This window comes from Pseudomonas sp. ZL2 (genome assembly GCF_054788455.1).
This window is the reverse complement of sequence record NZ_JBGOGX010000014.1, coordinates 1-57,171: the sequence shown is the minus strand read 5'-3', so window position 1 is coordinate 57,171 and position 57,171 is coordinate 1. Positions and strand designations below refer to the sequence as shown.

At 62.9% G+C, this 57,171-nt stretch carries 50 protein-coding genes (1 of these 50 only partly in view); 25 read left to right on the top strand and 25 right to left on the bottom strand.

Annotated elements, in window-relative coordinates:
* On the top strand, positions 1 to 794 hold the 3' portion of the coding sequence (locus tag ABM562_RS12480; RefSeq protein ID WP_134062664.1) for an MFS transporter. It extends 394 nt beyond the left edge of the window; 794 of the gene's 1,188 nt are visible here — the last part of the coding sequence; the start codon falls outside the window, past its left edge; its stop codon occupies positions 792 to 794.
* A gap of 35 nt (positions 795 to 829) precedes the next feature.
* Here ABM562_RS12480 and ABM562_RS12475 read toward each other — a convergent pair whose 3' ends face one another.
* Positions 830 to 1,921 carry a bifunctional transcriptional activator/DNA repair enzyme AdaA gene (locus ABM562_RS12475; RefSeq protein ID WP_134062662.1) on the bottom strand — a complete coding sequence of 364 codons (1,092 nt, stop codon included), beginning with the start codon at positions 1,919 to 1,921 and terminating at the stop codon, positions 830 to 832.
* Positions 1,922 to 2,170: 249 nt separating this feature from the next.
* Here ABM562_RS12475 and ABM562_RS12470 point away from each other — a divergent pair, with 249 nt between their 5' ends.
* Together ABM562_RS12470 and ABM562_RS12465 are read left to right on the top strand one after the other, a co-directional pair.
* Positions 2,171 to 3,694 (top strand): malonate--CoA ligase, encoded by a 1,524-nt coding sequence (locus tag ABM562_RS12470; RefSeq protein WP_115089560.1) that lies wholly within the window; start codon positions 2,171 to 2,173, stop codon positions 3,692 to 3,694.
* Positions 3,695 to 3,774: 80 nt separating this feature from the next.
* Positions 3,775 to 5,127: an SLC13 family permease gene (locus ABM562_RS12465; protein ID WP_115089559.1), complete on the top strand. Its 1,353-nt coding sequence runs from the start codon at positions 3,775 to 3,777 to the stop codon at positions 5,125 to 5,127.
* Here the strand turns inward: ABM562_RS12465 and ABM562_RS12460 are convergent, their stop codons facing one another.
* Positions 5,128 to 6,063, bottom strand: a complete 936-nt coding sequence (locus ABM562_RS12460) for a LysR substrate-binding domain-containing protein (protein ID WP_460422149.1) — start codon at positions 6,061 to 6,063, stop codon at positions 5,128 to 5,130.
* A 127-nt stretch (positions 6,064 to 6,190) separates the two neighbouring features.
* Between ABM562_RS12460 and scpB the strand changes: the two genes are divergently transcribed.
* Positions 6,191 to 6,994 (top strand): methylmalonyl-CoA decarboxylase, encoded by an 804-nt coding sequence (scpB, locus tag ABM562_RS12455; RefSeq protein ID WP_346616965.1) that lies wholly within the window; start codon positions 6,191 to 6,193, stop codon positions 6,992 to 6,994.
* A 42-nt stretch (positions 6,995 to 7,036) separates the two neighbouring features.
* Here the strand turns inward: scpB and ABM562_RS12450 are convergent, their stop codons facing one another.
* Positions 7,037 to 7,573: a hypothetical protein gene (locus tag ABM562_RS12450; protein ID WP_460422234.1), complete on the bottom strand. Its 537-nt coding sequence runs from the start codon at positions 7,571 to 7,573 to the stop codon at positions 7,037 to 7,039.
* Between the two features lie 125 nt (positions 7,574 to 7,698).
* Positions 7,699 to 9,069, bottom strand: coding sequence for an aminotransferase-like domain-containing protein (locus ABM562_RS12445; RefSeq protein ID WP_115089555.1), 1,371 nt, complete (start codon positions 9,067 to 9,069; stop codon positions 7,699 to 7,701).
* A 137-nt stretch (positions 9,070 to 9,206) separates the two neighbouring features.
* On the opposite strand from ABM562_RS12445, the gene ABM562_RS12440 reads away from it, so the two are divergent.
* The 8 genes from ABM562_RS12440 to ABM562_RS12405 all read left to right on the top strand — a co-directional run bounded on the left by ABM562_RS12440 (position 9,207) and on the right by ABM562_RS12405 (position 18,639).
* Positions 9,207 to 10,493, top strand: a complete 1,287-nt coding sequence (locus tag ABM562_RS12440; RefSeq protein WP_233674396.1) for a hydroxymethylglutaryl-CoA reductase, degradative — start codon at positions 9,207 to 9,209, stop codon at positions 10,491 to 10,493.
* A complete protein-coding gene (locus ABM562_RS12435; RefSeq protein WP_115089553.1) occupies positions 10,493 to 11,404 on the top strand; it encodes a hydroxymethylglutaryl-CoA lyase in 912 nt (303 codons plus the stop codon). The genes ABM562_RS12440 and ABM562_RS12435 overlap by 1 nt, the downstream gene beginning before the upstream one ends.
* A 58-nt stretch (positions 11,405 to 11,462) precedes the next feature.
* Positions 11,463 to 11,939, top strand: a complete 477-nt coding sequence (locus ABM562_RS12430) for a hypothetical protein (protein WP_115089552.1) — start codon at positions 11,463 to 11,465, stop codon at positions 11,937 to 11,939.
* Entirely contained in the window at positions 11,936 to 13,324 is a 1,389-nt protein-coding gene (locus tag ABM562_RS12425; protein WP_115089551.1) for a tripartite tricarboxylate transporter permease, read from the top strand. Before ABM562_RS12430 ends, ABM562_RS12425 begins: the two co-directional genes overlap by 4 nt.
* Before the next feature lie 92 nt (positions 13,325 to 13,416).
* The gene (locus ABM562_RS12420) at positions 13,417 to 14,670 is read left to right on the top strand and encodes an OprD family porin (RefSeq protein WP_115089550.1); all 1,254 of its coding nucleotides are present in this window, start codon (positions 13,417 to 13,419) and stop codon (positions 14,668 to 14,670) included.
* 14 nt (positions 14,671 to 14,684) lie between these two features.
* Positions 14,685 to 15,704, top strand: coding sequence for a class I SAM-dependent methyltransferase (locus ABM562_RS12415; RefSeq protein ID WP_460422145.1), 1,020 nt, complete (start codon positions 14,685 to 14,687; stop codon positions 15,702 to 15,704).
* 230 nt (positions 15,705 to 15,934) lie between these two features.
* Entirely contained in the window at positions 15,935 to 16,123 is a 189-nt protein-coding gene (locus ABM562_RS12410; protein WP_115089549.1) for a hypothetical protein, read from the top strand.
* A gap of 128 nt (positions 16,124 to 16,251) precedes the next feature.
* Positions 16,252 to 18,639, top strand: a complete 2,388-nt coding sequence (locus tag ABM562_RS12405; protein WP_460422143.1) for a DUF3772 domain-containing protein — start codon at positions 16,252 to 16,254, stop codon at positions 18,637 to 18,639.
* A gap of 122 nt (positions 18,640 to 18,761) precedes the next feature.
* Here the strand turns inward: ABM562_RS12405 and ABM562_RS12400 are convergent, their stop codons facing one another.
* Complete coding sequence (locus ABM562_RS12400) at positions 18,762 to 19,328, bottom strand: cupin domain-containing protein (protein ID WP_115089547.1); 567 nt, start codon at positions 19,326 to 19,328, stop codon at positions 18,762 to 18,764.
* Positions 19,329 to 19,548: 220 nt separating this feature from the next.
* Here ABM562_RS12400 and ABM562_RS12395 point away from each other — a divergent pair, with 220 nt between their 5' ends.
* Entirely contained in the window at positions 19,549 to 20,877 is a 1,329-nt protein-coding gene (locus ABM562_RS12395; RefSeq protein WP_115089546.1) for a cation:proton antiporter, read from the top strand.
* Here ABM562_RS12395 and ABM562_RS12390 read toward each other — a convergent pair whose 3' ends face one another.
* Together ABM562_RS12390 and ABM562_RS12385 are read right to left on the bottom strand one after the other, a co-directional pair.
* Positions 20,878 to 21,024, bottom strand: coding sequence for a hypothetical protein (locus ABM562_RS12390; protein ID WP_460422142.1), 147 nt, complete (start codon positions 21,022 to 21,024; stop codon positions 20,878 to 20,880).
* Between the two features lie 88 nt (positions 21,025 to 21,112).
* Positions 21,113 to 21,850, bottom strand: a complete 738-nt coding sequence (locus ABM562_RS12385) for a TraX family protein (protein ID WP_460422141.1) — start codon at positions 21,848 to 21,850, stop codon at positions 21,113 to 21,115.
* A gap of 132 nt (positions 21,851 to 21,982) precedes the next feature.
* On the opposite strand from ABM562_RS12385, the gene ABM562_RS12380 reads away from it, so the two are divergent.
* Positions 21,983 to 22,285: a hypothetical protein gene (locus ABM562_RS12380; protein WP_115089544.1), complete on the top strand. Its 303-nt coding sequence runs from the start codon at positions 21,983 to 21,985 to the stop codon at positions 22,283 to 22,285.
* Here the strand turns inward: ABM562_RS12380 and ptrR are convergent.
* Positions 22,263 to 23,150 (bottom strand): putrescine utilization regulator PtrR, encoded by an 888-nt coding sequence (ptrR, locus tag ABM562_RS12375; protein WP_115089543.1) that lies wholly within the window; start codon positions 23,148 to 23,150, stop codon positions 22,263 to 22,265. The genes ABM562_RS12380 and ptrR overlap by 23 nt on opposite strands.
* Before the next feature lie 103 nt (positions 23,151 to 23,253).
* Here ptrR and ABM562_RS12370 point away from each other — a divergent pair, with 103 nt between their 5' ends.
* Positions 23,254 to 24,645 (top strand): aldehyde dehydrogenase family protein, encoded by a 1,392-nt coding sequence (locus ABM562_RS12370; RefSeq protein ID WP_460422138.1) that lies wholly within the window; start codon positions 23,254 to 23,256, stop codon positions 24,643 to 24,645.
* 12 nt (positions 24,646 to 24,657) lie between these two features.
* Here ABM562_RS12370 and pdxR read toward each other — a convergent pair whose 3' ends face one another.
* Complete coding sequence (gene pdxR, locus ABM562_RS12365) at positions 24,658 to 26,070, bottom strand: MocR-like pyridoxine biosynthesis transcription factor PdxR (RefSeq protein ID WP_460422136.1); 1,413 nt, start codon at positions 26,068 to 26,070, stop codon at positions 24,658 to 24,660.
* Positions 26,071 to 26,157: 87 nt separating this feature from the next.
* Here pdxR and ABM562_RS12360 point away from each other — a divergent pair, with 87 nt between their 5' ends.
* Complete coding sequence (locus ABM562_RS12360; RefSeq protein ID WP_115089540.1) at positions 26,158 to 26,619, top strand: GNAT family N-acetyltransferase; 462 nt, start codon at positions 26,158 to 26,160, stop codon at positions 26,617 to 26,619.
* Positions 26,612 to 27,235, top strand: a complete 624-nt coding sequence (locus ABM562_RS12355; protein ID WP_460422134.1) for an FMN-dependent NADH-azoreductase — start codon at positions 26,612 to 26,614, stop codon at positions 27,233 to 27,235. Before ABM562_RS12360 ends, ABM562_RS12355 begins: the two co-directional genes overlap by 8 nt.
* Before the next feature lie 29 nt (positions 27,236 to 27,264).
* Here the strand turns inward: ABM562_RS12355 and ABM562_RS12350 are convergent, their stop codons facing one another.
* From ABM562_RS12350 to ABM562_RS12305, 10 genes are all read right to left on the bottom strand, one after another.
* The gene (locus ABM562_RS12350; RefSeq protein ID WP_460422132.1) at positions 27,265 to 27,708 is read right to left on the bottom strand and encodes a hypothetical protein; all 444 of its coding nucleotides are present in this window, start codon (positions 27,706 to 27,708) and stop codon (positions 27,265 to 27,267) included.
* A gap of 75 nt (positions 27,709 to 27,783) precedes the next feature.
* Positions 27,784 to 28,470 (bottom strand): hypothetical protein, encoded by a 687-nt coding sequence (locus ABM562_RS12345; RefSeq protein ID WP_115089537.1) that lies wholly within the window; start codon positions 28,468 to 28,470, stop codon positions 27,784 to 27,786.
* A gap of 178 nt (positions 28,471 to 28,648) precedes the next feature.
* On the bottom strand, positions 28,649 to 29,365 hold the full coding sequence (locus ABM562_RS12340) for an aspartate/glutamate racemase family protein (RefSeq protein ID WP_233674404.1): 717 nt from the start codon (positions 29,363 to 29,365) through the stop codon (positions 28,649 to 28,651).
* Positions 29,362 to 30,567, bottom strand: a complete 1,206-nt coding sequence (locus tag ABM562_RS12335; RefSeq protein ID WP_115089535.1) for an S-methyl thiohydantoin desulfurase domain-containing protein — start codon at positions 30,565 to 30,567, stop codon at positions 29,362 to 29,364. The genes ABM562_RS12340 and ABM562_RS12335 overlap by 4 nt, the downstream gene beginning before the upstream one ends.
* Before the next feature lie 45 nt (positions 30,568 to 30,612).
* On the bottom strand, positions 30,613 to 32,871 hold the full coding sequence (locus ABM562_RS12330; RefSeq protein ID WP_460422130.1) for a sigma 54-interacting transcriptional regulator: 2,259 nt from the start codon (positions 32,869 to 32,871) through the stop codon (positions 30,613 to 30,615).
* Positions 32,872 to 33,003: 132 nt separating this feature from the next.
* Positions 33,004 to 33,321, bottom strand: a complete 318-nt coding sequence (locus tag ABM562_RS12325) for a DUF2388 domain-containing protein (protein ID WP_115089533.1) — start codon at positions 33,319 to 33,321, stop codon at positions 33,004 to 33,006.
* Between the two features lie 69 nt (positions 33,322 to 33,390).
* Positions 33,391 to 34,137, bottom strand: coding sequence for a hypothetical protein (locus ABM562_RS12320; protein ID WP_115089532.1), 747 nt, complete (start codon positions 34,135 to 34,137; stop codon positions 33,391 to 33,393).
* Positions 34,138 to 34,239: 102 nt separating this feature from the next.
* Positions 34,240 to 35,256 carry a cytochrome d ubiquinol oxidase subunit II gene (gene cydB, locus ABM562_RS12315; RefSeq protein ID WP_134062636.1) on the bottom strand — a complete coding sequence of 339 codons (1,017 nt, stop codon included), beginning with the start codon at positions 35,254 to 35,256 and terminating at the stop codon, positions 34,240 to 34,242.
* Positions 35,257 to 35,270: 14 nt separating this feature from the next.
* Entirely contained in the window at positions 35,271 to 36,647 is a 1,377-nt protein-coding gene (locus tag ABM562_RS12310) for a cytochrome ubiquinol oxidase subunit I (protein WP_115089530.1), read from the bottom strand.
* 99 nt (positions 36,648 to 36,746) lie between these two features.
* Entirely contained in the window at positions 36,747 to 39,071 is a 2,325-nt protein-coding gene (locus ABM562_RS12305; RefSeq protein WP_460422127.1) for an FdhF/YdeP family oxidoreductase, read from the bottom strand.
* A 342-nt stretch (positions 39,072 to 39,413) separates the two neighbouring features.
* Here ABM562_RS12305 and moaA point away from each other — a divergent pair, with 342 nt between their 5' ends.
* Positions 39,414 to 40,418, top strand: coding sequence for a GTP 3',8-cyclase MoaA (gene moaA / locus ABM562_RS12300; RefSeq protein WP_460422125.1), 1,005 nt, complete (start codon positions 39,414 to 39,416; stop codon positions 40,416 to 40,418).
* Between the two features lie 4 nt (positions 40,419 to 40,422).
* A complete protein-coding gene (locus tag ABM562_RS12295; protein ID WP_460422123.1) occupies positions 40,423 to 41,322 on the top strand; it encodes a bestrophin family protein in 900 nt (299 codons plus the stop codon).
* A gap of 300 nt (positions 41,323 to 41,622) precedes the next feature.
* On the opposite strand, the gene moaB is transcribed toward ABM562_RS12295, so the two are convergent.
* Complete coding sequence (gene moaB, locus ABM562_RS12290) at positions 41,623 to 42,162, bottom strand: molybdenum cofactor biosynthesis protein B (RefSeq protein ID WP_115086588.1); 540 nt, start codon at positions 42,160 to 42,162, stop codon at positions 41,623 to 41,625.
* A gap of 213 nt (positions 42,163 to 42,375) precedes the next feature.
* Here moaB and ABM562_RS12285 point away from each other — a divergent pair, with 213 nt between their 5' ends.
* The gene (locus ABM562_RS12285) at positions 42,376 to 43,275 is read left to right on the top strand and encodes a LysR family transcriptional regulator (protein ID WP_115086587.1); all 900 of its coding nucleotides are present in this window, start codon (positions 42,376 to 42,378) and stop codon (positions 43,273 to 43,275) included.
* A gap of 3 nt (positions 43,276 to 43,278) precedes the next feature.
* Here the strand turns inward: ABM562_RS12285 and ABM562_RS12280 are convergent, their stop codons facing one another.
* The 5 genes from ABM562_RS12280 to ABM562_RS12260 form a co-directional block, all read right to left on the bottom strand.
* Positions 43,279 to 44,232, bottom strand: a complete 954-nt coding sequence (locus ABM562_RS12280; RefSeq protein ID WP_134062626.1) for a Dyp-type peroxidase — start codon at positions 44,230 to 44,232, stop codon at positions 43,279 to 43,281.
* A gap of 49 nt (positions 44,233 to 44,281) precedes the next feature.
* Positions 44,282 to 44,731, bottom strand: coding sequence for a YMGG-like glycine zipper-containing protein (locus tag ABM562_RS12275; RefSeq protein ID WP_258579245.1), 450 nt, complete (start codon positions 44,729 to 44,731; stop codon positions 44,282 to 44,284).
* 91 nt (positions 44,732 to 44,822) lie between these two features.
* Positions 44,823 to 46,094: an NTP/NDP exchange transporter gene (locus ABM562_RS12270; protein ID WP_460422119.1), complete on the bottom strand. Its 1,272-nt coding sequence runs from the start codon at positions 46,092 to 46,094 to the stop codon at positions 44,823 to 44,825.
* 4 nt (positions 46,095 to 46,098) lie between these two features.
* A complete protein-coding gene (locus ABM562_RS12265; RefSeq protein ID WP_460422117.1) occupies positions 46,099 to 47,010 on the bottom strand; it encodes an aldo/keto reductase in 912 nt (303 codons plus the stop codon).
* A 134-nt stretch (positions 47,011 to 47,144) separates the two neighbouring features.
* Complete coding sequence (locus tag ABM562_RS12260; RefSeq protein ID WP_460422116.1) at positions 47,145 to 48,497, bottom strand: HD domain-containing phosphohydrolase; 1,353 nt, start codon at positions 48,495 to 48,497, stop codon at positions 47,145 to 47,147.
* 210 nt (positions 48,498 to 48,707) lie between these two features.
* Here ABM562_RS12260 and ABM562_RS12255 point away from each other — a divergent pair, with 210 nt between their 5' ends.
* From ABM562_RS12255 to ABM562_RS12235, 5 genes are read left to right on the top strand one after another with little or no spacing between them, the layout of a single operon-like run.
* Positions 48,708 to 50,957: a GGDEF/EAL domain-containing response regulator gene (locus ABM562_RS12255; protein ID WP_460422115.1), complete on the top strand. Its 2,250-nt coding sequence runs from the start codon at positions 48,708 to 48,710 to the stop codon at positions 50,955 to 50,957.
* On the top strand, positions 50,954 to 52,828 hold the full coding sequence (locus ABM562_RS12250) for a putative bifunctional diguanylate cyclase/phosphodiesterase (RefSeq protein ID WP_460422113.1): 1,875 nt from the start codon (positions 50,954 to 50,956) through the stop codon (positions 52,826 to 52,828). The genes ABM562_RS12255 and ABM562_RS12250 overlap by 4 nt, the downstream gene beginning before the upstream one ends.
* A gap of 10 nt (positions 52,829 to 52,838) precedes the next feature.
* Positions 52,839 to 53,798, top strand: a complete 960-nt coding sequence (locus ABM562_RS12245) for a cytochrome-c peroxidase (RefSeq protein WP_346616980.1) — start codon at positions 52,839 to 52,841, stop codon at positions 53,796 to 53,798.
* Positions 53,795 to 55,603 carry a DAHL domain-containing protein gene (locus ABM562_RS12240; RefSeq protein ID WP_460422111.1) on the top strand — a complete coding sequence of 603 codons (1,809 nt, stop codon included), beginning with the start codon at positions 53,795 to 53,797 and terminating at the stop codon, positions 55,601 to 55,603. The genes ABM562_RS12245 and ABM562_RS12240 overlap by 4 nt, the downstream gene beginning before the upstream one ends.
* On the top strand, positions 55,600 to 57,003 hold the full coding sequence (locus tag ABM562_RS12235; protein ID WP_460422109.1) for an ATP-binding protein: 1,404 nt from the start codon (positions 55,600 to 55,602) through the stop codon (positions 57,001 to 57,003). Before ABM562_RS12240 ends, ABM562_RS12235 begins: the two co-directional genes overlap by 4 nt.
* The last annotated feature ends 168 nt before the right edge of the window (positions 57,004 to 57,171 follow it).

Below are 57,171 nucleotides of genomic sequence, written 5' to 3'. Positions count from 1 at the left end.
TATTCGGCGGTGTGACCGTCGCGATGGCGTTGGGGGTACCGGCAGGCACGTGGCTAGGCAGCGTCTTGCCTTGGCAGTGGGTATTCGCCCTGATTGCGCTTTGCGGGCTGGTGGGGGCGCTGGGTGTGGCCTGCTGGATGCCGGCAGGTGCAGGCGATATCACCGGCGACAACCCAGGCCGGCGCCAATTGTCCGTGTTGCTCGACCGCCGTTTGCTGGCAGGCGCCAGCTTGCCACTGTTGTCCTACACCGGCTCTTTCGCGCTCTACACCTACATTACGCCATTGCTGTTACAGGTGACGCATGCCGATACTCGTCGTATCAGTGCAGTCTTGCTGGCGTATGGCCTGGGTGCGGCGGTTGGCAATATGGTCGGCGGGCGCATGAGCGATCGTATCGGCATGGACCGTGCCTCGTTCTGGGTGCTGGGTGGCATAGCCCTGGTGCTGGCATTGATCGGGATGGCGCAAGACAGTTTTCTGCTCATGCTGGTATTGGTCATGGCGCTCGGCCTGACCACTTATGGCGCTATTCCGCCCTTGCAAGCGCGCATCCTGAGCCTGGCCCGCCGCCATCGACCGCAGGCGCTGGACGTGGCCTCCGGCCTCAACATCGCAGCCTTTAACGCAGGTGTTGTTTTAGGCTCGATGCTCGGGGCTGTCGCCTTGAGCCGTTGGGGACTGGCCAGCCTCGCCTGGGTCGGGCTCGTCGCAGCGCTGCTGGCACTGATGACACTGGGCTGGCAGAGGTGCTTGCCGTCCATGCGTTTCACTGGCGCTGCGCACGTCGAGTGAAGGCATAGCGCAGCAGCGTCATCTGTGACCAGCCGCTAGGCCAATGGCAAGGCTTGCTGCTGCGTCATCTGCAAGGCCGCCTTTTCCAGACGCAGCAAAAATTCTTTGCGTGGCTGGCCTCCGCCATATCCGGCGAGCGCACCATTGCTCGCCAGCACACGATGGCAGGGAACTACGATGGATAAACGGTTATGCCCGTTTGCGTTGCCTACCGCTTGGCTTGCACCCGGCTTTCCGATGCGCCGAGCGATGGCACCATAGGTCGAGGTCGTCCCATAGTCGATTGTTAATAGCGCTCCCCAGATAAGCCGGTCGAAAGAACTGCCTGGCATGTGCAGGGGCACCGAGAAATTTCTCAGTTTTCCATCAAAGTATTGTTTGAGCTGTAGGTCTATCTGCTCAATATGGCGATGTTCGCCCGGCGCAATCGAATACCCATAGCGCAGGCGTAATTCATCGAGTTCAGCGGTGAGCGCCGGGCGGTCTAGAAACTCAAGTAACACCAGGCCTCGTTCCTCCGCCATGGCAATCATCGGGCCCAAGGGCGTGGTCAGGTGACGGTAAAGCAGGAGCGACGTCTCGCTCGCTTTGCCAGGGGTAATTTGAAAGGTTTTTTTGAACGCATCCCTGAAACCGCTGAGTGATTCGTACCCTGAATCAAACGCGGTGTCATCCAAGGTTTCTCCCACGACAATACGGCCTAACGCTATGCCCAGCCGGCGAGAACGGAGCCAGGCGTGAAAGGTCATGCCAAAATTTTGTTTGAACCACCTGCGTAAGCGCAGGGGGTCGATACCACGCTGCATGAGTTCAGCATCGCTCCAGCGAACATCAGGCGATGCCGACACAGCGGCGAGTAGCCCCCTGACCCACTCTGGCGCCGACGCGGCCAGGTCCAAAGGCTTGCATCGCAAGCATGGCCGATAGCCGGCGGCCATGGCCTCGTTCGCCTGGGCAAAAAACTCGACGTTTTCAGGCTTTGGCTTGCGCGCGCCACAGGTCGGGCGGCAAAAGATCCCGGTGGTTTTCACCGCGGTAAAAAACACCCCTTCATAGGCGCTGTCGCTGCCAAGCATCGCTCTGACCATCTCGGGTCTTGGCGGAAGCGGGTTATTGTAAGCGCTCATAGACTATTGGCCTTGACCTGGATGAGGGATAGACACGTGCAGGCCTGAAGATCTTAAGCCGACGACCACGACGTCTCCACCGACAAATCGACAGTGATCTGCGCGCATCAGCAAGCCACTGCCATAAGCCCTTCCTATGGCGACCAATGAATTTCATATTGTTCAGTTCTCGAACGCCCTCATACACTGCCCCCATAGCCGGCTGACCTCGCAACACTCAATAAAACGACAAGAAAGAGGATGCACCTAATGGACGGCAATCTGTTCCACGCCCTGTTCAGGTCCGCGCCGGCGGCTGCGCTGCTGCTGGAATCCCCCACCGGCGAACCACTCACTTATGGCCAGGCATTCGCGCGCTCCGCTCAATTTGCCAACGCCTTGCGTAGCCTCGGTGTACTGCCGGGTGACCGGGTGGCAGTGCAGGTCGATAAAAGCGTCGATGCGCTGATGCTGTACCTGGGCACGTTGCGCTGCGGCGCTGTCTACCTGCCGCTCAACACGGCCTACACGCCAGCCGAGCTCGATTATTTCCTCGGCGATGCGACGCCACGGGTCTTTGTCATCCGCCCCCAGGCGCTGCATGCACTGTCGGCAATCGCCTTGGAGCATGGCGCTACGCTGCAGACCCTCGCTGAACAGGGGCAAGGCAGCTTGAGCGAACGGGTCAACATGGCCGCGACCGAGTTCGAGGCGGTGCCTCGTGCCAGCGACGACCTGGCAGCCATTCTCTACACCTCCGGCACTACGGGCCGCGCCAAAGGCGCCATGCTCAGCCATGGCAACCTGCTCTCCAATGCCCGTACCTTGTGTGATGCCTGGCGCTTCAGCGCCGATGACCGGCTGATTCACGCGCTCCCGATCTTCCATGCCCATGGCCTGTTCGTGGCCACTCACACCGCAATGCTGGCCGGTGCCTCGATGTGCTTCGTCTCACGCTTCGATCCCCTCGAAATCATTGCGCTGATGCAACGCTCGACGGTGATGATGGGGGTTCCTACCTTCTACGTCCGCCTTCTGCAGCATCCGGGCCTGGATCGGCAGAGTACCGCGCGAATGAGGCTGTTCATCTCCGGTTCGGCGCCGCTGTTAGCGGAAACCCACGGCGCGTTTTTCAGCCGTACCGGACACGCGATCCTTGAGCGTTACGGCATGACCGAGACCTTGATGAACACGTCCAACCCCTATGTCGGCGAGCGCATCGCCAATACGGTGGGTATGCCGTTACCGGGCGTGTCGATCCGTATTACCGACCCGGCTACGGGTGAGCCGCTGGCTGTCGACCAGGTCGGGATGATCGAAATCCAAGGCCCCAATGTGTTCAAGGGCTACTGGCGCATGGCGCAGAAGACTGCCGACGAGTTTCGTGGCGATGGCTACTTCGTCAGCGGCGACCTGGGGAAAATCGATGCCAAGGGTTACCTGCACATTGTCGGGCGCAGCAAGGACCTGGTCATCTCCGGCGGCTACAACATCTACCCCAAGGAAATCGAAACCGAGATCGACCAGCTCCAGGGCGTGGCCGAAAGCGCAGTGATCGGCGTGCCGCACAGTGACTTTGGCGAGGCCGTCACCGCTGTGGTGGTCTGCAAGCCGGGCATCAGGCTGCAGGCGCAGGCGCTGCTGGACGCATTGCAAGAGCGCCTGGCGCGCTACAAGCAACCCAAGGCGATCATCTTCGTTGATGAGCTGCCGCGCAACACCATGGGCAAGGTGCAAAAGAACCTGCTGCGCGACGCTTATCGCGATCGCTTCAGCGCACCCGGCGTGGCCTGAACCGGCCAGCAAAAAACCCGAAAGAATAACAACAAGGACGGTCTCTGCGGGGCCGTCCAAACGCGGGGAGTCAGGTTGAAATGAACAATGAAATGCTCTCGATCATCGTCCTGGTGATCATCTTCGGCATCGCCAGCATCCTGCCCATCAACATGGGCGCGCTGGCCTTCGCCGCGGCCTTTGTGGTCGGTTCGCTGCTCCTGGAAATGGCCCCGGCGACCATCTTCGCCGGCTTTCCCAGTGACCTGTTTCTAACCCTGGTCGGCGTCACTTACCTGTTCGGCATCGCCCAGAACAACGGCACCATCGACTGGCTGATCGAGCGCGCGGTGCTGTTGGTTCGCGGCCATGTGGCCTGGATACCCTGGGTCATGTTCGTGGTGGCGGCGCTGCTCACCGGTTTCGGCGCCCTGAGCCCGGCAGTGGCGGCCATCCTTGCGCCGATTGCCCTCAACTTTGCCGTGCAGTACCGCATCAATCCCGTGCTCATGGGGCTGATGGTGATTCACGGTGCGCAGGGCGGCAGTTTCTCGCCGGTGAGTATATTCGGTGGCATCACCAATCAGATCGTTGCCTCCTCTGGCCTGCCCTATGCGCCGATCACCTTGTTCATCACCAGCCTGCTGTTCAATCTGGGCATCGCCATGGTGGTCTTCGTCGCTTTTGGCGGGCTGCGCAGCGCACGCCTGGCGCTGGTGGCGGTCGGCCCGGGGCCCGACCTGCATGTCGCCGGCGCATCCCTGGCGATTCTCGGCCATGGCGGCACACCGGCTTCCCCGGCGTACCACCGCACCGGCCTGACCGGTGCCGGGGCGCCGCTGCAGGCGGTCAATGACCTGGACTGGGCCAAGCTGTCGACGCTGGTCGGCTTGCTGGTCCTGGGGGTTTCGGCGCTGGTCTTCAAGTTCAATGTCGGGCTGGTGGCGATGACGGTCGCGGTGGTCCTGGCCATGATCGCGCCCAAGGCGCAGAAGGCGGCCATCGACAAGGTGAGCTGGTCGACCGTGCTGCTGATCACCGGGATCATCACCTACATCGGGGTGATGCAGGCCATCGGCACCATCGACTATGTCGCCCATGGCATCTCCAGCCTGGGCCAGCCACTGCTGGTGGCCTTGCTGCTGTGCGTCACCGCCGCAATCGTCTCGTCGTTCGCCTCGTCCACGGCGCTGCTCGGGGTGATCATTCCCCTGGCCGTGCCGTTCCTGAGCAAGGGCGAGATCAGCGCCATCGGCGTGGTCGCGGCCATCGCTATTTCAACCACCATTGTCGACACCAGCCCGTTCTCCACCAATGGCGCACTGGTGGTGGCCAACACCCCCCAGGAGCAGCGGGAAAAAGTGCTGCGCAGCTTGCTGGTCTACAGCGCTGTGATTGCCTTGCTGGGGCCCTGTGTCGCCTGGTTGACCCTGGTGGTCCCCGGCGTGCTGTGATCAGTGGGGCCGGGGCTGGTCATCTTGCCGGGCCCACTCGGGGCGCTGGCGCAGTTCGCCAGTCAGCTCGATGATCGCGGCTTTGACCTTCTGCACGGCATTGCTCATGACATCGGCGCGATGCCAGGACAATGACAGCTCGCGGGTGAACTGCGGGTGATCGACCTTGGCCATTTTGAGTTTGTGTTCATGCAGTTCCAGGTACGCGGCAGACCACGGCAATACGGTAACCCCAAGCCGGGCCATCACCGCGGCAAACAGTAGCGAGGTCGAGCTGGTTTCGAAGAGGATCTCGCAGGGGCGCCCGTGTTCGCGCAGCGCCCATTCGACCCGGCTGCGGATCGAGTTGGGCGCACTGGGCATCACCAGTGGCATCTGCGCCAGCTCGGCAATCGAGACTTTGTTCGAGCTCAGGGCGAACTCGGGCCAGACCATCAGGTAAAGCTCTTCGGTAAGCAACGGCTGCAAGGCCAGACTGGGCGTTTCGACCGCATCGGTGACCACCGCCAGGGCCACCCGTCTGTTGCTCAGCAGCCCCGGCAGGTCGGCGCTGGGGGCTTCGATCAGTTCGAGCATGATCCCCGGGTAGCGATCACGGATCATTCGCGCCAGGGGAATGGCGACCAGCCGTGACGTGCTCGACGGCATGGCCACCGACACCTTGCCTTGTGGGGTTTCGGCGTCCTGGCGCAGCAGCTCGCGGGTGCTGTCGGCCTGGCGCAACAGGTCCAGGGCATGGCGGTAGAGGGTCTGGCCGGCGGCAGTCGGCTTGACGCCATGCACGCTGCGGGTCAGCAACTGCATGCCCAGGTCCTGCTCGAGGCTGCGGATCTGCTGACTCACCGCCGGCTGGGCAATATGCAGGGCTTCGCTGGCGCGGGTGACATTGCCGTGTTCAACAACCCTGACGAAGTAGCGTAACTGTCGAAGGTCCATAGGGCGGCTCGGCGAGGTTCATAAGTAAAACAGATCGGGGCCAAGGAATAACATATTTCATGGCTATGAGAATACTCACTATAGTCCTGAGTGCCGGATATCAGGGGCGCAAAGGAAGGGAGCTGCAATGAGTCAGAATGATGTGTCGCCGTTACTGTCGGTCAGTGTTCTCCAGGGGCGGGTCGGCACCATAGCGATGTCGAATCCCGGCAGCCGCAATGCGCTCAGTTGCGAATTGCTGACGGCACTGGATCAGCAGTTAGTCAGCTTCGCTGAACAGCGCATCGCGGTTGTCATCCTCGGCTGCGATCCGCTACAGGGCGTCTGGAGCGCCGGGCACGACATCACCGAGGTTTTGGCGGAACGCGATCCCGTGGCTCATGGCAAACCCCTGGACCGCTTGCTGCGACGGGTGCGTGCTTATCCGGGCGTGGTCATCGCCAAGGTGTCTGGCAGCGTCTGGGGCGCAGCGGTCGATCTGGTGATGAGTTGTGACCTGGTGGTGGCAGACCGTAGCGCCAGTTTCACCATGACCCCGTCGAATCTGGGCGTGCCTTACACCACCAGCGGGCTGCTGCGTTTCATGCACAACCTGCCGATTCATGTGCTCAAGGAGATGTTCTTCTGCGCGTCCCCGCTCGATGCCGACCGCGCCCTGCAGTTTGGCGTGATCAATCGCCTGACCAGCCCTGAGCAACTCGATGACGTGGCCCTTGCAATGGCCGTGCAGATCGCCGCCAAGGCGCCGCTTGCGGTGCAGGCGGTCAAGGAACAACTGCGGATACTGGAAGACCTGCAGCCGATGCCGGTGGAGGCGATGGAGCGCATCGCCGAACTGCGCCGCCAGGCCTGCGAGAGCAGTGACCTGCGTGAAGGGGTCGAGGCTTTCCTGGAGCGGCGCCCCCCCGTGTTCACCGGGGCTGGCGCCTGATTGCGGATGCCTGGCTACCTGCGTTGCATGGCTGCGACGAATTCAGCCTTGTTCCAGGCTCTTGATGACCTTGCCGACACCCTGCGGCGGGTAGACGACTTCCCGGGTATCCAGGTTTCGAATCTCGGAGTCGATGCTGATGGTCATGGTCTCACGCCCCGGATAGCCGTTGATGCTCTCGCGGGTCGAAAAGTCGACGATGTAGCGCTGGCCGGCGCGGAACTCGACATCGCGGGCAGTAAGCCCGCACTTGGCCCCGCCGGTGCCCAGCGCGTTCATCGATGCCCAGCACCAGGTCAGGGAGTGTTTGCCGGGTGTCAGCCGCAGCGCCTGTTGGCCAGAGACGTCGAGAATCGAGCGGCGCCCTGCGCCTTCGAGCAACTGGTCATCTACATGCGTCACCAGTAGCAGGCGATGATAAGGCACGCCGAGTGCCCGGTAGCGTACGGTTGCGAAATACACTTCAGGCGCATCGACCGCCTTGTTGGACACGTCATACGGGGTCATGGACTCCGGCGCCCAATCAGCCTGGTAGTGCTTGTAGTGATAGTTGGAGCATGCGCTGATCAAGCCCGTCATTAGCAAGACAACAGGCAGTTTCAGGGACGACAGTGAAAACGACGGATGCATTGTTCTTCCTTATTGAACGAAGCTGTCAATGATACCGAATTGCCACTATTTCACCAACGCGAGTGGCGCCCCGCTCACTCGCTCAATACCGCCTTGAGCAAGGCATCATTCAAGTACGCCACGTTCAACCGCGTCCACGGATTCACCCGGGCCTGCTCCGGCGAAAAAATATGCCCCGGCGCAATCATGAAGCCCTTGGGCAGCAACTGCCGGGTCAGCTCCCTGGCATCATCTACCCTGGGAAACCTGACCCACAGATACAGGCTCTGCTCCGGTCTCGCAAACACCTCGGCACCGATCTCGTCGAGCATCTGCAAGCCGGCCGTGGTGGCCGCTTTCAAGCGTTCCTGAAGGCGGAGCACGTGCCGCAGAAAGTGGCCTTCGGTGAGGATCACGTCGACGGTGCGCTCGCACAGCTCCGAGGTGCTGGTGTGCAGGAGCATCTTCAGATCGCCCAGTTCATCGATGACCTCCTTGCTGCCGGCGATAAAGCCGACCCGCAAGGCCGCTGAAACAGACTTGGAGAAACTGCCGACGTACAGCGAGCGCTGCAATTGATCCAGCGCCGATACCTTGATCGCCGAGGCCGGCTTGAAATCGGCCAGGGCATCGTCGTCCACCAGAATGAAGTTGTGCTCTTCGGCCAACTGCACCAGCCGATGCGCCTTGCCGGGGGAAATATCGGAGCCGGTCGGGTTGTGGCCAACGGACTGAATGAAAAACAGCTTGGGCTTATGCACCCGCAGGTGTTGCTCCAGCACCTCGAGGTCCGGGCCGTCCGCCAGTCGGGGTACCGCGAGCATCCGCGCGCCTTGCAGTTGCAGCTTGCCGAACAGCGGGTAGTAACCAGGGTCTTCGACCAGCACGCTGTCGCCCGGGGCAATGAAGCGGCGGATGATCAGGTCCAGGGCGTGGTTGGCGCCGTGGGTGGTGACGATTTGCCGGGGGCTGGCGGTGATCGCATAGCTGGCCAGCTTCTGCACCAGGTGCTGGCGCAGACTGGCGTTGCCCAGCCGGTTGCCATAGCGGAACAGCGTGGTCACCCCGGTGCGCATGATTTGCCGGGTGAACTTGTCCAGGCGCATGTCCTTCAACCATTCGACCGGGGGGAAGCCCTCACCCAACGGTGAATGACCGGGCTCGCGGACGAACTGCTGACGCATCAGCCAGATGGTGTCCATCGCCCGCTCGTAAGGCAGTGGCTCTTCCGCCTCGTTGCTGCTCGGCGCGCCTTGTTTGACGAAGAAGCCCTGCCCGTGTCGCGCTTCAACCAGGCCTTGGGCAGCCAGCGCTTCATAGGCGTTGATCACGGTGTTTTTCGAATGGCCGAACAAGCGCATGCACTCGCGCAGTGACGGCAAGCGCTCGCCGACGCGGTAGGTGCCGTTGCCGATCTGCTCGACCAAGGATGCTGCCAATTGCTCTGCGAGGGTCAGCCGCGCCATGGTCGGGAGTCCTGAATGCGTTGGTTCACAGAGGGTACAGCTTAGGTACTGTCTGTCCAAACTGTACCTTCTTTGCCGGAACAGATCGGACTAGGGTGGCGCCAACTCACAACAATAACTGCAAGAGAGCCCTCCCCATGAGCATCGACTCCCGCCTGCCCATGTTCCGTGCCATGTCGCCCACTGAACGCCTGAGCCACTTGCAAGAGGTGCTTGGCCTTCCTCAGGAGGACGTTGCCCTGCTGAGCGATGCCGGCGCGTTGCCGCTGGAAATCGCCGACGGCATGATCGAAAACGTGCTCGGTACATTCGAATTGCCCTACGCGGTGGCCAGCAACTTCCAGATCAATGGCCGCGACGTCATCGTGCCGCTGGTGGTGGAAGAGCCTTCGGTGGTCGCCGCGGCCTCGTTCATGGCTAAGCTGGCGCGCGACGCCGGGGGCTTCCAGACCTCCAGCTCGCTGCCGTTGATGCGTGCCCAGGTACAGATCGTCGATATCGACGACCCCTTCAATGCCCGCCTGAGCCTGCTGCGCCGCAAAGACCAGATCATCGAGCTGGCCAACCGCAAGGACCAGTTGCTCAACACGCTCGGCGGCGGCTGCCGTGACATCGAAGTGCATACCTTCGCCCAGAGCCCACGCGGGCCGATGCTGGTCGCCCACCTGATTGTCGATGTGCGCGACGCCATGGGTGCCAACACCGTCAACACCATGGCCGAAGCGGTGGCGCCGTTGCTGGAGGAAATCACCGGCGGCACGGTACGCCTGCGCATCCTCTCCAACCTGGCCGACCTGCGCCTTGCCCGGGCACAGGTGCGCATCGCCCCTGAACTGCTGACCACCGCCGCCTACAAGGGCGAGGAAGTCATCGAAGGCATCCTCGATGCCTACAACTTCGCCGTGGTCGATCCCTACCGCGCCGCCACCCACAACAAGGGCATCATGAATGGCATCGACCCGTTGATCGTCGCCACCGGCAATGACTGGCGCGCAGTGGAAGCCGGCGCCCATGCCTACGCCTGCCGCCAGGGCCATTACGGCTCGCTGACCACCTGGGAAAAAGATCGCCAGGGGCATCTGGTCGGCACCCTGGAAATGCCCATGCCGGTCGGGCTGGTTGGCGGCGCCACCAAGACTCACCCCCTGGCGCAACTGTCACTGCGCATTCTCGGGGTGAAAACCGCCCAGGAACTTGCCGAAATCGCCGTAGCCGTTGGCCTGGCGCAAAACCTCGGTGCGCTGCGGGCATTGTCGACCGAAGGCATACAACGTGGTCACATGGCCTTGCACGCGCGCAACATTGCCCTATCGGCCGGCGCCCGGGGCGAAGAGGTCAACTGGCTGGTCAAGCAGATGGTCGAGGCCCGCGACGTGCGCGCCGACAAAGCGGCTGAACTGCTCAAGCACAAGCGGGCGCAGTAATGGACGCTGTACGGCTGGTCGAAGTCGGCGCCAGGGATGGCCTGCAGAATGAAACGCTGACGCTGTCGCCGCAGACCCGGGTGCGGTTGCTGCAAAGGTTGGCCGACGCCGGGTTGCAAACCCTGGAGGCCGGGGCGTTCGTTTCGCCTCGCTGGGTGCCGCAGATGGCCGGTTCCGATGAAGTGTTCAAGGCATTGCCGGTGCGCCCGGGTGTGACCTGGACGGCGCTGGTGCCCAACCTCAAAGGCCTGGAGGCGGCAATAGCGGCAGGTTGCCGGGAGGTTGCCGTGTTCGCGGCGGCCTCCGAGGCGTTCTCGCACAAGAACATCAACTGTTCGATTGCGCAAAGCCTGCGCCAGTACCAGGAGGTCATGGTGCGCGCCCGCGATGCCGGCGTCAGGGTGCGCGGCTACGTGTCCTGCGTCATGGCGTGCCCGTTCACAGGCCCGGTCAAACCTGAAGCCGTGGCGGCCGTCAGTGCTTCACTGTTCGGGATGGGCTGCTACGAAATCAGCCTGGGCGACACCCTTGGCACCGGGACACCGGCGGCGACCAGGGCGCTGATCCAGGCCTGTCGCCAGGTTGTACCGGTGAGCGCGCTGGCCGGGCATTTCCACGATACTTACGGCATGGCGATCGCCAATATCCATGCGGCGCTGGAGGCCGATGTCCGGGTCTTCGACAGCTCGGTCGCCGGCCTGGGCGGTTGCCCGTATTCGCCAGGTGCCACAGGCAACGTTGCCAGCGAAGACCTGGTGTACCTGCTCGACGGCTTGGGCCTGAGCCACGGCGTCGATCTTCAGGCACTGATCGATACCGGTGAGTTCATCAGTGCCGAACTCGGCCGGCCAACGGCATCCAGGGTAGCCCGTGCCCTGCTCGCCAAACGTAGCCTGGGCACAATGCGATAAGCGTTATCTCTTCACGTTCATAACAATAAAAGCCCGCAAGGGCAGTGGGAGAATCTAGATGAAACCCGAACTGTTCGAAGTCTGGGGCGACACCGTGGAGGGTCGCCACCTGGTCTACTCCATCGCCATCGGCGCAACCGTCAGCCTCGGCGCCTTTTTCACCGCGCAACAGCTGCTGGTGGGTTGGGTAGAGTCGCTGCAGATGGCCCGTGCCTACGCGATGCTGGTCGGCATTGTCGGCTGCCTGGCCGGCGGCGCCATCAGTGCCGCGCTGTTCAAGCCCAAGCGCAATGTCGTCGAGCACCTGGCAGACCCCGCCTGGCGGGCGAAAATCCTCGTGGAGCTGGAGAACGAATTCGGCCCCCTTGGCAGTCTGGCTGACCTGCCCGCGGCGACGATTGCGGAGCTGCGGGAGATGGATCTTTATGATCTGTTCGCCGATTACGAGAAAGGCCTGAACGCGCCCCCGCCAAACCCTGATGTGTCACCTGCCGTTGTTGTGCGCGCAGCAAGTGTCAATGGAGGCCGGTCATGATCGCTCTGTTGCTGGATCAACTGCTGATCGCCCTGGGCATGGGTATCCTCGGCGCGGTGATATTTGCCGGGATCGGCCTGATCTCCGGCAGCGATGAAACCACTACCCTCGCCCCGCTGACCTTGCTGGTGGTACTGCTGGGCGTGCCGGCAGCCGGTGTGCTGACGTTCTTCCTGGCGGGCGCCGTGGCCAAGCACATGACCCATGCCGTACCGACGGCATTGCTGGGTATTCCGGGCGACACCATGGCGACGCCACTCATGCGCGAGGCGAATTTCTTGCGCAACCTGGGCGTCCCGCATATTGCCCTGCGCAAGATGATTTCCGGTGCGGTGATCGCTGCCTTGATTGCGGTGCCAATGGCGGTGTTGTTCGCGGTGATGCTTGCGCCGTTCGGCGACATGATCAAACACGCTGCGCCTTGGGTGTTCCTGTTGGCGGCAGTGGCCATCGCCTGGTTCTCCAAAGGCCGCCTGGCCGCTGTACTGACCTTGATACCCTTCGTCATGGTGATTGTCGGCCTGCAAAGCCTGACCGCGCAGTACGGAGTCAAGCTCAGTGTCAGTTACTTCCTCGGCATTGCCATCGGCCCGTTGATTGCCGCGCTGTTCTCCCTGCTCGCGCCGGCCGAGCGCGCCGCCATGCGCCGCCAGGAACTGCGCACGTTCTCCTTGTCGCCGGATGTAAAAAGCTGGGGCGGGTTCTTTCCCAACCCGCTGCGCGTACTGGACAGCAAACAGAGCCTGTGGACGGCTGTCACCGCCATCGTCTCCAGCGCTACCTTCGTGTTCAGCCCGGTGGCCATGACGGTGATCATGGGCGAGGCCGTCGGCTCACGGGTCAAGCATGTCTACCATCGCCTGACCACGGTCATCACGGCGCGCAATGGCGTCACCGAATCCACCTACCTCGCCGAAGCCCTGATTCCGCTGATTGCCTTCGGCCTGCCCCTGAGCCCGGTCGCCGCCGGCCCGGCAGCGCCACTGTTCAATGCGCCGCCGCGCTTCAGCGTCGATACCGCCACCGGCCAGGTGAACAACCTGCACTCGATGCTCAGCACTTGGGAGTTTCTTGGCTACGGCATGTTGGCGGTGGTGGTGGCCATTCTGATCGCCTACCCCTTCACCATGAATTACGCGCACCGGGCGGCCTCCTATGTGTCGCGCAAGATCAGCCATGAAGCGGTGATCGCCACCTTTGTCGGCCTGATCCTGGTGATCGGCATCTGGGAAGGGGGCCTGCTCGGTTTGCTGGTGATTGTCACCATTGGCCTGTTGGGCGGATTTCTCTCACGCTTTCTGGGCTTCAACATTGGCGTGCAGTTCATGGGCTACTACACCGCCGTGCTAACCGTTCCGGCCCTGGTTGCCTTGCTGGGCGCGTAACCCCCCTCCCCCCGTAACCGCGGACACCATCATTTTTCGCAGCCTTTGCGCTGCGAGGGCGTCCTGCGCTCAATAGAAAGGAAATAACAATAATGAAAATCCTTGTACGCGGCAAAACACCAGAACTTGCGACCCTGTTGCTGTGCTCGACGGCCTCGCTTGGGGTGGCGGCAGCCGGCCTGGTCGACGACACCAGCGCATCGCTGAACCTGCGCAATTTCTACCACAACCGCAATTTCGTCGACCGCGCCTACCCCCAGGGCAAGGCCGAAGAATGGACGCAAAGCTTCATTTTCGATCTGCGCTCAGGCTTCACCCAGGGCAGCCTGGGCTTTGGCGTCGACCTGCTGGGGTTGTACTCGGTCAAGCTGGACGGCGGCCGCGGCACGGCGGGTACGCAACTGCTGCCTGTACACGATGGCGGCAGGCCAGCAGACGATTTCGGCCGCCTGGGTGTCGCGGTCAAAGCCAAGTACTCTGCCACTGAACTGAAAGTCGGTGAATGGGCATCCCTGCTGCCTATCCTGCGCTCCGATGACGGCCGCTCATTGCCACAGACCTTTCGCGGGGCGCAGATCACCTCGCGGGAAATCGAGAACCTGACCCTCTATACCGGCCAGTTTCGCGGCAACAGCCCGCGTAACGACGCCAGCATGGAGCGCCTGTTCATGAGCGGACGCCCCGACGCCACTTCGGACCGTTTCAACTTCGCCGGCGGCGAGTACCAGTTCAATGACAAGGCCACGCAGGTGGGCCTTTGGTATGCCCAGCTTGAGGATATCTACCAGCAGCAATACCTGAACGTGATCCATAGCCAGGCCGTCGGCACCTGGCGGCTGGGTGCCAACCTGGGTCTGTTTCTTGGCGATGAACACGGTTCGGCGAAAGCCGGGCAGATGGACAATAAAACCGCATCCTTGATGCTTTCCGCCAAAACCGGCGGGCAGACTTTCTCCCTGGGCTTGCAGCGGGTATATGGCGAGACCGGCTGGATGCGGGTCAACGGCACGGCCGGCTACCCCTTGGCGAACGATACCTACAACTCCAGCTACGACAGCGCCCACGAGCGTTCGTGGCAACTGCGTCACGACTTTGACTTCGTCGTACTGGGCGTGCCGGGCCTGACCCTGATGAACCGCTACCTGTCCGGTGACCATGTGCACACCAGCGCCACCGACCATGGCAAGGAATGGGGGCGTGAGTCGGAGCTGGCTTACGTTTTCCAAAGCGGCCCGCTCAAGGACCTGTCGGTGCGCTGGCGCAATTCGACCCTGCGCCGGGACTTCAGTACCTACGACATTGATGAGAACCGCTTGATCGTCAATTATCCGATCAAGTTTCTGTAGGCCGGGCGGCGGGGATGGCTCAACTATTTTCCATCCCTGCCGATAGCCTTGGTGCGTGGGCCAGGTGCTCGGCTTGGCATTTATTTTCAGAGGGAATACGAGTCGATATGAACGTGAACGGTATGGCGTTGGCCAACAAGTATTGTCAGGGTTCCGGCCTGGAAATCGGTGCCGGCAGCCATAATGCTTTCTACTTGCCGGACTGCCTCAATGTGGGGCCTTGTGACGGCGAGTCGTTTCTGTATCCGCTCGATCTGAAAGACTTCAAGCTCTACGCAAACGAACAGGCCAACTACCAGACCGAGCCCGCCCGGATCGACGCACTGGGCGACTTCACCGACATTCCGTTCGCCGACGAAACCTTCGATTACCTGATCAGTTCGCACGTCATCGAACATGTGCCGAACCTGTTTGCGGCCTACATCGAAGCCTCGCGGGTGGTAAAGAATGACGGCGTGTTCTTCTGCATATTCCCGAAAAGAAACGCCGACCCCAATGACCGGGTTCGAGCGCTGACCACCCTTGAGCACATGATCGATGCGTACGAAAAGCGCATCGACATGAGCCAGATGGATGAATACAACTGGCGCGGCCACTACCACGTGTTCTCGTTGCAAAGCATGCTGCGGGCAATCAACCTGATCAACTCTGTGGGGCTGGGGCACTGGTTGATCGAAGGCGTCGAAGAGACTGATACGAAAGTCGGCAATGGCCATACTGTTGTATTGAGAAAGCAAGTCGGCCTGTCGGCCCTGACATACAAAGAGTCCAGTCAGTTCAACGATGAACTCAATGCCCGGATTCAGGCGCAAGACCTGGAAGGTGCGCTGCACCTGGTCAAGGTCGCGCTGTCGTTCGACTTCTTCAACCCCCATAACCTCTACCTGGCCTTCGCCCTCAGCTGCCAGCTGGACAATGCTCGCGAAGGGCTTGAGTTCCTGCGTCAAGCGTTGATCCTTACCCCTGAAAATGAAGAGTTCCGCAAGCTCTTCGTCCAGATGACAGGTGGCCCGTTCATCAATCCTGTGCATTAAGCACCCAGGGCATGGCTCATCGTTACACTCAGGTTAACGATGAGCGATGCCTGCCTCACCTCCGTTCATCGCAAACCGGCAGCGCCTGCCCGTTTATTGACAAGGCTGGCGTACGGATTGCAAAGGCTGGCGCTCGCCGTCGTGAAGCGACGTAATCCTGACGCGACGGCGAATCAACCTAACGCTTATGGACGCCAGCAATAGCCTTGCTCGGTCACCGGAGATGTAACGTGTCTACTCTCAATGAAATCGCAGCCAACCACGCCCGGATGACCAACGCAGTGGCAGGCGGCACGACCGAGCGCCAGCCGCTGTTGGTGGTGAGTTTCGAGCCCCCTGCCCTTGATGGGCAACAGCCTGTACCGTTGCACCTGGTCCTGGCACCCCAGGCCCCCACCCACTTCACTTGCCCGTCATAAACCTCGCGGGTTCCCAGGGCAATGAGGGTTTTGCCTGACGTGCAGATGACTGCAAATTGATCCCGCGATCAACCGCTGATGGCCTACCCTCAAAAGCTGGGAGATCAACAACCATACAGGGCATTACCATGCGCAATGCTTTGAAGATCATCGGCATCATTGCCCTTACCCTGCTGCAGCCGTTTGCCCTCGGGCAGGCAGCCGAACCGCCAGCGCCTGCGACGGCCAATGCTGCAGTTCCTGCGGTGAAGGTGACCCAGAACGACCTGCAAGCCTTGCAACTGCGCCTGGACAGCCTCAAGCAGCAGATTTCCCAGGCCAACAACTACAACCAGCTTGAAGGCCCACAAGACCGGCTGCAGGCGCTGATCGTCGATATCGACCGCCTGTCCACTGCGCTCCTGCCTGAGCAGGCACAACTGCGCGCGCAACTGGAGGTGCTCGGCCCGGCCCCGGTTGAAGCCCTGGTGCCGGGCAAGTCGGACATCGCCGCGCAACGCACGGTACTCACCGAGCAAAAAAACACCCTTGATACCACCCTCAAAACGCTGGAGACGCTCAAGGAAAGCGCCACCAACCTGCTGACGCAGATTTCCGGCATTCGTCGCAGCATGCTCGAAAGCGAACTGACCCTGAGCACCCAAAGCCTGCTCAACCCTGCATTCTGGTCGCCGGTACTCAACCCTTCGCCTGACGACCGCCAACGCTTGCAGGCGTTCTTCAATGAGCTGGGCGTGACCGCCGGGGCCGTCTGGCAGCCGGGTCAGCGTTTCTCCACGGTGGTGCTGGTGTTGCTGGCCCTGTTGACCTGGACCCTGGGCCGCCGGATGGTGGAACGCTGGCTGGCCTGGGCGTGCATGAACCGCGTGCCCGAAGGCCGCCTGCGGCGCAGTTCACTGGCCCTGGCCTCGGTGCTGGCGACCCTGCTGGCCACCGGCATTGCCCTGGAGCTGCTGTTTTACGCCTGTACCCGTCACCTGCCGTTGCCGTCGATGCTGGCGACCTTCTCCCAGGAGTTCGAGAAACTTGCCTACACCTGTGTGCTGATTACCGGGTTGAGCCGGGCGCTGCTGTCGACCCAGCATCCTTCCTGGCGCCTGCCGGATATCGCCGATCCGGTGGCCCTGGCATTGCAGCCTTATGCCCGCTGGCTGGCCGGTGCCTTGCTGGTGCTGGTGACCCTGGTGCAGATCTCCAATGCCGCCGGCATGAGCAACCAGCTGGTCATCGCTGGCCGAGGCATTGCCGCGCTGGTGATCACCGGCCTCATCATCGCCCTGCTGGTGCGCACCAGCACTACCCGCCGGGCGATGGCCGCCGCCGGGGACGCGCCGGAAGCCGCGTCGACCATGGCCGGGCTGATCTACACCATTGCCAGCATCGCCATGGTCACCTCGGTGATTGCCCTGCTCACTGGCTATGTGTCGCTGGCGCGCTTCGTCACCTATGAGGTGGTCTGGGTGTTTATCCTGCTGGCCGGTTTCTACTTGCTGATGCAGGTGTTCAAGGACGGCTGCGAGTATGTGTTCTCGCCCCGCCAGGCCAGCGGCAAGGCGCTCAAAGAGCTGCTGGGCATCGGTGACCGGCGCCTGGACCAGGTCGAAACGCTGATCTCCGGCTTCGGCCGCGCCGGGCTGTTGCTGCTGGCGGTCATCACCCTGTTCGTCGGCGGCATCGGCACCACTCTGGGGCAACTGATCAGCAACATCGTCGCGTTTCTCGGCGGCGCCGGTTTGCGTCAGTTCAACATCATCCCCGGGCACCTGTTCAATGCCGTATTGGCCCTGGTACTGGGCATTTACCTGATCCGCACCCTGCGCCGCTGGCTGGACAACGAGTTCCTGCCCAAGACCGACATGGACCCGGGCATGTGCGCCTCGCTCAGCACCCTGTTCGCCAACATCGGCTATGCCCTGGTGATCCTCCTGACCCTGTCGTCGCTGGGGGTGAAATGGACCAACCTGGCCTGGATCGTCAGTGCCCTGTCGGTGGGGATCGGCTTCGGCCTGCAGGAAATCGTCAAGAACTTCGTCTCCGGCCTGATCCTGCTCACCGAGCGCCCGGTCAAGGTTGGCGACCTGATCAGCATCAGCGGGGTCGAGGGAGATATCCGCCGCATCAACGTGCGCGCCACCGAAATCCAGCTGAGCGACCGCTCCATCGTCATCGTGCCCAACTCGCAGCTGATCTCGCAGAACCTGCGCAACGTCACCCTCGGCGGCAGCGCCCAGGGGGTGGCGACGCTGGAGCTGGTGTTCCCTCTGGACATTGACCCCGAGCAGGTGCAGACCCTGCTCTACGACACCTACTGCGAGCACGAGACCATCCTCGACAAGCCTGCGCCGTTCGTGCGCTTCAGCAAACTCACGCCCGACGGCATTACCTTGACGGTGACCGGCTACGTCAGCAGCCCGCGGATCGTCGGCACCACCAAGAGTGACCTGCTGTTCGAGATTCTCAAGCGGTTGGGCGCGGCGGGTATAGAGCTGGCCAAGCCGGCGGCCCCGGCAACCTGAATTGCCTGTCCGGTGACAAGGCCAGTACCTCAGGTGTTGCCTGGATTACGATCGCGGGGCAAGCCCGCTCCCACAGGTTCGGTGGGCACAGATACATTTGTGCGGGAGATCGACCGGATGGGCTAGCGAGCCTCAGGAGCGCTGGCGGCAGACCATGCCGAGTTGAGCATGCCGGCGCGGCCCGTGACCGGGTCGCCATCCGGCATCGCCACCCTGGCGATCCGCGCCTTGCTGGGCCCGTGGTTGCTGCTGGCGGGCCTCTGGATGTCGTAGGCCTCCTGGCCCTGCGGGTAGGCCCCCACCACCAGGAAATCTTCGCTGCTCTCCAGGCAGCAGTGGCCGGTGCCAGCGGGTAGCACCAGAACATCGCCACGGCCAATGCCAAGGGTGAGCCCGCTAGGCCCGCCGAGGATCACCCGGGCATTGCCCTGGGCGACACCCAGGGCTTCATGGGCGTTGGAGTGGTAATGCTGATAATCGAAGATGCCCGCCCGCCACAGTGGGGTCCATCGGTTGCGCGCGAACAGGGTTTCAAAGAAGCCTGCGTTGTCGGCCTCCTTCTTCATCGGCAAATGATAAAGCAGCACCGGCAAACGGCTGTTCGGCGTCGTGCCGTCGTCGGTAAAGTACAGAAAGCGCGGGTGGCTGGGCCGTGGTTGCGGCTCGGTAGAGTTGTCTGCTGGGTTCATCTGACACCCCCACGGGGTTCTGCCCCGCACTGTTCGCCGGGTTCCTATAAGTAAGATCCCCGAAGCCTGCCTGTCGTTCAGACGTCACTGGTCGCAAGGCCGCTACCGGCTCCCACACCATATCCCTCATCTGGTCGGGAATCATCAGGCCAAAGGAACATTTCGTATGGCTGCAGCGCTCTAAGCTGTACGAAAGGGTCCGGCCATTCGAGGCGCAGCGATGAGTTTCATTCTCTGGATGGCCGTACTGGGTGTCGTGCTGCTGGCCTTGGCCCTGGCCGCGTCCTATCTGCGCTGGTTGCCGGTCACCACCTCGGCGGTGTGCCTGGTGCTGGGCATCGCCATTGGCCCCTCGGGCCTTGGGCTGCTGCAACTGGACCTGGTGGCAGCGGCGCCGTGGATGGAGCACCTGACCGAAGTCGCGCTGCTGTTTTCACTGTTCGTCAGCGGCCTCAAGTTGCGCCTGGCCCTGAGCCGACGCCTGTGGCGCGTTGCCTTTGGCCTGGCGGGCCCGGTCATGCTGTTGACCATCGCCGGCCTGTGCCTGCTGTTGCACCTGTTGCTCGACTTGCCCTGGGGTGTGGCATTGTTGATTGCGGCCATTCTGGCGCCTACCGATCCGGTGCTGGCTTCGCTGGTGCAGGTGAGCAATGCCCAGGACGTGGACGCGGTGCGCTTTGGCCTTTCCGGTGAGGCCGGGCTCAATGATGGCGTGGCCTTCCCTTTCGTGCTGCTCGGGCTACTGATGATCAGCCCGCGGGAACTGAATGCCGCCACGCTGCTGCACTGGACCCTGTACGACCTGCTCTGGGCAGTGCCCGCCGGCCTGATGCTCGGCTACGCCATGGGCCGTGGCCTTGGCCGGGTGACGCTGGCCTTGAGCATCCGCAACGAAGACAGCACGGTATCACCCAACGATTACCTGACCCTGGCCTTGATCGCCCTGGCGTACGTGGGGGCGGAGATGATCGAGGGTTACGGCTTTCTCTCGGTGTTCGCCGCGGGTCTCGGCCTGCGTCAGGCCGAAGTCAGCTCCAGCGGCAGCGCCTCGGTGCCCGCCGAGCATCGGGTGCAACCCGTAGTCGGCCACCAGCACCTGGAACCCGATCAGGCCGTGCATGGCGATACCGCGGCGCTGGACGACAGCGAAGTGGCCGCCGGCATCATGATGGGCGACATGCTGGCCTTCGGTAACCTGGTGGAACGGGTGATGGAAGTGTTTCTGGTGACCCTGCTGGGCATCGTCCTGGCGAGCCATTGGGACTGGCGAGCGGTAACCGTGGGGCTGATCCTGTTTGCCGCAATCCGGCCGCTGGCTGTGTACCTGCTACCCTGGAGGACGCTGCTCAATCGCCAGCAGCGGCTGCTGACGGGCTGGTTCGGGATTCGCGGCATCGGCAGCCTGTACTACCTGTTCTATACCTTGAACCTGGGCTTGCCGGTATCCGTTACGCGGGAATGCACGGGGCTGGTCCTGTCGATCGTCGCGTTGAGCATTGTGGTGCATGGCCTGACGACCCAGCCGGTGCTGGCCAGGTACCCACATTAGTCACTCATCGCTGTCGCGGTCATGGTGGCGAGCAATGCTCTCCTCGCGCCGACGGCGCCGGGACACGGCAGCCCCCCAGGCCAGTACCCCGACAGAAGCGACCAGCATCGCTGCCAACAACAAGTAGCCCCAGTGAATGTTCATCATGCTGCGATACCTGGGGCCCTGAGCAAGCCCTCACTGATCGATATACCTGGATCCGCGCAACATCGACCGGTGAGCCAGTACATTGAACTCAAGTATAGTCAATGCCGGCAATCAGTTTGATCAGCGCCAGATGCAACGGATAGAACCCGTATCCCCAGCGGCCGACCCGCCATAGGTTCCCCTGCCATTTCAGCCGAACCACGATCAGCCCCAACGGCGCAGATATAAACGCGGTGCCCAGGGCCATGAGCGCAATCGCGTGCAGCGGATGCTCGCGAAGCCACAGGTCGGTCAGGTTCGCCGCCAGCGCCAACAGGGCGGGCAGCAGCCAGGCCAGCGACCGGTAGCGCATGGCCAGAAGAAAAGCGCCAGGCAACAACACACCCGGCACGCCGTACATCAAGCGACCGGACGCCAGCGTCGCGGCCACTGCCGTTGCCAGTGCCAACAGGCCTGCCGCGCGGGTGCGATGGTGCAGCCCCCAGGCGATCAGCAACCCCAACGCCAAAGTCGGCATGACATTAAGCGTCGGCGAAGGGCCATTGAGCCAGCGATAAGGCCACTCCGACAGCAGCGCGAAAACCACCAACCCTCGCACATACCGGACATTGCCGGCGCTAAACACTTGCCCGGGTATGCTGCGTGCAACGTTGGCGGCTATCGCCAGGCAGAACCAGGGAAACGCCAGGCGGCCAACGACAAACAGCCAGTGCTCGGCCGGCCAGACAAAGCGCAGGTGATCGGCGACCATGGTGATGATTGCCAGCCACTTGAGCAGGTCCAGGCCACTGTCGCGCGGGGCTGTTGGCTGTTCGGTCATGTCCATCCCGGTAGAACCTGTGCGGCATTTGACAATGCCACACCCGGGTGTCCATCGCCTGCAGTTTGTCGGCTGGGCTGGCAAAAGGTCGCAAATATCGATTACTGTATATGCATACAGCAACAACGAGTAACCATCATGAACGACTACGATGAAGACTTCGCCACGCCGGACTCACCGACCCTGGTGGAAATGTGGAAGCATCAGGTGGTGCTGATGACCAACGAAGCCGAGTACCTGAACACCGAATTGCTCAAGGCGCGGCAGAACATTGCCAAGCTGGTGGCGATCAATGCCCAGCTTGCGGATCAGTTGCGTGGTGTGCGCAGCGCGGACAACCTGGCGCCATCGAACCTGTGGGAGTCGGCCTTGCCGGCGATCGAGCGCACAGCGCTCGAAAATCCAGGCGCCGCACACTTCACTGCGCCTCCTCGACCTTGAGCACCTCGCCGCGTGCCTCCAGCAACTGCACAAACGTCCTCAAGCTGCGCGATACCGTACCCCGCCGCCATACCAGCCAAGTGCGCAGGTAACGAAAGCGCTGCGACAACGGCCAGACACTCACCGTGCTGCACCCGGGCATACTTTCGAGCATGCTGCGCGGCATCAGTGCCAGGCCGGCACCGGCGCTGACGCAGGCGAGCATGCCATGGTACGACTCCATTTCAATGATCTTGCCCGGCACCGCCTCGTCCTGGGCAAACCAGCTTTCGAAGTGATGCCGGTACGAGCAATTGGCGCGAAAGGCGTAAATGGTCATGCCATTGACCTCGGCGGCGCGGGTAATCGGCGCATGGTTCAGCGGTGCGATCAGCACCATCTCTTCGACAAATACCGGTACCCCCTCCAGTGCCGGGTGCAGCACCGGGCCATCGACGAACGCGGCACTCAGGCGCCCGGCCAGCACACCGTCGATCATCGCCCCCGACGGGCCGGTGGTCAGGTCCAGCTCGACCTTGGCGTAGGCCTGGTTGTAAGCCGCCAGCAGCGTCGGGATACGCACGGCGGCGGTGCTTTCCAGCGAGCCAAGGGCGAAGGCGCCTTGCGGCTCGTCACCGGCCACGGTCAGCCGCGCCTCGGCCACCAGGTCGAGAATGCGCCGGGCATAGTCGAGAAAATTCCAGCCCGCCGGTGACAGGCGCAAGCGGCTTTTCTCGCGGATGAACAGCTCGGCACCCAGTTCCTGCTCCAGTTGCTTGATCCGCGTGGTCAGGTTCGACGGCACGCGGTGGATGTGCTGGGCCGCAGCACTGATGCTGCCCTGCTCGGCCACCGCCTTGAACATCTCCAGTTGCACCAGGTCCATCGTCATTCTCTCTGCGTGAATGTTTTGCTCAGTATTATTCAGTTTCAGGCAAAGATACAACGCAGTAGTCTGAAGCCGTTCTCCTCCCATCAGGACCGCCGTGATGACCGCGATCAACTTCCAGACCCATGCTTTGTCGATCAACCCCGCCAGCGGCGAGCAGATCGGCCATTACGCCTATGAAAGCGCTGCCGTCCTGGATGCCGCCCTGGCCCGGGCCGCCACCGGCTTTGCCGCTTGGCGCCGCACGCCGGTAGCGGCGCGTACCGACCTGCTGCTGGCCCTGGCCGGCGCCCTGCGCGACAACGTCGTGGCCATGGCGCGGATGATCACCGATGAAATGGGCAAGCCGGTCGCCCAGGCCCAGGGCGAAATCGAGAAATGCGCCCAGTTGTGCGAATGGTATGCGGCCAATGGCCCGGCCATGCTCCAGGCCGAGCCTGCCCAGGTACCTGCTGGCCAGGCACGCATCGAATACCGTCCGCTGGGCCCGCTGCTGGCGGTGATGCCGTGGAACTTCCCGATCTGGCAGGTGCTGCGCGGTGCAGTACCGGCGCTGCTGGCCGGCAACACCTATGTGCTCAAGCACGCGCCAAACGTGATGGGCAGCGCCTACCTGCTGCTCGATGCATTCAAGCGCGCCGGCTTCCCTGAAGGTGTGTTCGAGGTGATCAACGTCACTCCGGACGGCGTCTCCAAGGCCATTGCCGACCCGCGCATCGCCGCCGTGACCCTGACCGGCAGCGTACGGGCCGGCACCGCCATCGGCGCCCAGGCCGGTGCCGCGCTGAAAAAATGCGTGCTGGAACTGGGTGGCTCCGACCCGTTCATCGTGCTCAACGATGCCAACCTCGATGAAGCGGTAAAAGCCGCGGTGATCGGCCGCTACCAGAACACCGGCCAGGTCTGCGCCGCCGCCAAGCGCCTGATCGTCGAGCAAGGCGTGGTCGAAGCATTCACCCGCAAGTTCGTCGAGGCCACCCGGGCCCTGGTCATGGGCGATCCGCACGCCGCCGACACCTACATCGGCCCGATGGCGCGCTTCGACCTGCGCGAGGAGCTTGACCAGCAAGTCCAGGCGACCCTGGCCGAAGGCGCAACGCTGCTGCTCGGCGGTGGCAAGGCCGAAGGCAACGGTAACTACTACCAGCCTACCGTGCTGGCCAACGTCACCGACCAGATGACCTCGTTCAAGCAGGAACTGTTCGGCCCGGTGGCTTCGATCATCAGCGCCCGCGATCCCCGCCATGCCCTGGAACTGGCCAACGACAGCGAGTTCGGCCTGGCCTCGACCATCTACACCAGCAACGCCGCGCTGGCCGAGCAACTGGCCGATGAGCTGGACACCGGCGGCGTGTTTATCAACGGCTACTGCGCCAGCGACCCGCGCGTGACCTTCGGCGGCGTGAAGAAAAGCGGCTTTGGCCGCGAGCTGTCGCACTTCGGTGTGCGCGAGTTCTGCAATGCGCAGACCGTGTGGGTGGATCGCAACTGACATCCGCCACGGTTAAAGGTCCATCGCCAGACGTAACTGCCTGGCCAGCGCAACGGCCTGTTCGCGGCTGGCGACATTGGTAAAGCCGATCAACAGAGCGTGCCGTTGCCCCGGCCCGCGATACCAGCCAGAAAGGGGTTCGATCGCCAGGCCAAGGTCCCGCGCCCGCCTGGCGATCGTGCAATCGTCGCCCCCGCCGCTCAGATGCGCCACCAGGTGCATGCCCGCCGCCTTGTTGTCCAGTTGCAGGTGCTCGCCCAACTCGGCCTGCAAGGCGTCGACCAGGTACCGGCGCCTGTCGGCATAGAGGCCGCGCATTTTTCTCAAATGCCGGGCAAAGTGCCCTTCTTCGATAAAGGCGCTCACCGTCGCCTGCAACAGGTGCGGGCAGTGGTTCTGCATGTCCCCCACCACGGTGGCGAAGCGCGCCACCTGGGCCTGGGGAACCACCAGATAGGCCAGACGCAGGCCTGGCGCCAGCACTTTGCTGAAGGTGGCGCAGTACAGTACCCGCCCCTGGGTGTCGAGGCTCTTCAGTGCCGGTACCGGGCGGCCGCGGTAGCGGTATTCGCTGTCGTAGTCGTCCTCTATGACCCAGCTGCCCTGGCTGCTGGCCCATTCCAGCAGGCGTTGGCGCCGGGGCAGCGAGAGCGTGGCCCCGAGGGGGCTCTGGTGATGGGGAGTGACCAGGGCGAAGCGCGCATCCGGGGCCAACGCCATACCGGCTTCGACATCCAGGCCGTCGCCATCGACCGGAACCGGGACCAACTGCGCCCGGGCTTGCTCAAGAAAGCGCCTGGCCTGGAAGTAGCCCGGGTCTTCGAACCAGCAGCGATCGCCATCGTGCAGCAGGCTGCGGCATATCAGGTCGAGGCAGGCTCGGTACCCGGCGCAGATGAAAATTTGTTCCGCTGTGCAGGAAATCCCCCGTGACACCCCCAGGTAAATAGCCAGGGCCTTGCGCAGTGCAAGGTGCCCCTGAGGATCTGGGTACACCAGACCATCCAGGCCGCCCTGGCGCAAGGCGCGACCGACCAGGCGCGTCCACAGCTTGCGCGGGAATGCGTCCAGCGCTGGCAAGCCAATCTGCAAAGGCATGGGTACAAGTGTTGAAGGACTCGGAGCGGTCGGTGGCCGCTCGAGCCGCTGCACACCGACAGCAACCGGCGTTGTACTGAGCAAGGGCGCTACCACCGTACCGGCCGGCCCTCGGGCTTGCACATAGCCTTCACCGCCAAGCATCTGGTAAGCCGCCTCGACCGTCCCACGCGCGAGGTTGAGTTCCGCTGCCAGGGCCCGGACTGACGGCAGACGCTCGCCAGGCTGAAGGCGTCCGGCACTGATGGCATCGCGAAAGCGCAGGTAGAGCTGACGGTAGATCGGCGTCGCCGCCTGTGGGTCGAGTGGCGGGCAGGTGTTCGGCATGTCCTAGTCGTTTGTGCATTATTTGGATCTATAAGGTAGTCCGTTACAGCCGTAAAGTAACGCCTCAACTTGATCAGGGAGATACCCGTGGGCAAACAGGCAACCATCCGGTTTCTGCAAGACGGCGCCGAACAGCACGCCGCATTCGAGCTCATGCGCGAGCTTCGGCCGCACCTGATTGACGCCGACGCGTTTGCTCAGCAAGTCAGGCGGCAAGCGCAGCAGGGCTACAGGCTGCTTGGGGCTTTTTACGGCGAGCAGCTCATTGGGCTGGCCGGTGTGCGCCACAGCGAAAATCTGCTCTATGGGCGCTTTACCTATGTCGACGATCTGGTGGTAGCCCCCGAACTGCGTGGCCTTCGTGTGGGCGCAGCGTTGCTCGATGCGGCGCGCGCAGAAGGCCTGCGCTGCGGCCATGCGCACCTGGTGCTGGATACCGGATTACACATGCCATTGGCCCAGCGCTTCTATTATCGCGAGGGACTGCTGGGCAAAGGCATGCATTTCGTTCAGGCATTGCCAGCCACCGAGCCACAGCGCCATGGATAACGTGCTGCTGATCAATGCCAGCACGCGCGGCAGCGCCTCGATTGGCTTGCGCCTTGCCAGTGAACTGCTCGACTGCATCAGGCAACGCCACGCGCAGGCCACGGTAACCCTGCGTGATCTGGCAGCAGAGCCATTGGCACCCCTGAGCGCCGGTTATGCGACTGCGCTGACCCGGCTGACGCCGGCACACGACCCGGTATTCGCCAGTTCCGAGGCACTTGTTGGCGAACTGGAGCGTTGCGACTTACTGCTGATCGCAACCCCCATGCACAATTTCACCGTACCGGCAGTGCTCAAGCTCTGGATCGATCATGTGTTGCGGATCAACCGTACCTTCATTGCCGGCCCTGACGGCAAGGTCGGCCTGCTGGTGGATCGGCCGGTTTACGTGATCGTCAGTTCAGGTGGTTTTCATCGGGGGGCACGGGCTCGCCAGCCGGATTTCCTGAGCGCCTACCTGCGTCACGTGCTCGGTACACTCGGCCTGCAGAATGTGCACTTCGTCTACCTGGAAGGCCTGGCCATCAATGAGCAGGCGGTGCTTGCTGCCACTACTCAGGCCAGGCTTCAACTTGCAGGACATCCGTTGTTCGGCGATTTGGCCACGCCTGCCTGAGCCCTGCGTGACCTGCCAGCAACACGACCTCAGTGCTGGGTCGGGCCTTCGCGCCGGCGCACCGTCATCAGCCATTGGCCGGCCTGCCAGGTGGCGCCGACAGCGACCAGCCCGGCCACCGCCCGCCAGTCGCGGAAAAACAGCCGCAGGGCGTTGATCGTCGGCGGTGCATCGCTACTGCGGATAAACAGCCGGATCCGTGATGGCCGACCGTTTGGCTCGACCGCCGCCAGCTCGGCGACACTGGGGTTGAGCGCTTCCTGAATTATCAGGTACTGGTTCTGGCGCTGCTCCACGCGGGCTTTCACCCCTTCTTTCTTCAGGCTGTCGAGCAGCCCGCGGGCCACTTCGGCGGCCTGCTGGTCGACCGTTGCGACAAATTTCTGCAGCTCCGTGGGCTTGACGTCCGCGCCGCTGCTGAAAGCCAGCGGGCCGTCCTGGGTCAGGGCTTGGGACTTCACAGCTTCATTCATGATCAGCTCCTTGCAAAAAGGGCAAACCGCACCCCGGATGTGCCGCGCACGGGCGCAGCACACCGAGGGCAAGGCTTAGGCGGACTCGAGCAGCTCGCCGGTACGTTCCTTCTGAATGCCACGCAGGCGCTTGGTCACCTCGTAAGACACCGAAGACGCCTGCGAATAGGTAATGCTCAAGCGGATGTTGGCACCGTCCATCCGCGCGGTGACGGTGGCGCAGTTCAATCCGGACGGGAACACCAGTTTCAGTGGGCCGACCACCACGTTGCTGCTGATCACTTCACCGAGCACCAGTTTATTGAACAAGCCGACGTAATAGGTCGGAGTGACCTGGAACTGCGCGGTGCCGCCGCCGACGACATCGGGCTTGTACACCGAACCCTGGCCGCTCATACCAATGCCCAGGTTGGCCAACTGGTTGGAGGCGTTACGGATCTGAATCGAGTCCGGCGAGGTGGATCCGCTGCCCAGACGCAGTTGCTGCACGTTGTTTTCGAACACGCAATCCCACACCGAACCCAGGCTGGCTTCCAGGGTCTGGCTGGCCTTGTACACACCAATCCCGCCGATCTGTTTGTAGTTGGCGATGGTCACGTTGTAGTCAACCGACCATTCCACGCCACTTTCACCCATCTGCGGTACGGTGGTCTGCTTCCAGGAAACACTCGCCAGGCCGATCGAGCCTGGCAGTTCCTGATACACCCCCATGGTCCAGGTTTCGCTGGTGTTGTTATTGAAGTCCACGTAGTAATTGGGCATGACACTCTCCATTGTCGTGTTGGGTACGGGCAGTTCGTCTGCCACGCAAGGAGAGAAGAGCAGCATCTGTGCCAAGTCGCTAATGACCGTAAAATCAATGACTTGGCAAAACACAACGAAAAATGGTTGGCCGTTTTCGTCCATTGCGTCCCCGTGGCCGGGGACGCAATCGGCCACCTCAGCCCAGGCTCGCCTTGCTGTAGCACAAACGGCTCGGGCGCAAGCCCATGCGCACCAGCGACAGCAGGAAACTGAAGCCGCACTGGTTGGGGTCCAGTACCGGTACATAGCAGCCCAGGTCCTGCTCAAGCAGGCGCGACAGCCGTTCGGCGACGCCCATGAAACCGGTGCAACCCAGCAGCAGCGCCTGCGCGCCGTCCTCGCGGACTGCCGCCAGGCCAGCCTCCAGTGCCTTGACCAGGACCACATCGACATCGCTCAAACTCGCCACCGGGCAGTCGATGGCACGAATCGAGGCAAAGTTGCTGCTCTGGCCGTAGTTGGCCACATGACCACGCTGCAGGGCCAGGGTGCTCTGCAGGATGGTGATGATGGAGAACCGCTGACAGAGCCCCAGCGCGGTGAACGCCGAGGTGGGAAAGCCGCCGATGATAGGGATGTCGATGACTTCCCTGGCCGCCTCTACCCCACACATGTCAAAGTCGCTGAGCCAGATACCGTCGTAGCCCTGCTGCTCCAGGCGCCGGGCCAGCGCTACCACTGCCGGGGTATTTTCACTGAGGTTCAAACGGTTTTCGATACAGGGGCTGCCCTGGTCGAGGTTGAACACCTGGACGCTTACGTCCGCCGGCACTACCGGGGCGATGGAGGCCATCAGGGCCGTGTTGTAGGCACTGCTGTTGACCGGCGCAAGCATGGCGATACGCAGGCTCATGAGCGGAGCTCCTGCAATTGCCCGACGCTGCGATAGGGGCCGGGATAGCCCAGGCCGGCGAGCAATTGCTGGAAGCTCCAGAGGATCAGCCCCCCAGGTACCCGCAGCGGCGCCTCGGCCTGCCAGCCGAGCAGGCAGACAGGCCGACCGCTGTAGGGCCCGACGAGGGCACCGTCATTGCCGACCAGGTCGCCGTTGGAGGCCACCTGCGGGCCAGGGCCGGAGCCCGGGATGAACCAGCTGATGCTGTCCGGGGCCATGGCCAGCGGTTGCGCTTGCTGTTTGTCCCACAACAGCAGCGACTCATTCTCGTAGCACAGGCGCAGGCTGGCATCGGCACTTTGCAGGTCGATGGTGCCGATATCAAAGCCGCCCATGGTGTTGGCCCCGGCATGGTCGATGCGCGCCGGCCCGCACAGCACCCGGGCCTGGATGCCGCAGCGGTTGGCGAGGAATGCCAGCAGTGCCTCGGTGCTGCCCAGCTCACCGGCGTGCAAGGCCCGGCCCAGGGCCAGTGCACGGCTGAGCGTGGCGCGAATCGGCAATGCCCGGTGCAGTTGCTCAGGGCTCATGACCCACAACGCCAAGCCACCGAACTCGCCAAATGCCGGCGAAGCGACGATCGGCCGCAGCATTTGCTCGGCGATTACGCTGGCATCATTGTTGTAATCTGCAGCGTCGACGGGTGGGGTCACGTTCAGCTCCACCTCAAGGCCGTTGTGGCTGACCACGAAGGCCGGCCGTGGCGGCACCTGAGCGGCGGCGAAGGTCAGCATCGGCAACGATGGCACTGCCCGTCCGGCACCGTCGGCATCGACCACCGCCAGGCCAAGCCGCGCAGCCGCCAGGCACGCCACCAGAAAACCCAGGGCACCGCTCTCTGGCGGCACCACATAAGCCAGTCTGCGACCTTCGCTGGCCAGGCGCCGGGCAAGACTCTGCAAGGCCTGGACCGGTCCAAGGGGGTAGCGGCAACCGGCGATGGCTTCGGGCGCCCCCATGTAGGCCAATACGCCAGCGTCGCCCTCCTCTACCTCTTCCACGCTGACCACGCTGACCCGGGTGGCGGGATAAAAATCACCGACCTGGAAATGCTCCAGCAAGTGCAGGGCCGAGGTGCGCGTGCCGCCCCCACCACTGCCGAAAAAACAGCCGCCATCGATCAACGCACGCATATCCTTATGTTCCAGCTCGAAAGCCATGGTCTTGCTCCTGGTGTTGTCTGTGGGTGAATTGCCGTAGAGGTGTCAGCGCCGCAGCCGTGCCAGCCAGTCACTGGCTTCCTGCGCCGGGGGGTAGCCGCAATCCGCCTCGATGCCGCGCAAGGCCCGCTCCAGCACCTGGGCGGCCTGTTCCGGGCGACCGTCGCGCTGCAACAGGCGGGTCAGCTCCAGGCCGGTGCGCAGGCGCGCCGGGACGTTGCCGAGGGTCAGGGCGGTGGACAATGTGTTGCGCAGGGCGCTTTCGGCTTCATCCTGCTCGCCGGCGGCCAGCAATCCGCGGCCCTTGAGCAGCATCAGCTCGCACAGGTAGGCGCGCTCCTGATGGTCCTGGGCAAGGTCCAGGGCGCTGTTGACCAGGGCCAGTGCTTCACGTACCCGTCCGGCCAGCAGCAACACTTCTGCGCGCTTCCAGGCCTGGAAGCCGTGGAACAACTGCCCGCCGTTGCGCAGGACATGGTGGTGGTAGCCGTCGGCTATGGCGCGCTCACCCTCATCGTAGAAGCCTTCCAGCCCCTGGTGATAACCGCGCAGGATCTGCCCGACGCCCTGATAGAACGAAAACTCGTGACATGCCGATAGCTGCTCCAGCTCCCGCGCCAGGGCGCCCAGGTCGGGTTGCAGGCCCAGCAGCGCCGCCAGCCAGGCAGCGCCCTGCAGGGCCACGGCGCGGTTGAAGGCGTTGGCATCGGTCTGCCCGGCCCGGGCGGTGAGCTGGGCCTGGGCGTGGCGGGCTTGAGCGAAGCGGCCCAACTCGAAGGCGGCCAGCCCCTCGAAGGTAATCGCCAGGCCAATGAGGTCCAGGCCCTGGGTCTGGGGCCAGTCCGGCTGGTATTCGCTGAGCAGCTCACCACGGTTCAGGCAGGCCAGGCTTTCCTCGAAATCGCCGAGCCAGAACAAGGTATTGGCCATCGCCACATGCGCCTCGATGCGCAGGGCACTGAGCCCGGCCAGTTGCGCCCGCTGCAGCATGTCCTGGGCGGTGGCCCGCGCCTTGCCCAGATCCAGGCTCATCAACTGGGTGGTCCAGACACCGAACTGCACCGACGACAGCTCGTCTGAAGTACCCTGTTCCGCAGCGAGGGCCAGGGCGCTACGGTAGCTGGCCTGGCTGGTATCGCTGAGCCAACCCTCGATGCTGCGAAAACTCACGCCCAGCAAGCGGTGCAGTTCGAACTGCAGGCGCCATAGGTCCTTGCATTCGAAGACTTCACCTGCAACCTGCAAGCCTTTCTGCAATACCGGCAAGGCGCCACGGAAGTCGGCGTCTTCGATCAGCAGGCGCCCCTGGGCAAGGTAGCGTTCTACCGCCAGGCGCTTGTCGGCCCGCAACTTCTGGCGCCGCTCGATTACCTTGCGGTTGACCCCAAGCAACTGCGCGGCCGCACTTTTGTTGCCCTTGCAACGTTGCAGCGCATGTTCCACCAGCAGGTTCTCGGTCGCTGCCAGCTTGTCACCGCCCTCCAGTTGCAGCAGCGCTTCGGCGAGGTTCGCCCATTTCTGCGGCGAGTGCTGCGCCGGCTCGAGGAAAGCCTGCAGGGCGGCACAGTCGATCAGCGGGCTCTGGGCCAGGGCGCCGATACGGTCGATGAGGTTACGCAGCTCGCGGACATTGCCAGGCCAGTCCCGTTGGCACAGCAGCGCCGTCGCCCGGGCGTCGAACGTCAGCGGGCGTGGCTGCAGGCTGCAGAAGTACTGGATCAGGCCGGGAATATCTTCGCGCCGGGCGTCCAGGCCTGGCAGCTCAAGCTCGAACACGGCAAGGCGGTAGTAAAGGTCCTCGCGAAAGCGTTCTTCATGCACCAGCGTCTTGAGGTCACGGTGCGTGGCAGCGATGACCCGCCCGGCGAAGTGGCGGTTCTCGCTACTGCCCAGCGGCCGGTACTGACGGGTTTCCAGTACCCTCAGCAACTTCGGTTGCAGGGTCAGTGGCAACTCACCCACTTCGTCAAGAAACAGGGTGCCTGCACCGGCCATCTGCAAATGCCCGGCCCGCTCACCCACCGCCCCGGTAAAGGCCCCTCGAGCATGACCGAACAGCTCGGCTTCGAGCAGGTACTCCGGAATTGCCCCGCAGTTGAGGTCGATGAACGGCTTGCCAGGCGCACCAAGACGATGCAGTTGCTGGGCGATGACTTCCTTGCCGGCCCCGGTGGGGCCGCAGATCAGCACCGGACGGTCGCTTGCCGCTACCCGCTCCATCAGTGCGTGCAATGCCTGCATGGCCCGCGAAGGCCCCATTACGCCATTGCTTGCGGCGCCCTGCTCCCTGCTGGATGCCCCCATCGGAATCCTTCCTGAAGTGGTATTGGCAGGGGTAGAGGTATAGCAGAAGCGCAGTAGCAGGTGGCCATTATGCGGGGGATTTAGACGTGCGGCGACCGTCAGGCCTATCGCGATCGACCGCAGCAGTCGCCGTTACTGCCCGGCGCCAAACTCATCCTGGAGCAAAATCGCCCGGGCCAACTCTTCATCGCTGGCGTTGAGGTCCGGATTCTGCGCGCGGATGCTCTGCAGCATCGACTCCAGGTAAACCCCACGGATTGCACCGCCGCTGGCGATGAACGACGAGGCATCGTCCCGCGCCGGAATGATCCGTTTGTCATCCTTGAAGGTCGAGTACAGCGACGCGGATACCCCGGCCGAGGTGGCGACATCACCGGCGTCGACTTTGGCCAGGGCCGAGCCGAAGGGCAGACAGAACACAAGCGAGGAAACGAGCAGTAAACGGCGCATGATGATGCCTCCGGATAAAGAGTGCCTACATCAACTAGGATTGCCGCAAGTCACCCTGAGTTCCCTGCCCTACTGCACCGGCAGGAAATTCATCAGCAACAGGCTCTGCGCATAATTGAGGCCAATGCGCCGGTAGCGCTCGTCGAGCATCTGCGCCAGCAGGTCCAGGCGCGCGACGATCTTGCCGAACTCCACGGCAAAGCTCAGGTTGCTGCCCTCCTCCGATATCTCGTTGGAAAACAACAGCAGCACGCCATTGGCGTCCTGGCGCTGGCTGAGCAGCCAGGTGGCCTTTTCGATGTTGCGCGCGGCGTTGCTGACGAACTGCGGGTCGATGGTATCGGTCATGAAGAATTCGCTGCGCCCGCCATGGGCGGTGACCAGCATGCTGCCGATGGCATAAATGAAGGCGCCGACCCGGTCGCCGCGAAACTCCGGGCTCAGGGCATAGCTGAGCGCTGCCAGGTCGCGGCGCTCGCCCAGTTGCGGCAAGGGTTGGCGTTGCTCGATGGCCTGGCGGATCTGCCGCTCGGCGGTGGTGGCGTCGACATAGCCGGACAGGCGCCACTGGTTGGGGTTGCGCAGGTACAACTTGTTCATCAGCAGGTACAGGCTGCGCAGGTTGTCGCGCATCGACAGCGTGGCCATGCGATCGACGCTGGTCTGGAACAGTTCCTGGGGGCGGCCTTCGCTGAACTGGCTGGCGATGTCGCGGCCCTGTTGCTGGGTGCAGGCGCTGAGGCTGGCAAGCAAGGCGCCCGCCATCAATGGCAGGCGCACGTTTCGCAGTAAACGGACGAGGAACGGATCAACCATCGGCACCGGGTCGGAAATCTCTGGCGGTGCTGGGGATCAGCGCCGCCTGGCCATGAATAGAGCCGACAAATCCGAAAAAGTGCGATGACGGGCGATATTGCCTCAGTGGTAGGCGTCGCCGACTTTCACTTTGCCGCGGAACACGTGGTAGCTCCAGAAGGTGTAGACCAGGATCACCGGGATGATGAACAGCGCGCCGATCAGGGCAAACAGCTGGCTGGACGGCGGCGAAGCGGCCTGCCAGAGGCTGATGCCGGGCGGCACGATGTTCGGCCAGATGCTGATGGCCAGGCCCAGGTAACCGAGGAACACCAGCCCCACCACGCCGATGAACGGCAGGTGCGAATGGCGTTTGCGCAGGGCCTTCTGGATCATCACCACCGCACCGACGGCCAGCACAGCAAGCAGCAGCGAACGCATCCAGTGGCTACCGGCCAGCCAGCGCTGGGCGATATCAGCGTGAATCCAGGCGGTCCAGGCGCAAATCAGTACAATCACCAGGGCCAGCAGGTAGGTCAGCGGTCGGCTGTAATGGCGCATGCGCGACTCAAGCATGCCCTCGGTCTTGATCAGCAGCCAGGTGCTGCCGAGCAAGGCATAGGTCAGCAGCAAGCCGACGCCGCACAGCAGCGGGAACGGCGCCAGCCAGTCGAGGGCGCCGCCGGCGAACTGGCGGTCAACCACCGGAATACCGGAGATATAGGTACCGATCGCCACGCCCTGGAAGAAGGTGGCGACGATCGAACCGCCAATGAACGCCTTGTCCCACACATGACGCCGGTGCGCCTCGGCCTTGAAGCGGAACTCGAACGCCACGCCGCGAAAGATCAGCCCGGCCAGCACCAGCACCAGCGGCAGGTACAGCGCTTCGAGGATCACCGCATAAGCCAGCGGAAAGGCGCCATACAGCGCCGCGCCGCCGAGGATCAGCCAGGTTTCGTTGCCATCCCACACCGGCGCCACGGTGTTCATCATCACATCACGCTCGCGGGAGTCCTCGATCAGCGCAAAGAGGATGCCCAGGCCCAGGTCGAAGCCATCCATGATCACGTACATCATCAGCCCGAAGGCGATGATCACGCCCCAGATGATCGACAGGTCGATGCCTTGAATTGCCATGTTCAAATCCTCTCTCAATCAGCCGCAGACAGCGGTCTGCGCGCGGTGGCGTCATCGGTGTGCCGTGCATCGGCGGCGTTCGGGCCCTTGCGCACCAGGCGCATCATGTAGCCGATGCCGACGGTGAATACCGAGAAGTAAATGACCACGAACAACGCCAGGGTCACGCTCATCTGCAAGGCACCATGGTTCGAGGCGGCCTGGGTGGTGCGCAGCAAGCCGTAGACTACCCAGGGCTGGCGGCCGATCTCGGTGGTGAACCAGCCGGCCAGCAAGGCGATCAACCCGGAGGGGCCCATCAGCAAGGCCAGCCACAAAAAGGCCTTGTTGCGGTACAGCGCGCCGTTGCGGCGCAGTACCAGGGCGGCCAGGGCACACAGCAGCATCAACATGCCCAGCCCGGCCATGACCCGGAAACTCCAGAAGATGATGGTCGAGTTGGGCCGGTCTTCCTTGGCAAAGCTCTTGAGCGCCGGGATCTGCTTGTCCAGGCTGTGGGTCAGGATCAGGCTGCCCAGGTACGGCACTTCGAGGCTGTAGCGGGTGGTTTCGGCCTGCATGTCCGGCAGGCCGAACAACACCAGCGGCGATGGCTCACCGGGTTTGTTGTCCCAGTGGCCCTCGATGGCGGCGATTTTCGCCGGCTGGTGCTCCAGGGTGTTCAGGCCATGGGCATCGCCGACCGCGATCTGCACGGGCGTGGCCACCAGGATCATCCACATGGCCATCGATAGCATCTTGCGGATTTGCGGCGTGTCGTTGCCCCGCAGCAAGTGCCAGGCCGCCGAGGCACCGACGAAGAACGCGGTGGAGAGAAACGCCGCCAGCGCCATGTGCATCAATCGGTAGGGGAACGACGGGTTGAAGACGATCTTGAACCAGTCCACCGGCGCCACGCGGCCGTCGACGATCTCGATGCCTTGCGGGGTCTGCATCCAGCTGTTGGACGAGAGGATCCAGAACATCGAGATCAGCGTGCCGATCGCCACCATGATCGTGGCAAAAAAGTGCAGGCGCCGCCCTACCCGGTCCCAGCCAAACAGCATCACCCCCAGGAAACCGGCTTCGAGGAAGAACGCGGTGAGTACCTCGTAAGTGAGCAAGGGCCCGGTGATGCTCCCGGCAAAGTCGGAGAACCTCGCCCAGTTGGTGCCGAACTCATAGGCCATGACCAGGCCGGAGACCACGCCCATGCCGAAGTTGACCGCGAACAGCTTGGACCAGAAGTGATAGAGGTCCTTGTAGACCTGATTGTGGGTTTTCAGCCAGCAACCTTCGAGCACGGCCAGAAAGCTGGCCAGGCCGATGGTGATCGCCGGAAAGATGATGTGAAACGAGACCGTGAAGGCGAACTGAATCCGCGCCAGATCCAACGCATCCAGATTGAACATGACAGTATCCCGAGAAACCGCTGGCCCACCTGCGGCCGCCAGTAAATGGCGGCTGCAGGCTCCAGGGTTTCAGTCAGTAGGTGGAAGTCGAGTGAAGTGTCAGATGTGCGCTGATGGAATCAGGTTGTCTGCACTGGCTTTCTCGAGTTTGATCGCGATGAACTTCGAGGTCGGGGTAAAGGTGCGATCGCCATAGCTTTCCAGCGGCACCAGCGGGTTGGTTTCCGGGTAGTAGGCCGCCGCCTGTCCTGGCGGGATGTCGTAGGCCACCAGGGTAAACCCGCTGACCCGGCGCTCGCGGCCGTCTTCCCAGAGCGAGACCATGTCGACTTTTTCGTTGGGCTCGAAGCCCAGGCGGCGAATGTCCTGCTCGTTGACGAAGACCACGTCGCGCAGGCCGAACACCCCACGGTAGCGGTCATCGAGGCCGTACAGGGTGGTGTTGTACTGATCGTGCGAACGCAGGGTCTGCAGGATCAGGTCCGGGGTGTCGCCACGGGCCAGCACCTCTTCGTTGACCAGTTGCGCCGGCAGCACGCTCGCGGTGAACTGCGCCTTGCCGCTTTGCGTCAGCCATTCGCGCTGCGAGGCGGTGTTGCCCAGGTGGAAGCCGCCGGGGTGCTGCAGGCGCGCATTGAAGTCGGCAAAGCCCGGGATGACGTCGGCAATCAGGTCGCGGATGCGGCTGTAGTCGGCCACGGTCCACTCCCAGTCGATCGGCCGGTCACCGAGGGTGGCCTTGGCGATGCCGGCGACGATCGACGGCTCCGAACGCAGCAGCGCCGAGCAGGGTTTGAGCTGGCCATGGGAGATATGCACCATGCTGAAGGTGTCTTCGACGGTGATGCCTTGCGGCCCTTCGGCCTGCACGTCGATTTCGGTACGGCCCAGGCACGGCAGAATCAGCGCATCCCGGCCAGTCACCAGGTGCGAGCGGTTGAGCTTGGTGGCGATGTGCGCGGTCAGCTCGCAGTTGCGCAGGGCATCGTGGGTGCGCGGGGTATCCGGGGTGGCCTGGGCGAAGTTGCCGCCCAGGGCGATGAACACCTTGGCGCGCTGCTCTTCCATGGCCTGGATCGCCAGCACCGCGTTGTGCCCGTGCAGGCGCGGGGCCTTGAAGGCGAAGCGCGCTTCCAGGGCATCGAGCAGGCGTGCCGGCGGCTGCTCGTCGATGCCCATAGTGCGGTCACCTTGCACATTACTGTGGCCACGCACCGGCGACAGCCCGGCACCCGGCTTGCCGACGTTGCCGCGCAGCAGTTGCAGGTTGATGATTTCCTGCACGGTCGGCACCGAGTGACGGTGCTGGGTCACGCCCATGGCCCAGCACATGATCACCCGTTCGGCGCGGCGATACATGCGCGCGGCCAGCTCCAGCTCGGCCAGGTTCAGGCCCGACTGCTCGACGATGTGCGCCCAAGGGGTGGCATCGACTTCGGCCAGGTAGGCCTCCAGCCCCGAGGTGTGCTCGGCGATGAAGGCATGGTCGAACACCGCGGGCTCGCCCTTGGCCTGGGCTTCGCGTTCCCATTGCAGGAGGAACTTGGCGATGCCGCGCATCACCGCCATATCGCCGCCCAGGGCCGGGCGGAAGTACGCGGTGTTGGTCGGTTCCGAGCCGTTGCTGAGCATCTCGAACGGGTGTTGCGGGTGCTGGAAACGCTCCAGGCCACGCTCCTTGAGCGGGTTCAGGCAGATCACCTGGGCACCGCGTTTGACCGCCTCGCGCAGCGGTTCGAGCATGCGCGGGTGGTTGGTGCCAGGGTTCTGGCCGATGACGAAGATTGCGTCGGCGTGCTCCAGGTCGTCGAACACCACGGTGCCCTTGCCGACCCCGAGGGTTTCCGACATGCCGACGCCGCTGGCCTCATGGCACATGTTCGAGCAGTCAGGAAAGTTGTTGGTGCCATAGGCGCGCACGAACAACTGGTAGAGGAAGGCCGCCTCGTTGCTGGCCCGGCCCGAGGTGTAGAACTCGGCCTGGTCGGGGGATTCGAGGCTGTTGAGGTGCTTGGCGATCAGCGCGAAGGCGTCTTCCCAGCTGGTTTCGATGTAGTGATCGGTGGCGGCGTCGTAGCGCATCGGATGGGTCAGGCGGCCCTGGTATTCAAGCCAGTAGTCGCTCTGCCGGGCCAGCTCGGTGACGCTGTAGCGGGCAAAGAAATCCGGATCGACCAGGCGCCCGGTGGACTCCCAGTTGACCGCCTTGGCACCGTTCTCGCAGAACTTGACCATGCCGCTTTCCGGCGACTCGCCCCAGGCACAGCCCGGGCAGTCGAAACCGCCGTTCTGGTTGGTCTTGAGCATCACCCGCAGGTTCTTGAAGGCGTTTTCACTGCCCAGCCAGCTCTTGGTCACGCTCTTCAGCGCGCCCCAACCGGCGGCGGGGGCGTCATAGTTTTTTATATGTTCATCTTGGCTCATCGGGGCTTCCTCGCTTGGCACGCAGGACAACTTTAACGTTTCGCCATCTAACAACTTGATAGTTACATCGCAGTTAATGGCGAACTTCGTTTTCTACCCTTTCAGGCTATTGAGCGTGGACTTTTGCGTCTAATCAAAAGAAATGACGAACCGATCAAAACCCTCTATCACCGCGCCGAAAGCCCCTGAATACGGGCCTCTCAAGCCACCGATAGATGAACCTTATCACGTGGTCATTATTAGTGATTTGACCGACTTGCATGGGCTATTTACCCTCAACAACTATCAAAGGTTTATTCTCCAAACAGCATCTCTGCCGCGATATAAGAGGCCCTGCCCATCATGAGTGCAAACGGCAAACAACTGGTCGACGGCTACAGTCGGAAAATCGATTACCTGCGCATGTCGGTCACCGATCGCTGCGACTTTCGCTGCGTCTATTGCATGGCCGAAGACATGCAGTTCCTGCCGCGCCAGCGCATCCTCACCCTTGAAGAGCTGTATCAGCTTGCTGAACGCTTTGTCGCCATGGGCACCCGCAAGATCCGCCTGACCGGCGGCGAGCCGCTGGTGCGCGCGGGCATCGTCGAACTGTGCGCCCGGGTTGCCGCCCTGCCTGGCCTGCGCGAGCTGTGCATGACCAGCAATGGCTCGCAGCTCTCCCGCCTGGCCCAGCCGCTGTTCGATGCCGGCCTGTCGCGCCTGAACATCAGCCTCGACAGCCTCGATGCCCAGCGCTTCAAGGCCCTGACCCGTACCGGCGACCTGGCCCAGGTGATTGCCGGCATCGATGCCGCCCATGCCGCAGGCTTTCGCCGCACCAAGCTCAATTGCGTGGTGCTCAAGGGCCGCAACGATGATGAAGTGGTCGACCTGGTGCGCTTTGCCATCGACCGCCAACTGGACATCTCGTTTATCGAAGAAATGCCCTTGGGCGTGATCAGCGAGCACCAGCGCAGCGAGTCCTATTGCTCAAGCGACGAGGTGCGTGCGCGTATCGCCGAGCACTTCACCCTGCTCGAATCGGCCGAATCGACCCAGGGCCCGTCGCGTTACTGGCGCCTGGCCGAAGCACCGGACATCCGTATCGGCTTCATTTCGCCCCACAGCCACAATTTCTGCGGCACCTGCAACCGTGTGCGGCTGACCGTCGAAGGGCGGCTGCTGCTGTGCCTGGGCAATGAACATTCCGCCGACCTCAAGCAGGTGCTGCGTGCCCACCCGGGTGACACTGAACGCCTGGACAAGGCCATCCGCCAGGCCATGACCCTCAAACCTTACAGCCACACCTTCGATATCAACGGTGAGGTGCAGATCCTGCGCTTCATGAACATGACTGGCGGCTAGCCCGATGATCGTCCATCCCAAACCCAACCTGCTCAACGTCCTGGTTTCCCTCAAAGGCTCGATCGCCAAACGCATTGCCCGGCGCAGCGTGATGGTCACCGCCCTGGCATCGCTGATCGTGCTGGTGGAGAACCTGCATCCGGCGTTCTTCGCCAAGGTCAACGCCACACCCTTCACCCTGCTGGGTATTTCCCTGTCGATCTTCATGAGCTTTCGCAACAACGCCTGCTACGACCGCTGGTGGGAGGGGCGCAAGGCCTGGGGGCAGATGATCATCGAGGTGCGCTCGTTCATTCGCGAGAGCGTGGTGATTGCCGACCGCAAGACCCGCGATAGCTTGTTGCTGGCGCTGTGTGGCTATGCCCATGCGCTCAATGCCAGGTTGCGTGGCGAAGATGAGCTGCAAGCGGCGCAACCCTGGGTGGCAGAGTCTTCGAACTTGCCGCTGCATAACATCAGCGACGGGATCCTGCAAAGCATCGGCAAGCGCTGTTCGCAACTGGCCGAGCAACAGCAGATCAGCGAATGGCGTTACCTCAACCTGGAGCAGCGATTGCGCGGGTTGTCGGAGACGCAGGCGGTGTGCGAGCGGATCAAGACCACACCGCTGCCCTTCCCTTACACCCTGCTGCTGCACCGCACCATCTACATCTTCTGCATCCTGCTGCCGTTCGCCATGGCCGAGCCGCTGGGCTGGCTGGCACCGATCTTCACCTTGATCGTCAGCTACACCTTCTTCGGCCTGGATGCGATCAGCGACGAGCTCGAGGACCCGTTTGGCCGCGACGAGAACGACCTGCCCACCGATGCCATGGTGCGTACGCTGGAGCGCGAGCTGCTGGGTGCGACCGGGCGCAAGGACCTGCCGCCGCCGCTGTTGCCGGTGGATTTTGTCTTGAGCTGAAGCGCCCCATCGCGGGGTTGGCGCAATACCTGTGGGAGCTGGCTTGCCAGCGATGAGGCCACTGAAACCAGCACATCAGCTGTGGGTTGAGCTACGACCGCTTCGCGCTCGATCGCCGGCAAGACCGGCTCCCACAAGGTCGGCGCAATACCTGTGGGAGCTGGCTTGCCAGCGATGAGGCCACTGAAACCAGCACATCAGCTGTGGGTTGAGCTACGACCGCTTCGCGCTCGATCGCCGGCAAGACCGGCTCCCACAAGGTCGGCGCAAGACCTGTGGGAGCGGTGCCCCGCGATTAGTTCACTGGCGCGATTCGCACAGCTTGCCAGGCTTGAGGTGGGCAACGAAGTTGCAAGGCCGATGGCGGGCATCCAGTTGTTCGGCGAGGATGCCTTCCCAGGCGGTGCGACAGGCGCCGGTGGAGCCCGGCAGGCAGCACACCAGGGTGCCATTGGCCAGGCCCGCCAGGGCGCGGGTCTGTACGGTGGAGGTGCCGATGTCGAGGATCGACAAGGCGCGGAACAGCTCGCCAAAACCGTCGATGTGCTTGTCGAACAAACAGGCCACCGCCTCCGGGGTACTGTCGCGGCCGGTAAAGCCGGTACCGCCGGTGATCAGCACCACCTGCACGTCGTCTTCGGCAATCCAGCCCGCCACCTGGGCGCGAATCTTGTACAGGTCATCTTTGAGCAACACCCGATCAACCAACCGGTGCCCCATCTCCACCGCGCGGCTGGCAAGCAGTTCGCCAGAGGTGTCGTTGTCAAAGCTGCGGGTGTCACTGACGGTCAGCACGGCGATATTCAGCGGCACAAAGGCCGCGTCCAGTTTGATACTCATGCAAAGCCCCTTGGCAGCAGTCAGGAAGTTGCGGGCAACGCTAGAACTAAACACCGGCAGCGTCCAATCGATAGATCCGACCGGCTTATCGAGTGGGTCTATCGTCTACTGATCAAGCGCCTCTATCACCCGGTCACTAATGCTCATTGGACGGGCCTGGCCCTTTGCTTTACCGTTTTCCCACCCGCCCCCACTGACTTGCCAGGCTGTGCCATGGATATCAAACAACTCAAGTTTCTCCTCGCCCTGGACCAGACCCGCCACTTCGGCCAGGCCGCGGCGCTGTGCCATATCACCCAGCCGACGTTGTCGATGCGTCTGCGCAACCTGGAAGACGAACTGAACCTGGTGCTGGTAACCCGTGGCCAGCGTTTTGAGGGCTTCACTGAGGCCGGCGAGCGCATCCTGGCCTGGGCCCGCACCTTGCTTGCCGCCTATGACGGCTTGCAGGCCGAAGCCGCCAGTTGCCGCGGGCAGATCGTCGGCAGCCTGCGCCTGGGCATGGTGCCGCTGTCGAGCTTCAACCCCATGCAGTTTCTCCAGCCCCTGGCCCAGCGCTATCCGGAGCTGCAGTTCCAGCTGTCATCCTTGAGCTCGGAGCAGATCACCGATGGCCTGAGCCGCAACCAGCTGGACCTGGGTATCTGCTACCTGGACCAGATCAACAGCGCCTATTTCGACGTGATCGAACTGGGCACCACGCGCATGGGCCTGTTGTACGACGTGCGTCATTTCCAGTTCGAGCAGGCTGAACTCCCCTGGGAAGCGGTCAGCGAAGTGCCCCTGGGGCTGTTGAGCAAGGGCATGCATTATCGCCAGTCGGTCGACCTGAGCTTTCGCAGCCGCGGCCTGCAGCCCCATGCGGTGCTGGAAAGCGATTCCAGCTACCAGTTGATCCAGGCCGCCTGCGCCGGCATGTGCTGCGCGATCATGCCGCTGGATTACGGCCTGGAAGGCTTGAGCGAGCACCTGCGCATCGTGCCGATCAGTGCTGCCAGCGTGCATGCCCCCATCGGCTTGCTGCTGCGGCGTACCGAGCCGCGTTCGGCAATCGCGGAGAAGTGCTTTGCCGAGGTCAAATCACTGCTCGACAGCGAATTGAAACCGGCGTAGGCACTAGTCTGGTGTCCGCTCGGCCAGGTCTTCGAGCAGCTCGGCCGAGGGCACGAAGAACAGCCCGCCGGTGACCGCCGTGCTGAAATCCAGCAGGCGGTCATAGTTGCCGACCGGACGGCCGACGAACATGTTCTCGAGCATCAGTTCGATCGGTGCCGGCGAACGTGCATAGCCGATGAAGTAAGTACCGAACTCACCCGCGCCGGGGCGGCCGAACGGCATGTTGTCCCGCAGGATCTTCAGCTCTTCGCCGTCCGCGCCGGTGATGGTGGTCAGGGCGCTGTGGGAGTTGCTGGGCTTGACCTCGTCACCGAGCTCGATGTCCGACAGCTTGGTGCGGCCTATGACCCGCTCCTGCGCCTCCACCGGCAGCGCGTTCCAGGCGGTCATGTTGTGCAGGTACTTTTGCACCAGCACATAGCTGCCGCCACTGAAGGCCGGGTCTTCATCACCGATCAGGGTGAACTTGGGTACCTGGCGACCGACCGGGTTCTCGGTGCCATCGACGAAGCCGACGATGCTGCGCATGTCGAAATAGCGAAAGCCCTGCACTTCATCCACCACCTTGACCGCATCGCCCAAGGCCGTCATCAGCTGGGTGGCCAGTTCAAAGCACAGGTCCATCTGGTCGGCGCGGATGTGCAGGAGGATGTCGCCGGGGGTGGCCGGTGCGCGGCGCCCTTCTACGCCAAACTCACGGAACGGGTGCAAGGCCGCTGGCCGCGGCCCGCCGAACAGCTGGTCCCAGGCACTGGCGGCAAAACCGCACACGCACGACAGGTTGCCCGCCGGCACGCGCTTGCCGACCGAGCGGGTCAGGCCGGCGATATCGGCGCACCATTCGCGCACGGTGTGCAGCGCGTCACGCCCGGGCGCCAGGGTGGCGACCATGAAAATCGCGCTGCTGGTGATCGGGCTGCACACCGCTTGGGGTTCAGGAATATCGTTGTTCATGGCTGCCTGCACACGGATCAAAGCCAGCAGACTAGCAGATCAACGGCGCCTATGGCGTGACCTGGTACCCCCTGTTCTGCAGGCAACTGGTGTAGGCCGAGGCGCTGGTTGCCTCGCTGGTGCGCCGGTCCTCGCGGCGTTCCTGACGCTGCCGGGCGCCGCCGACCACCGCACCGGCAGCAGCGGTTTCACCGGCACGGTTCTGCCGGTATTGCTGTTTGACATCGTCGTCGACCCGGTCGTACACCTCATCGTGCTGGCGACCCCGCACCTCAGCGCCTGCAGCTCCGGCGGCAGCGCCCACGGCCGCGCCGCGTACCCGGCCACCGACATGGGGCTGGCTGGTCGTGGAACTCGCGGCGACGTTATGGCAATCGTTGATATCGGTCTGTACCTGCTGGGCGCTCTGGCCCTTCATCGGCACCACGGTTTCGGCCCAGCCCTGGGCACACACAGCCGACAAAGCCAGGCACAGGCCAATGGATGGCAACCTGTTCATGATGGACTCCGGAATCAGACAGTAGAAACAGTGTAGCTGGCAACTTGTGGGAGCGGGCTTGACCCGCGATGGGGCCGGTTCAGCCAGCACATCAATGGCGCCCATCCTCGCGCCGGCGCTGCTGACGCCCCAGCCACCATCCGGTCCCCGCCCAGCCCAAGGCAATACCCGCGCCGATCAACATCGCCAGTTGCGGATGATCGCCCATGACATCCAGCCCACGCTTGAGCCAGCCACTCACGGCATCGCCGCCGCGATAGACCACGGTGTCGGTAAAATTCTTGGCCTTGTACTTCTGCTCCGGCTCCACCACGGTGTAGAGCATTTCGCGCCCCGGCCGCACCAGCGCGTACTCACCCACCCGGCGCACCACCATGACCAGCACGAACACGGCAAACAGCGGCGTCAGGGCCAGCCAGATAAACCCCAGCACCATCACCAATGGCACCGCCACCAACAACACCCCGACCCCGAGCTTGCGCGCAATATGCCCGGTGACGAACACCTGGGTAAGAATCGCCAGGGCCTGCACGGCGCTGTCGATCAGGCCGAACACCTGGGTCTGTTCGGTGCGGCTGGTAAAGTGCTCGGCCACCAGCCGCGCCTGCTCGAAGTACAGGAAGGTGCTAACGCTGGCCAGCAACACCACGAACACCGCGATGCCCAGCAGGTAGGGCGAACGCAACACCTCGCTGGCACCCGCAAAAGGATTGCCGCCCAACGGTTTCGAACGGGGGTGCTCGGTTTGCGCCGGTAACGGATACAGGTCGCGCCAGTGCTGCAGGTACATGGCCGCGACCACGCTACCGAGCAGGAACACCGTGGCCAGCACCACCAGTCCTGCATGGCCGATCAGCCCCACCAGCAAGGTCCCGAGCAACGGCCCGAGCAAGCCGCCGAAACTTGCCCCCGCCGCCAGCAAACCAAACAGGCGCTTGGCCTGCTCGCTGGAGAACAGGTCGGCGAGCACGCTCCAGGCCAGCGAGATGGTCAGCAGGTTGAACATCGACAACCAGATGTAGAACGCCCGCGCGCCCCACAGGTTGTCGGGTTGCACGGCAAACAAGGCGGCGAACAGCAGCAGGTTGCTGGCCATGAACGCATAGGTCCAGGGCAGGATACGCCGGCGCTGTACCTTGGAAGCCAGCCAGCCGAACAACGGCAAGGCAATCAGGGTGACGATGAAGGTGCCGGTGAACAGCCATTGCAGGTTCTCGACGCCACCGGCCACGCCCATGGTCTCGCGCACCGGGCGCAACATGAAGTAGCCGGCGAACAACAGAAAGAACAAGGCCAGGCCAGCGACCACCGCCGGCGATTCGCCGGGCCTGACATTAAACAGCCGGGTGCTCAGGCGTTTCATGGCCTTAGCCGAACTGCTTGATCAGTTCTTGTTGTTGCTGGGCCCCGAGCAGCGGCCCGCTGCCGGCCTTGAGCTGATCCAGTTGGCGATCCGGGCGGCTGGTGGCCGGGATCACCGTGGTCACTGCCGGGTGGCTGATGGCGAACTTGAGAAACAGCTGCGCCCAGCTGCCGATCCCCGCCTCTGTCGCCCAGCCGGGCAAGGCCTGGCCCTTGACCCTGGCAAATAGCCGGCCGTCGTCGAAAGCGCGGTTGATCAATACCGCCACGCCCTTGTCCTGGGCCAGAGGCAGTACCGTACGCGCGGCATTGGGAGCATTGACCGAATAATGGATCTGGATGAAGTCCAGGGCTTCACTGCGCAGGATCTGCTCCAGCTCATCCAGGCCGCTGTCAATGTAGTGGGATACGCCGACATAACGGGTCAGGCCCTGGGCCTTGAGTTCGCGGGCATAGGGCAATTGGTGCCGCCAGTCGCGCAGGTTGTGGATCTGCAGCAGGTCGACCTTGTCGGTACGCAGCTTTTGCAGGGACCCGGCCCACTGCGCTTCGGCCCCCGCGCGGCTGTCAGCAGCGATCTTGGTGGCGATGAAGGTGTTATCCCGCCAGCCACCCTCCTCCAGCAACTGGCCAAGCATTGCATCGGCGCTGCCGTAGTTGGGCGAGGTGTCGATCACTCGGCCGCCGCCGTTAAAGAACACCTTGAGCACTTCCTTGAGCTGTTGGTACTCGGCGGAACCGGCCTCGACCTCGAAACTGCCGGAAGTACCGGCACCGATTACCGGCAGCGCCTCGCCCGTTGCAGGAATCTTGCGGGTCAGCAATCCCGTGCGGGGCTGGGCAAAGGCCGCGCGGGTGAAAGCCAGCCCTGCGGCCAGGGTGGCACTGGCCGCGAGAAAGTGGCGACGGGTAGGCATGGCACACCTCCTGAGAAGACCTGGGCTCAAGGGCTAAAAGCTTAGTGCCACCTGCGTAAGCATGCCGAAAGCAGTGCACCGGCATTCGTTACTGCATGTAAAACCGCCACGGAGTACATTTGTACTCCACCGTATCAAGCCGTGGTTTGCGCAACGGCAGGCAATACCAGTTCCTCGGGGGCTTTGACGAAAATACTGTACTTGCCGCCCTCCATCTCTTCGAAGGCGATCAGCTTGTCCACCAGTGCCGCGCTCAGCACTTTGCCGGCATTGAGCAGGAGCATGCCGTTGTCGGCATTGAGATTGCGCGCCAGCACCATGCCGCCAGCCAGATCGCGGGTGCTCAGCACCTTGACCGTCGGATCGGCCAGGGTCACGTCACTGAGGAACTCGGCGCAGACCTTGACGAAATCCTCCACCAGCCCCGGGTCGTATAGCTTGCCGGCGTACCTGCGGATATACACCAGCGCTTCATCGCTGTTCATTTGCCGTTCAAGGATCAAGCCGCGTTGCAGCTCGATGAAATCCACCGCCAGTTTCAGCCAGCGCGCATCCTGGGGAATGGCCTCACCCTTGAGACGGCCGGGAAAGCCGCTGCCATCCCAGCGTTCCTGGTGGTGAAGGATGATGCGCGCCGCTTCCTTCATCGGCTCCAGGGTCATTACCAGCGACTCGCTGTGCTGCGGATAGGCCCGGTACAGATCGCGCTCGGTATGCGGCAGCAGGTCCGCCGGGCACGTCAGCATGCTGTCGCTCCAGCTCATCTTGCCGATGTTGTACAGCGCCGCCGCCATGGTCAGGTCGCGGCTGCGGCCTTCGTCCAGACGGTGGCGGGTGCAGCACACGCGGATCAGTTCGATGACCTGGCGGTTGGTCTGCTTGGTTTTGGGCAGGCGCAGGTTGGCCAGCAGCGAGAACACTTCGGTGCCGGTCACGTAACTGCGCTTGAGCTCTTCGTAGGCTAGGTCGAGCATGTCGGCGGTCTGCTGCAGTTCGGCGGTACGCGCCGCAACGCGCTGTTCGAGGCTGGCGTTGAGCGCCTTGAGTTGCTGGTTCTGCGTCTGGGCCAGCTGTTCCAGGCGCCGCCGTTCGCTTTCCGAATGCTGGTAGGCCAGTGCCTGGCGCAGGGTTACCAGCAATTCTTCGTCATTCCAGGGTTTGCTGATATAGCGATGGATCTGACCGTCGTTGATGGCTTTGGCGATGGTGTCCATGTCGGCATAGCCAGTGAGCAGGATGCGCAAGGTCGCGGGAAAACGCTGATGGATGTGCGCCAGCAAGGTGGCGCCGTCCATGTTGGGCATGCGCGCATCGCTGATCACCAGGCTGACCGGGCGCTGTTCAAGCACTTCCAGGGCCCGGGCGCCGCTTTCAGCCAGCAACACCTCGTAAGGCTGGCTGCGCAGCAGGCGGCGCAAGCTGTTGAGAATCGAGGTTTCGTCGTCGACCAGCAACACGACGGGTTTATCCGCTACGGGTTCTTCCATGGTCCCCTCCCTGCACCTTGGGCCTGCGCACCAGCTCCTGAACACAGGCTAGATGACATTTGCCGAAACGGTCGACCTTTGTGCCCGGGTTCGCGCATGGGCATTTGCCTGACTATGCTGACCCTGAAGGTGTTCCATGAGCATTGCTACCAGGGAGGGTTGCCCGATGCACGTCCACTTGCCGGTTGCGCGCGCCATCGGAGCGTTGCGATGAGCCCGCCACCGACCGACATCAATCGCCGGATTCTGATCGTCGACGATACGCCGTCAATTCATGAGGACTTTCGCAAGATCCTCGACGCCGGCTCCTGCACCCACGACGCGCTGGGGGAAACCGAGCACGCGCTGTTCGGCGCCCCGCCGACGGCGCCAGCCCAGCACTTCGACCTCGATTCAGCCTTCCAGGGCGAGCAGGCGCTGGCCAAGGTCGAGGCGGCCCTGAATGCCCAGGCGCCCTATGCCATGGCGTTCATCGATATGCGCATGCCGCCCGGCTGGGACGGCCTGCAGACCATCGCACGGCTCTGGCAGGTCGATCCCAAATTGCAGATTGCGCTCTGCACCGCCTATTCCGACTATTCATGGGAAGACATCGCCGGCCAGCTTGACCTGGGTGACCGCCTGCTGATCCTGAAAAAGCCTTTCGATGCCATCGAGATCCGGCAAATGGCCAATGCCCTGACGGTCAAATGGCAGATGACCGAACAGGCCGCACTCAAGGCCGAACGCCTGGAGCAGGCGGTCGAAGCGCGCACCCGCGAGCTGGCCGATGCCAATATCATCGTGCAGAACAGCCCGACCATTCTCTACCGGCTAAGGGGCGAGCCGCCCTTTGCCCTGATGTACATCTCGCACAACATCACCAAGTTCGGTCACTCGGCAGCCCGGCTGGTCGGTGCTGCGGATTGGGCCAGCACCCTGGTGCATGCCGATGACCTGGGCAAACTCGACGAGGCCATGGCGCGGGTACTGGACCGTGATGCCGCCGCAGCCTCCATCGAGTTCCGCCTGCGCACCGCCGATGACACCCTGCGCTGGGTCGAGAACCGCTATATCCCGGTACGCAACGCCCAGGGCCAGCTGGTGGAAATCGAAGGCATCATCCTCGACATTACCGAGCGCCGCCTGGCCGAAGAGAAATTCGCCCTGATGGCACGTACCGATGGCCTCACCGGCCTTGCCAACCGGGCCATGCTGATCGAGCGCCTGCACCAGGCGTTTGCCGCCGCCCGGCGCGGTGCAACGCCATTTGCGATGTTCTACCTGGACCTGGATCATTTCAAACGGGTCAATGACACCCTCGGCCATCCGGTCGGTGACTTGCTGTTGCAGGAGGTGGCACGACGGCTCAGCGCCTGCACCCGCGAGAACGACGTGGTTGCCCGCCTGGGTGGCGACGAGTTTGCCATTCTGCAACTGGACGTCGACGAGCCGACCCGCTGTGCCGCCCTGGCCAGCAAGGTCTGCGATGCCCTGGCCCAGCCCTACTACCTGGACAACAATGCCGTGCGCCTGTCGTCGAGCATCGGCATCAGCCTGTACACCCCCCAGTGCCTGAGCGCCGATGGCTTGCTGGCACAATCGGACATGGCCTTGTACCGGGCCAAGGAAAAAGGCCGCAACCAGTTCCAGTTCCATAGCGAGGAGATCACCCGCGAAGTCGGCGAGCGGGTAACCCTGGCCAACGACCTCAAGCACGCGCTGGAGCACGACGAGCTGCAGTTGCAGTTCCTGCCGGAGATCGACCTGGGGAGTGGCAAGGTGCTCGGCATGGCGGCCCGGGTGCGCTGGCTGCACCCCGAGCGCGGCTGGCTGGCACCCGAGGTGTTCATGCCGGCGGCGGAAAAAACCGGTGTCAGCATCGCCCTTGGCCATTGGCTGCTGGACCAGGCGTGTCGGCAGATGCGCCAGTGGCATGACCAGGGCATCGCGCCACCGTTGATCGCCATGGAGGTTTCACTGACCCAGCTCAAGTCGGGCGCGGACCTGATCTACGACGTGTTGCGCACCACCGCCCGCTGGAACATCTGCCCCTGGGAATTGCGCTTCGACGTCACCGAAGCGACCCTGGCGCAAACCAAGTGGACCCACAACGATATCCTTCCCCGGCTGTGCCAATTGGGGGTGAAGATCGCCATCGACAATTTCGGCAGCGAGTATTCCTCGTTCGACTACCTCAAGACCTACCGGGTCAACCATCTCAAACTGGCCCCGCAACTACTCGACTGCGCCAGCAACGACCCCGATTGCGCGCAGACCTTGCGCGCCATCATCAACTTTGCCCGTGACGTCGGTATCGGCATCATCGCCGACCGGCATGAACTGTCGCAGCCACATGACCTCCTCGGAAGCGACGCTGCCCAGCCGATCAGCCATGCCTTCAGCCGCTCGCTGGACAGCGCCCAGGCGCTGGAACTGCTGAAGCTCGACAGCATGCCACTGCCGCAGGTGAGGCGATGAACCCGCTCAGCCAACCCGCCAACCGGCGAATCCTGATCATCGACGACACCCCGGCAATCCATCAGGATTTTCGCAAGATCCTCAGCCCCGAGCCGCTGGGCCGGGAGTCGCTGGAAGCTACCGAGGCGCTGCTGTTCGGCTCATCCGCCAGGCGACGCCTGCAGTTCGAACTCGATTCCGCCTACCGGGGTGAAGACGCGCTGGAGCTGGTCACCCGCGCACGTGCGCAAGGCCGTCCCTACGCCATGGCATTCACCGACATGCGCATGCCGCCTGGCTGGGATGGCCTGGAAACCGTCAAGGCATTGTGGAAGGCCGACCCGCACCTGCAAATTGCCCTGTGCACGGCGTTCTCGGACTACTCCTGGGACGAACTGGCCGAGCACATCGAGTTCGGCGACCAGTTGCTGATCCTGAAAAAGCCCTTCGACAGTCTGGAAATCCGCCAGATGGCCAATGCCCTGAGCTGGAAGTGGCAACTGGCCCAGGACGCCACGCGCAAGCTGCATGATCTGCAACGCACCGTCGAGGAGCGGGTGCAGGAGCTGCTGCAGGTGTCCCGACTGCTGCACTACGACGCCCTTACCGGTTTGCCCAACAGCACACTGCTCGGTGACCGCCTGACCCAGCATCTGTTGCATGCGCGTCGTCACGAGCGCAAGGCCGCGGTGATGTTCCTCGGCCTGGACCGCTTCAAGCGCATCAACAATGCCCTTGGCCATCCGGTCGGTGACGAAGTGCTCAAACAGGTCGCAGCACGGCTGACCAGCAGCGTACGCGAGTCGGACTCGGTGTTCCGCTACGGCGCCGATGAGTTCGTGGTGATCCTCTGCGACATTGTCCATCCGCAGCAAACCCAGGGCGTCGCCGAAAAGCTCCTGGCCTCGATCAGCATGCCGCATGCCCTGGCGGGCCATGACCTGACGGTGACCGCGAGCATGGGTATCAGCCTTTACCCCGATGACGGTAGCGACCCGGTGTGGCTGATCAAGAAGGCCGAGACCGCGATGCGCAATGTCAAGGACAGCGGCCCCAACGATTTCAACTTTTTCATCGACGACATGAACCTGCGCGCGCGCCGCCAGCAGTCTATGGAAAGCGGCCTGCGCCTGGCCCTCAAGCGTGACGAGTTTGTCCTGCACTATCAGCCCAAGGTGGACTTGCGCCACGGCACCATCGTCGGTGCCGAGGCGCTGGTGCGCTGGCAGCGTCCCGACCACGGCTGGGTGTACCCCGCCGATTTCATTCCGGTGGCCGAGGACAGCGGCCTGATTATCGCCCTCAGCCAGTGGGTACTACGCCAGGCCTGTGGCCAGGCACGCGCGTGGCAAACGCAAGGAATGGCGCCATTGCGCGTTTCGGTGAATGTCTCGGCCATGGACTTTCGCCAGCGCGGCTTTGTCGACAACCTGGCCGGCGTGCTCAATGACACCGGCCTTGACCCGTCGCTGCTCGAACTGGAAATCACCGAAAGCGTGCTGATGCACAACGTCGACGCCACGGTCGTCACCCTGCAGGCGATCAAGCAACTGGGTGTGCGCCTGGCCATCGATGACTTCGGCACCGGGTATTCGAGCCTCAGCTATCTGCAGAAATTCCCCGTCGATGTGTTGAAGATCGACAAGTCTTTTGTCCGCGAGATGGGCAGCGACAACAACGATGCCCGGCTGGTCAGCAGCATCATCAGCCTGGGCAAGAGCCTGAACCTGAACATTATCGCCGAGGGGGTTGAAACCGCCGAGCAACTGAGCTTCCTCAAGGCCCAGGACTGTGAGCAAGGCCAGGGCTACTACTTCAGCAAACCGCTAGACCCTGCAGCGTTCGCCCGGCTGCTGCACACCTACCCACAACGCATCGCACCCCACGATTGAGAGCGCATGGATGGCACAACCCCTCCCCTTGCTGGTAGTTGCAGCAACCCTTGGCGCCAGCGCCGTGGCCCTGGCACAAAGCGTTGGCGGGCCGCTCATGCCGCTGCCGGCCCTACCGGTACTGGCTGCCGAGCGGGTCGAACTTGGCCGCAAGCTGTTCAACGATCCACGTCTGTCGAGCAACAACAGCCTGTCCTGCGCCAGTTGCCATCAACTCGACCATGGCGGTGCCGACCGTTTGCCGCGCTCGCTCGGCGTCGATGCCAAGCCCTTGCCGGTCAATACCCCCAGTGTATTCAACGCTAGCCTGAATTTTCGCCAGTTCTGGGATGGCCGCGCGCAAACCCTGGAGCAGCAAGCGCACCTGGTGGTGCAAAGTCCGACGGAAATGGGCAGCGACTGGACGGTAGTGGTGCAACGCATTGCCGCCGACCCGCAGTACCGCAGCGGCTTTGCCCAGGCCTACAGCGAAGGCGTGAGCGAGCACAGCATCCAGAATGCCCTGGCCACCTTCCAGCGCACCTTGCTCACCCCCGGCTCGCGCTTCGACCGTTACCTGCAAGGCAACACCGAGGTCCTCACAACCGAAGAAAAATACGGCTATCAGCGCTTTCAGGAGTATGGCTGCATCGCCTGTCACCAGGGGGTGAACATCGGCGGCAACATGTTCCAGAAATTCGGTGTGCTGGGTGACTACTTCAAAGACCGCGGCAACCCGAGCGAGGCAGACCTGGGGCGCTACAACGTCACCGGTGACGAGGACGACCGGCATGTGTTCAAAGTGCCCAGCCTGCGCAATGTCGCGGTCACCGCACCGTACTTTCATGACGGCTCGGCAGCGACCCTGGAAGCGGCGGTCGAGGTCATGTTCCGCTATCAGCTCGGGCGCACGCCAAGCGCCGAGGACCAGGCGCTGATCGTCCAGTTCCTCAAGACCCTGACCGGTGAATGGGAGGGCAAACCGCTATGAGACTGACCCACCGGCACGGTCTGTTCCTGTTGGGCGCCAGTGCGGCGCTGTTGGCCTCGGTTCTGGTGTACCTGTACATCATGTCCAAGGCCGATGAAACCGAAACCTACGCCCGGGCCCGCGACCTGGTCCGGCAGATCAAGCAATACGACTCGCAATGGGAAAACGAGATCCTCAAGGCGCGCATCACCATCAGCTACAACTATGACCCGCTGGTGTCGCCGCTGGTGGAGATGACGCGCCTGTGGCAGGCGTTCGAAACCACAGAGGCCCTGCATGGCCACAGCGATACACCCGCCTGGCGCACGGCCTACGCCGATTACCAGGGCGCCCTGGCGCAGAAGTCGCGGCTGGTGGAACAGTTCAAGTCGCATAACGCCGTGCTGCGCAATTCCCTGGCCTTTTTACCGACCGCCGAAGATGGTATCCAGGCCCAGCTAGGGCAGCTTGCAGATGCCGACAAACTGCGCCTGCACAACATCGCCACCGACACCTACGACCTGATGCTCAGCAGCCTCGAGTTCGCCCAGATGACCACCGATGACAAGGCCGCCGACATACTGGTCGGGTTGAACAAGCTGGCCATCAACAAAGAGCGCCTGCCCGTCGAGTTCCACGCCCCCATCGATATCCTCAGCAACCACATTGCCTTGATCCTGCGCGAGCAACCCAAGGTCAACCAACTGCTTGAACAGATCGAGGCAGTGCCGGTGGCCGAACGCCTGGACGACATCACGTTGATGCTCGATCGCGACGAGCGTGCCGCCACCCTGGTCGACCAGCAGTACCATTTCTACCTGCTGGTGTTCTCCACCCTGCTGGTCCTGCTGTTGATCTACATGGGCATACGCCTGATGCGCAGCTTTGGCGAGATCAACCGGGTCAACCGCGCGCTGGTCAGTGCCAACGACGAGCTCGAGCAACGGGTCGAGGAGCGCACCCGCCAGCTCAAGGACACCCAGAGCGAACTGCTCGACACCGCGCGCCAGGCCGGCATGGCGGAAATCGCCACCAACGTTCTGCATAATGTCGGCAACGTGCTCAATAGCGTGAACATTTCCGCCGACCTGGTGACCCGCAAGCTGCGCAACAGCAAGGCCCTCGGCCTGGGCAAGGCCATGCAGCTGATCAATGAGCACCCCGACGACCTGGGGCGTTACCTGAGCGAAGACGCCAAAGGCAAAATGCTCCCTGGTTACCTCAACCAGCTGGTCGAGGCGATCAGCCTGGAGCAGAAGGAAATGGCCGATGAGCTGACCCAGTTGAGCAAGAGCGTCGATCACATCAAGGACATCGTCGCCACCCAGCAATCCTATGCCGGGGCCAGCACGTTGCTGGAGCCGCTGGTGGTCAGCACGCTGCTCGAAGATGCCCTGCGCATGAACGCCGGCGCCCTCACCCGCCACCACGTTACGGTGCTCAAGGAGTACGACGAAGTACCGCGGATCATGGGCGATAAACACCGCCTGCTGCTGATTCTGATCAACCTGATCAGCAACGCCAAATACGCCATGTCGGACGTGTGCAATCACGCCCGCAACATGACCCTGGGGGTCAACCGGCTCGACGACACCCTGCTGATCAGCGTCACCGACGAAGGCGAAGGCATTGCCCCGGAAAACATGACGCGGATCTTTGCCCACGGCTTTACCACCCGCAAGGAAGGCCATGGTTTCGGCCTGCACAGCTGCGCCCTGGCCGCGGTGGAAATGAACGGCCACCTGGCGGCCTACAGCGACGGGCCGGGCAAGGGTGCCCGCTTCGTCCTGCAAATCCCGTTGATAATCGCCGAAGGTGAATCATGACCGAGCCCTGCAACCGGCGCATCCTGCTGATCGACGACACGCCGGCGATCCATGACGATTTTCGCAAGATCCTGGCCCCGGAATGCGCCTCCAACCCCGATCTCGATGCCCTGGAAAACGCCCTGTTCGGCGAAGCACCCAAGGCCGTCGCCACCGTGTTCGAACTCGATTCGGCCTACGGTGGCCAGGAAGGCCTGGGCAAACTGATCGATGCAGCGAGCCGCCAGCGCCCCTACGCCCTGGCCTTCGTCGACATGCGCATGCCCGATGGCTGGGATGGCGCGCAGACCATTGAAGCACTGTGGCAACACGACCCGTTGCTGCAGGTGGTGGTGTGCACGGCCTATTCGGACTACTCCTGGGACGAGCTGCTCGACCGCCTGAACGGCCATGACCGCCTGCTGATCCTGAAAAAACCGTTCGACAACATCGAAGTCCTGCAGATGGCCAACACCCTCACCACCAAGTGGGAAATGACCGCCCGTGCCCAGTTGCAGATGAACCAACTGGAACAGCGGGTCGAGCAGCGCACCCTGGCATTGACCCAGGCCAGCGCCGCGCTGCAACGGGAGATCGACGAGCGCAAGCTGCTGGAAAGCCAACTGGTGCAATCGGAGAAACTTGCGTCCCTGGGCCAGTTGGCGGCAGGCGTCGCCCACGAGGTCAACAACCCGATTGGCTTCGTATCATCCAACCTGGGGGCGCTGGACGACTATTTCAGCCGCTTGCAGGACATGCTCAAGGCCTACCGCGACGCCGAGACGGCCATCGACCCGACAGCGCTGAGTGCAAGCCTGGCGAAACTGCGCACCGAGATCGAACTTGACTACATCCTCGAGGACATTCCCCAGCTGATCCGCGAGTCCAAGGACGGCATCAGCCGCGTTGGCCAGATCGTCAAGGACCTCAAGGACTTCTCCCGGGTGGACTCCAGCCAGGACTGGCAGTGGGCCAATCTGCAGCAGGGTATCGAGTCGACCCTGAACATCGTTGCCAGCGAACTCAAGTACAAGGCCGATGTGCTCAAGGACTATGCGCCGTTGCCCGAGGTCGAATGCCTGCCCTCGCAGATCAACCAGGTGATCATGAACCTGGTGGTCAATGCCGCCCAGGCCATTGGCCCGGAGCGCGGCACCATCACCCTGCGTACCGGCTGCGAGGGCGAGCAGGTATGGATTGAAGTGGCCGACAATGGCTCGGGCATAGCCGCCGACAGCCTGCAAAAGATCTTCGACCCCTTCTACACCACCAAGCCGGTTGGCCAGGGTACGGGGCTGGGATTGTCGTTGTCGTACGGGATCATCAAGCGCCATCGAGGGGAAATCCGCGTGCACAGCGAGCTCGGTGCCGGCACTACATTCAGGATCGAACTGCCAATACGTCAGGCGCGGGCGGCCTAGCGCTGCAGCAATGGCCTCATCGCGGGGCAAGCCCGCTCCTACAGATATAGCGCCAATCCTGTGGGAGCTGGCCTTGCCAGCGATCGAGCGCGAAGCGGTCGTAATCCAGGCGACACCTGATGTGCTGGCTGTACCGGCCTCATCGCTGGCAAGCCAGCTCCCACAGTG

Bases quoted from the DNA above. Each gene is read 5' to 3' on its own strand.
- moaA (WP_460422125.1), top strand. From the start codon at position 39,414: ATGAGTGCAAACGGCAAACAACTGGTCGACGGCTACAGTCGGAAAATC.
- ABM562_RS12330 (WP_460422130.1), bottom strand. From the start codon at position 32,871: ATGGGGGCATCCAGCAGGGAGCAGGGCGCCGCAAGCAATGGCGTAATG.
- ABM562_RS12385 (WP_460422141.1), bottom strand. From the start codon at position 21,850: ATGGACATGACCGAACAGCCAACAGCCCCGCGCGACAGTGGCCTGGAC.
- ABM562_RS12440 (WP_233674396.1), top strand. From the start codon at position 9,207: ATGAGCATCGACTCCCGCCTGCCCATGTTCCGTGCCATGTCGCCCACT.
- ABM562_RS12255 (WP_460422115.1), top strand. From the start codon at position 48,708: ATGAGCCCGCCACCGACCGACATCAATCGCCGGATTCTGATCGTCGAC.
- ABM562_RS12335 (WP_115089535.1), bottom strand. From the start codon at position 30,567: ATGGCTTTCGAGCTGGAACATAAGGATATGCGTGCGTTGATCGATGGC.
- scpB (WP_346616965.1), top strand. From the start codon at position 6,191: ATGAGTCAGAATGATGTGTCGCCGTTACTGTCGGTCAGTGTTCTCCAG.
- ABM562_RS12435 (WP_115089553.1), top strand. From the start codon at position 10,493: ATGGACGCTGTACGGCTGGTCGAAGTCGGCGCCAGGGATGGCCTGCAG.
- ABM562_RS12310 (WP_115089530.1), bottom strand. From the start codon at position 36,647: ATGTTCAATCTGGATGCGTTGGATCTGGCGCGGATTCAGTTCGCCTTC.
- ABM562_RS12280 (WP_134062626.1), bottom strand. From the start codon at position 44,232: ATGAACAACGATATTCCTGAACCCCAAGCGGTGTGCAGCCCGATCACC.
- ABM562_RS12415 (WP_460422145.1), top strand. From the start codon at position 14,685: ATGGCTCAACTATTTTCCATCCCTGCCGATAGCCTTGGTGCGTGGGCC.
- ABM562_RS12355 (WP_460422134.1), top strand. From the start codon at position 26,612: ATGGATAACGTGCTGCTGATCAATGCCAGCACGCGCGGCAGCGCCTCG.
- ABM562_RS12450 (WP_460422234.1), bottom strand. From the start codon at position 7,573: ATGACGGGCTTGATCAGCGCATGCTCCAACTATCACTACAAGCACTAC.
- cydB (WP_134062636.1), bottom strand. From the start codon at position 35,256: ATGGCAATTCAAGGCATCGACCTGTCGATCATCTGGGGCGTGATCATC.
- ABM562_RS12285 (WP_115086587.1), top strand. From the start codon at position 42,376: ATGGATATCAAACAACTCAAGTTTCTCCTCGCCCTGGACCAGACCCGC.
- ABM562_RS12370 (WP_460422138.1), top strand. From the start codon at position 23,254: ATGACCGCGATCAACTTCCAGACCCATGCTTTGTCGATCAACCCCGCC.
- ABM562_RS12400 (WP_115089547.1), bottom strand. From the start codon at position 19,328: ATGAACCCAGCAGACAACTCTACCGAGCCGCAACCACGGCCCAGCCAC.
- ABM562_RS12380 (WP_115089544.1), top strand. From the start codon at position 21,983: ATGAACGACTACGATGAAGACTTCGCCACGCCGGACTCACCGACCCTG.
- ABM562_RS12260 (WP_460422116.1), bottom strand. From the start codon at position 48,497: ATGGAAGAACCCGTAGCGGATAAACCCGTCGTGTTGCTGGTCGACGAC.
- ABM562_RS12395 (WP_115089546.1), top strand. From the start codon at position 19,549: ATGAGTTTCATTCTCTGGATGGCCGTACTGGGTGTCGTGCTGCTGGCC.
- ABM562_RS12345 (WP_115089537.1), bottom strand. From the start codon at position 28,470: ATGCCCAATTACTACGTGGACTTCAATAACAACACCAGCGAAACCTGG.
- ABM562_RS12325 (WP_115089533.1), bottom strand. From the start codon at position 33,321: ATGCGCCGTTTACTGCTCGTTTCCTCGCTTGTGTTCTGTCTGCCCTTC.
- ABM562_RS12460 (WP_460422149.1), bottom strand. From the start codon at position 6,063: ATGGACCTTCGACAGTTACGCTACTTCGTCAGGGTTGTTGAACACGGC.
- ABM562_RS12465 (WP_115089559.1), top strand. From the start codon at position 3,775: ATGAACAATGAAATGCTCTCGATCATCGTCCTGGTGATCATCTTCGGC.
- ptrR (WP_115089543.1), bottom strand. From the start codon at position 23,150: ATGGACCTGGTGCAACTGGAGATGTTCAAGGCGGTGGCCGAGCAGGGC.
- ABM562_RS12405 (WP_460422143.1), top strand. From the start codon at position 16,252: ATGCGCAATGCTTTGAAGATCATCGGCATCATTGCCCTTACCCTGCTG.
- ABM562_RS12305 (WP_460422127.1), bottom strand. From the start codon at position 39,071: ATGAGCCAAGATGAACATATAAAAAACTATGACGCCCCCGCCGCCGGT.
- ABM562_RS12320 (WP_115089532.1), bottom strand. From the start codon at position 34,137: ATGGTTGATCCGTTCCTCGTCCGTTTACTGCGAAACGTGCGCCTGCCA.
- ABM562_RS12445 (WP_115089555.1), bottom strand. From the start codon at position 9,069: ATGGCGCGGCTGACCCTCGCAGAGCAATTGGCAGCATCCTTGGTCGAG.
- ABM562_RS12270 (WP_460422119.1), bottom strand. From the start codon at position 46,094: ATGAAACGCCTGAGCACCCGGCTGTTTAATGTCAGGCCCGGCGAATCG.
- ABM562_RS12425 (WP_115089551.1), top strand. From the start codon at position 11,936: ATGATCGCTCTGTTGCTGGATCAACTGCTGATCGCCCTGGGCATGGGT.
- ABM562_RS12245 (WP_346616980.1), top strand. From the start codon at position 52,839: ATGGCACAACCCCTCCCCTTGCTGGTAGTTGCAGCAACCCTTGGCGCC.
- ABM562_RS12390 (WP_460422142.1), bottom strand. From the start codon at position 21,024: ATGATGAACATTCACTGGGGCTACTTGTTGTTGGCAGCGATGCTGGTC.
- ABM562_RS12430 (WP_115089552.1), top strand. From the start codon at position 11,463: ATGAAACCCGAACTGTTCGAAGTCTGGGGCGACACCGTGGAGGGTCGC.
- ABM562_RS12350 (WP_460422132.1), bottom strand. From the start codon at position 27,708: ATGAATGAAGCTGTGAAGTCCCAAGCCCTGACCCAGGACGGCCCGCTG.
- ABM562_RS12470 (WP_115089560.1), top strand. From the start codon at position 2,171: ATGGACGGCAATCTGTTCCACGCCCTGTTCAGGTCCGCGCCGGCGGCT.
- ABM562_RS12295 (WP_460422123.1), top strand. From the start codon at position 40,423: ATGATCGTCCATCCCAAACCCAACCTGCTCAACGTCCTGGTTTCCCTC.
- ABM562_RS12240 (WP_460422111.1), top strand. From the start codon at position 53,795: ATGAGACTGACCCACCGGCACGGTCTGTTCCTGTTGGGCGCCAGTGCG.
- ABM562_RS12340 (WP_233674404.1), bottom strand. From the start codon at position 29,365: ATGAGCCTGCGTATCGCCATGCTTGCGCCGGTCAACAGCAGTGCCTAC.
- ABM562_RS12235 (WP_460422109.1), top strand. From the start codon at position 55,600: ATGACCGAGCCCTGCAACCGGCGCATCCTGCTGATCGACGACACGCCG.
- ABM562_RS12420 (WP_115089550.1), top strand. From the start codon at position 13,417: ATGAAAATCCTTGTACGCGGCAAAACACCAGAACTTGCGACCCTGTTG.
- pdxR (WP_460422136.1), bottom strand. From the start codon at position 26,070: ATGCCGAACACCTGCCCGCCACTCGACCCACAGGCGGCGACGCCGATC.
- ABM562_RS12275 (WP_258579245.1), bottom strand. From the start codon at position 44,731: ATGAACAGGTTGCCATCCATTGGCCTGTGCCTGGCTTTGTCGGCTGTG.
- ABM562_RS12250 (WP_460422113.1), top strand. From the start codon at position 50,954: ATGAACCCGCTCAGCCAACCCGCCAACCGGCGAATCCTGATCATCGAC.
- moaB (WP_115086588.1), bottom strand. From the start codon at position 42,162: ATGAGTATCAAACTGGACGCGGCCTTTGTGCCGCTGAATATCGCCGTG.
- ABM562_RS12475 (WP_134062662.1), bottom strand. From the start codon at position 1,921: ATGAGCGCTTACAATAACCCGCTTCCGCCAAGACCCGAGATGGTCAGA.
- ABM562_RS12265 (WP_460422117.1), bottom strand. From the start codon at position 47,010: ATGCCTACCCGTCGCCACTTTCTCGCGGCCAGTGCCACCCTGGCCGCA.